Genomic DNA, 57,671 nt, shown 5'->3' on the forward strand with positions numbered 1-57,671 from the left:
GTTTGTACCTTACTTATATCAATATAGACACCTTCCTTTAATCAATATGGACCAATCCGCTGCAGTACTAACACCCAATTCCTTTGTAAAAACCTTATCCATTATTCATTTGGGATTGTTGGCCGGACCCTTTCTTTTTGGGGTCGTCGCCTATTACCAAACGGAAAATGCCTTTTTAGACTATACCAATACTGAGGATGTATTCCTTTTTGGGGTTCCAATTTTTGCGGTAACCGGAATATTTGTGGGAAATCTGCTGTTTAAGCAGATGATGACCGCTGCCATGAAAACAGATGGATTAAGACCTAAATTAGCTCGCTTTCAAACCGCTTCCCTGGTAAAATATGCATTGATTGAGGGTCCAGCTTTGATTGGAACAATTGCGTTCTTGAATACCGGGAACCTAACCTATTTGTACATTTCCGGAGTCCTAATTCTATTTTTGTATTTGCTAAGACCTACCAAAGAGAAAATTGAACTGGGCCTTGACCTCAAAGGGGACGATAAGAATCAGTTCAACAAACTGAATCAGCCTATACCTTAGCAGGCGTTACTTTTTCAATTCCAGTTTTTCAGCAAAATAATCGCAAAAATCCTTCATGGTGGCCGACATTTTTTCGTCTTGTGTAGCTTTCATAAAAGTGTCCGTCATGGTAACCAATGTCTGATGAAAGAAAACCTTCATCTCATCCACGGGCATATCCTTGGTCCAAAGGTCAATTTTCAAGGATTCCTGATTTTTACTATCCCAAACGGAAAGCATCATGGCCTTGGCTTCTTCGTTGTTTACACCGCCATCTTGAGCGGACCAATGCAATTCCTCCGGAACCCTATTTTCATCTAGTCCAACCGTTAATTTTATTTCTGAAGTATGTGCTACTGCCATTTATTTTCTTGGTTTGTAATTTGATCTCTTAAAAATTTCATCCGCAGGCAAGGCCAACATTTGATGCAAATTCACATCAGTTTTGTCCATAAAGGCCCTTACAATTTGCCAACCCATATATCTTCCCAACCACCCTGGAGACTCACTATCCAATTCCAATTGAAACTTAGAAAACGGGGCAGGGTCCAAAAAACGTCTATCTAGTTTGGTATCCGTACTATATAACAGTTCACGCTCTACAAAGTAACGCCATATTTGCTCCTCGTTGTTTTGGGCCCATGTTATCTCTTCTTCGGAATAACCCATTTTTTGCCCATCTGAAGCATTGGGCAACAACCTGTCCTTTATATATAACTCTTTTCCATAAAATATCATTCGGGATAAAAAGGAACGGTTTTTTGGATAATTCACCACCTTCTTTGCTATTGTACTGGCCACATCAGAAGTTAGATACCTCTTGTCCAGGCCAGCAGCCAGATATTTTTGAATACCTCTATAGAAGTGATGATCCGGTCCCAGATAATTATCCAGTCCCAACAACAAAAGGGTATCGGTTAGAATCACACGCTGGTCATGTCTTACATCCGAAGTAACCGTTACCACAGCTGGCGGGTCAATCTCTGGAAAATAATATTTCACATGCCTAAAAAGGGACTCCAAATCTTCGGCTTCCGGTTCAAAATTTCCAAAGGTCTTATGTACTTCTTCCGACAATTCCTTTTGAATTGTATCTGTAAGCTTGGCCTCCCAAATACTATCTGGAAATTGGGCGGGGAATAAATAAGGGTACTTGGATTTTAGCTCTGGCAAATCCTCTGGATTGGCATTGGCAAACTCCCTATCAAAACGGGAGATGGAGAGCTCTATGGGTATTTTGGCGACCTCCTCCGCAGTTTTATCTTCATTTTTGCAGCCTGCAACCAATAGAAGAATCAAAAGCCCCAAAGCCGGTAATCCAAAGTAATCAAGCAAGCTCTTCATTTTTAGCACTACAGCGTTTAAATTTACAGGGCACAAAGGTAAATTATTGAATCTAAAAAAATAAGATATGCAAACTGAAAAGGTAATCACACACATTGTTGACTGGTTAAAGGACTACGCCACCAAGGCCAATTGCAAAGGATTTGTCATTGGAGTTTCCGGAGGAATAGACTCAGCCGTTACATCTACTTTATGTGCTAAAACGGGATTGGACCTCTTATGTGTGGAGATGCCTATACATCAAGGCCAAAATCAAGTTACCCGAGCAGATAGGCATATTAATTGGTTAATTTCAAACTATCCCAACGTTAAACGGCAACCCGTAAACTTGACACCGGTATTTGACGGTTTGGTCGCCGCGCTTCCGGTGGTTGAAAATGAAGAAGATCGATTTATGTCTTTAGCCAACACTAGAGCCCGGCTACGAATGACCACCCTATATTACTTTGCCGCCCTAAAAGGCTATTTGGTAGCCGGAACCGGAAACAAAGTGGAGGATTTTGGCATTGGTTTCTATACCAAATACGGGGATGGAGGTGTAGATCTTAGTCCTATTGCCGATCTACTGAAAACCGAAGTGTATGCCCTTGGAAGTGATCTTGGTGTTAACCAAGATATTATGGACGCCGCACCTACGGACGGGCTTTGGGGAGATAGCAGAACCGATGAAGACCAGATTGGCGCAAGCTATCCTGAATTGGAGTGGGCTATGCAAATGGACGATAAAGGAAGGACTATTGACGATTTTTCTGACAGACAAAAGGAAGTATTCGCTATTTTTAAAAAGTTTAATACTGCTAACAAGCATAAGATGATTCCGATACCAATTTGTGAAATTCCTGAGACCCTAAAATGACCTTTTGACCGAAAAAACCCAGCTTAAGACGAAAAAAACCCCAGAAATTCTAAGGTTTTAAGAAAAAAATTACAGTTTTACGTTCTCATTTTGTTAACTTGCCTGCTACGCCACGTAAGGAATTAAGTACTAAACAACACAAAACTCAAACCAAATGATTAAAGTATTAATAGCTGACAACCATCCCATTGTTCGCTTGGGCCTTAAGCAGGTCCTGGAACATAGTTCAGATATTGAGGTCATTGCTGATGTTTCCACAACCTCAGAACTATTCGGAGCATTGGAAGAAGTTTCCCCTGATGTAGTCATGTTGGAAATGGACATTCCCGAAATCAACGGGATTGCCACCCTAAGGAAGTTAAAACAAGATTTCCCCGCAGTAAAAACCTTAATGTATAGTGGACAATCGGAAGATGTCTATGCCCTGAGCACCATTCGCGCCGGAGCCTTTGGATATTTATCCAAAAGTGCCGACTTGGATTACATTATGACAGCCGTAAGAAAAGTAAGTGAAGGAAACATGTTCATCACCAATGAACTGGCCCAACGACTTGCTTTTGATGAAGGCACACAAAAACCAAGAAGGTTCTTTAGAAAACTCTCTTCGAGAGAAGTGGAGGTTTTGAAACTCTTGGCCAGTGGAAAACGAAATAAAGAGGTAGCTGAAGGATTGAACCTCAATGAAAAAACGGTAAGTACGTACAAAGCGCGTTTGATGAAAAAATTGAACGTGGACAACTTGGTAGATCTTTTGCAACAGGCAAAGGCCTTGGAATTGTACTAGTATCAAAGTATAGCATTTGAAATCCCGGACACATTGTTCGGGATTTTTTTATGAAAGTACCCGATTCAATTTGGCATTGAGAAGCTTATTTAGCTGGAGGTAGTTCACAATTTCCTCCAGTACTTCAGAATTATCACCATTACTACCTTCAGTGTCCTTCTGAAGCTTTTTTATCCTGTTTTTTATAAGATTACAGCGCAGCGTTAGGATAGTTTCCGCCACCAATTGGGCCACCCCAAGTTTTTTGGCTTTGGGATAAATATCCTTGCGTTCCCAATCATGCAGCGCGTAGCGTTCCTCTTCCATTAAAATGGAAGACACCTCATTGACCATCTCCTGCTCCAGATTGGATAAAAAAGCATTTACCGTGAACTCCTCACGTTCATTTAAATCTTCAATAAGTTTATAGTAAATACTTCGGAATTGTTCATTGGTCAATTCTATCTCATCTTCCTGAAGATCTAAGTATACCTTTTCATATACTTTGGCTTCCACGATTTCTGGTTCCAAGACCAAATCTCCCTCCTCATTTTCCTTTAATACCAAATCCTCAAATTCCTGTTTCTCACTTCCGTACAACAACAACAATTCAATAATCTGCTTTTCCAGCTCGTACTGCACATCAACCTTCTCCACCGCCTGTTGCGACTTCACCACCTCAAAGGCTTTTTGCTCTTGTTTGAGCTTTTTGGAAGCGTCTGTAGCCCCTTTTTTATCGATTTGGGCCAGGGTATTGTACAACACCTCTTCTGAAATGTGCATTATTTTTGCACATTCCTGGATGTAAATCTCTTTTTTTATCCGGTCTGGAATTTTGCTGATACTATTCACAATGTCCCTCACCGTATCTGCCCTTTTTATGGGATCATTGGCGGCTTCTTCGGCCAAAAGCGAAGTTTTGAACTGGATAAAATCCTTGGCATTTTCTTCCAAGTACAGCACCAAATCCTCATAAGAATTGTTTTTGGCAAAACTATCAGGGTCCTCCCCTTCAGGGAAAGTGCACACCTTAACGTTCATTCCCTGTTCCAGAATCAGGTCTATTCCACGCAAAGAAGCCCGTAAACCGGCCGCATCTCCATCAAAAAGTACAGTAATGTTCTTGGTAAGTCTATTGACGAGTCTAATTTGCTCAGGCGTCAGGGCGGTACCACTGGATGAAACCACATTCTTTACCCCGCTTTGGTAGAGTTGTATCACATCGGTATAACCCTCAACCAAATAACAATTGTCTTCTTTGGCTATGGATTGTTTGGCAAAGTAAATCCCATAAAGCACCTTGCTCTTGTGGTAAATTTCGCTTTCTGGGGAATTCAGATATTTGGCAGCTTTCTTGTCATTGGTCAAAATTCGACCACCAAATCCCAACACACGACCACTCATGGAATGTATCGGGAACATGACTCTACCTTTAAAGCGGTCAAACTTTCTGGACTCGCCCCCTGCCTGTTCTTTAACTATGGTGAGGCCCGTTTTTTCCAAAAACTCCAGTTGATATCCCTTGTCCAAGGCCGTATTGGTAAAGGAATCCCAATTGTCTAGACAGTATCCGAGTCCAAATTTTTTGATGGTTTCATCGGTAAACCCTCTTTCTTTAAAATACGTAAGTCCAATGGCCTTGCCCGATTCGCGTTCCCAAAGGGATTCAGAAAAATAGGTTTGGGCATACTCCGAAACCAAGTACATGCTCTCCCGTTCGTTGGCCTGTTCCTTTTGCTCGTTGGTCTGCTCGGTCTCCTCTACCTCAATATTGTATTTTTTGGCCAAGTACTTAATGGCCTCGGGATAGCTGAAGTGCTCATGTTCCATTAAAAAAGCCACCACATTCCCTCCTTTACCGCTACTAAAGTCCTTCCAAATCTGTTTTACGGGAGACACCATAAAACTAGGAGTTCGCTCATCTGTAAATGGACTTAAGCCCTTAAAATTGGAGCCAGATTTCTTCAGTTGCACAAAATCCCCAATAACCTCTTCCAGTCGGGCGGTCTCATAAACTTGATCTATGGTGGTCTTGGAAATCAATGCTTGGATTTTATTAGTCTTTAAAGGTAGCGAAAAAACAAAATTTTAACTGAAAAGCATCATTCGTCAATTGAAAAGGGGCATCCATCAAACCAACCCCTTGAATTTGACCGGATTGAACTACTTTTTCCCTGAAAATTGGAGACCAGAAACCAAACAAACGGGGCGGAACCGAAAAGCCAAACGAGTAAGAAAACCAACTAAAAACAAAGTATGAAGTGGTATTTAAAAGTTTTAAAACAATATGCAAATTTTAAAGGAAGAGCTAGACGTAAAGAATTTTGGATGTTCTACATAATCCATGCAGTTTTTTCAGGTTTAGCAGTGGCTATTGACAACATAACCGGACTTTCAGGAGAATTGCCTCTCGGTCCCATTTATGGACTTTATACCTTGGTGATGATTGTACCCATTCTTGCTGTAATGGTACGAAGGATGCATGATATAGGTAAAAAGTGGACTTGGCTTTTGGTAGGTCTAATCCCTGCAATTGGCGGCATTTGGTTATTCTTTCTATGGATTAAGGACGGTGAACCAGGTGAAAACGATTATGGGGTCAATCCTAAGCTGGCAGTAGCTTAAAAGCTGCATAAATCAACCTCCTTCTCCTTTTACAACATAACCCTAAACAAGAGAACATGGAATGGTATTTACAAGTCATAAAAAATTACGCGAATTTTAAAGGCAGGGCACGAAGGGCAGAATATTGGATGTTCACTTTGTTCTGTTTGTTCTTTAGCCTATTTGCCGTTGCCTTGGACAATGTTTTTGAAATTGCCATGGCTAATATAGGTTTTGGGCCGCTCTATATATTGTACGTATTAGCCGTTTTTCTTCCTGCCCTTTCGGCCACTGTAAGACGTTTACATGATGTTGGTAAAAGTGGCTGGACACTTTTGATTCTGCTTATCCCCATAGTTGGAGTACTTTGGGTTTTTCTTCAGCTCATCAAAAATGGCATTAGGGAAGAAAACCAATATGGTCCATGTCCTAAAAAAGATGTTTAAATAAGCAAATCGAAAAGGTGTTTTGGGAAAGTTGTAATTTCCCATAAAAACAAGATGATTCTGTTCTTCGGAACCAAACCGGGCAAAAAAGAAAGTAAAAACCTAATTGGGATAAGCTGTCCACATTGTGGCCAAAATGGAACTCTAACCGCGGTTTCACAGGCCAATTACTTCCATTTGTTCTGGATTCCTCTATTCAAAATAGGAACTAACCGTTTTGCCGAATGTTCCCATTGCAAAAGAGGGTTTTATAAAGAAGAGTTTTCTGCAGAAATGGAAAGGGCCATTAACCAATGAAAAAAGAGCGCAATCCGAATCCAATAATTCTCGACTGCGCTCGAACTGACAGTTGGTTATAAATCGAACCTTAGGCCCAGGGAAATATTATGTTGTTCCACATCCGCATCCTTAAAAATGGGATTTAAGTCATATTTTACATAAAGAAGAATCTCGTCAAAGCCTACATAGCCGCTAATCCCATAAATTAAATCGCTGGTATTGTAATCCCGCTTAAATTTGTCCTTTACATTTTCACCATCACGCGAATATTTCAGCTTCTGCCGTGTTCCCAAATTAAATCCACCATAGCCACCAACTCCCATTCGGAATTGGTTTTGAATGGAGTATCGAATGCTTTTTTCAGTTTCCCGAAAACGGGAAGGTCCAAATTCAAAATGTACAGGAAAGACCAGATTATCCATCCGAAGCTTGGATTTATCCAGCTCAAACTCAAATTCCTCCAAAACCGTTTGATCTCCATTTTGGACAAAAATTTGGTTGTCATCCGGTTTTAAACCATTAAACTGAAAAGAAAAACCATAATTGAAGCGCAGCCAATTGGAGTTTTTGAATACCCGCGTCCGCCATTGCCAACCCATTTCAAAAAATCGGCTGCCTCCAACCTTATATGGAGAATCATCCAAGGATTGGCCGTCAATCAAGGCATTGTTGAGCCCAATGGCAAAAACTGGGTCGGAATACGTTCTTCGATCATATTTAATATCATCTTTCCATCTTCGGGAATTGGTAAAGAAAATGGGTTCTCCATCAATTCGAATGGAAAAACCGTCTTCATCTTCCCATCGGTCCCGCTCATCTGCAATGGTCAAGGTTTCGCCATTATTTCGTTCCAAAAGTGAAATTTGATGATCTATAATGGCAACTCTGTTCTCTATGTTCAGTGCTCTCTTTTTTGCAGCCTCTGCCTTTAACACCTTAGCTTCTTCCAGACTCAAATCTCCTCTTTCCAATCGCCTGTTGATGCTTTCGACTTCCTCTTTTAGCGCATCCTTTTCTTGTTGGGTGATTTTTTCCTTCTTTTCCCTTAAATCTTCAATTTTCCGTTGATAAGGTTCTTGTGCCATCAGGTTTTGTGATAGCAACAGCAATACCAATGCTGCCAAGTAAAAGGTAATTGTTCTCATGATTGTTTTGATTTGCCCCTCCTAATCTCCCCTCCCAGACAATTCCGGGAGCAGGAAACTAAAAAGGTATTTTGATTGATGAATAAATTCTAGTTGTTTCTGTCGGCCACAGCGGTTCGTAATTTGAAATACCCATCCCTGAGCGCATCAAATATCTGATCTCTAAACGAGGAATCCAGTTCGTCCTCAACTTCGGTTAGGAGGGCCATGGCATCTACCGAGCCACTTTCGTCAAACAATTTTTCGGTTAGAATTTCTTTTTGGGCAGTACGCAGCAACGAGTCCACTTCAGCATCGGTCACTTCTGCATTTACAGATTCCAAAAGCTGAACCTGGGCCATCACTTCATTTACTTTTTGGGCTATTAAAGGGTCGGTTTCTTGTATTAGATTACTTTGAATGGATTGTTTGGAGGCTACTTCCGTTTCATCCAGGGGCATAGATTGCATTTTTAAATTTTCCTCCCCTTGCTCTTGCGAGCTTTCGATGTCATTTTCAGTACCTACCAATATGGATTCCGTCTCATTCTTATCCACAAATTCTGTTTGCCCTTCCAAAGTAGGGATTACGGGACGCATACGCGTATTTTCATCAACTACCTGAGTGGGCTCATTGCTTTCACTTGATGCAAAAAAGAAAACGGATGCCAAAAGCAAACCCACAAACCCAGCCGCAATGGCATACACATATTTTCTCTTGGATTTTGTGGTAACAGCTCTGTCCAACTGACTCGAAATTTTATCCCAAGCTCCTGGAGATGGCTTGATTTCCCGATTCCCCAGTTTGTCCTTGATATGTTTTTCCAGTTTCTCCATAACTCCTTCTATTTTTGTCTAGACTGCGTTCGACTTGTCATTCCTTGTAATTTTAAATTCTCCTGCAGCATTTTCCTAGCCTTGAACAATTGCGATTTTGAAGTGCCTTCGGATATATGCAACATTTCTGCTATTTCATGGTGCTTGTAGCCTTCAATGGCGTATAGCAAAAACACCATTTTATACCCTTCCGGTAGATTATCTATCAGCTGCTGCACATATTCCACATCCAAAATGGAGGATTGTTCTTCCAATTTTTCTACCTGCTGATAGGCCTCATCATCATAAACCACAAATTGCTTTTTCCGTAAAAAGGAAATGCTCTCTCTCACCATTATTTTTCGAATCCACCCTTCAAAACTTCCCCTGTGCTCAAAGGAAGCCAGATTGCGAAACACCTTCACAAATGCACTGATCATAACATCCTCCGCAAACTGCACATCCTTTATGTACTGACGGCAAACGCCCAACATTTTGGGAGCAAATTTTTCATAAAGCAACTTCTGACAATTGGAATCGCCAGAAATGGACTTTTTGATCAGTTGCTTCTCGTTCGTATATAATGACACGATTTTCAACAGTGGTTCTCGTTTAGTTTGTTATAAAGATAGACGAGGCGCTTTTCAAAATGGTTGCCTCTTGGAAAAATTTAATGGGATATAGTTGCAGAATGAGCGCCTTAAACCTTCTAGCATCTAGCATCTAGCAAAATCTATTTTTTACGATCCACAACATAGTTGACCATCAAGGTAAGCGCGCTCTTGTATTCGGAATCTGGGTAATTGTTAAGAAGGTCTAAAGCCTCGTCCTTGAACTCAAGCATTTTTGTGACTGCGTATTCCAAGCCGCCCATTTCTTTTACATAGGCTATAACTTCCTTTACCCGTTTCTTGTTCTTATTGTGCTTTTTGATGGAATTAATTAGCCAACGCCTCTTGTCTTTATCACTCTGGTTCAATGCATAAATAAGCGGAAGGGTCATCTTTTGTTCCTTGATATCTATTCCAGTGGGCTTTCCGATTTTCTCCTCGCCGTAATCGAACAGGTCATCCTTTATCTGAAAGGCCATTCCGCAGAGTTCCCCAAACCGTCTAAAAGTTTCCACTTCTTCTGAATCCGGTTTAACCGAACAAGCCCCCATACTACAGCAGGCAGCAATAAGGGTCGCGGTTTTTTGCCTGATGATATCATAATAGACCTCTTCGGTGATATCCAAAAGTCGGGCTTTTTCAATTTGAAGCAGCTCTCCCTCGCTCATGTCCCTTACTGCATTGGATATAATATGCAAAAGGTCATAATTTTTGTTCTCCAGTGCCACCAAGACCCCTTTGGAAAAAAGAAAATCCCCAACAAGTACGGCAATCTTGTTTTTCCACAGGGCATTAATAGAAAAGAAACCTCTTCGTTTATGGCTGTCATCCACCACATCATCATGAACTAAACTTGCGGTATGGATCAATTCAATAATCGAGGCACCGGTATATGTTCTTTCGTTGACATTTCCTCCATTGATCAACTTGGCGGTCAGAAAAACGAACATGGGTCGCATTTGCTTCCCTTTCCGGTTCACTATGTAGAAAGTGATTCTATTGAACAATGCTACCTTGGAAGACATAGATTTGAGAAACTTCTCCTCAAATAGTTGCATTTCCCGTTCAATAGGTTCCCTAATCTGTGAAACTACCTTCAAAACTTAGACGTTAGCAAATTTGGTTTTGGACGCTAAAAGTAGGGAAAATGGAAGAGTTCATCGCCGGATGTCCAAAGTTTTAAGATGGGTGGCCTAAAGCGTCGATAAAATACAGTTGAGAATTATCAATAAACAATTATTCAAAGGTGTTGAATGCTGGATGTTTGGTGTTTGGAACTTGGTACTTGGAACTTGGTACTTGGTACTTGGTACTTGGTACTTGGTACTTGGTTAAAATTAACTGTTTGCTGTTAACTGTTCACTATTAACCACTTATTGCTTATTGGCCAACTGCCCACATGCAGCATCTATATCCTTACCCCTAGAACGCCGAACGGTTACCGTAATCCCATTTCGTTCCAATGTCCTTTTGTACATTTCCACAGCGGCTTCCGAAGCTTGCTGGAACTCCCCATCATCAATAGGATTATATTCGATAAGATTCACTTTGGAAGGTGCAAATCGGCAAAACTTGACCAAAGCATCCACAGCCTCTTGCGTATCGTTGATTCCCTTCCAGACCACATATTCGTACGTAATTCTGTTTTTGGTTTTTTGATACCAATATTCCAAGGCTTCCCTAAGATCTTTCAAAGGAAAAGTGGCATTAAAGGGCATAATGGATGTTCGTACTTCATCTATGGCAGAATGTAAGGATACTGCCAAACTGAATTTCACCTCTTCATCAGCCATTTTTTTGATTATTTTGGGCACACCTGAAGTGGACACCACAATTCTTTTTGGCGACATGCCCAATCCTTCCCGGGAAGTTATTTTTTCAATGGCTTTGAGCACATTGTTATAGTTCATAAGGGGCTCGCCCATCCCCATAAAAACAATATTGCTTAGCGGACGATCAAAATACAATCGACTTTCATTGTCAATGGCCACTACCTGATCATAGATTTCATCCGGATTCAGATTCCGCATTCTTTTAAGACGGGCAGTTGCGCAAAACCTGCAATCCAAACTGCATCCTACTTGGCTAGAGACGCAGGCCGTAGTTCTTGTCTCCGTAGGTATCAGTACGGACTCCACCACCAAACCGTCATGTAGCCGGACGGCATTTTTTATGGTCCCATCCGAACTGCGCTGCATCTGATCCACTCTTATGTGGTTGATTACAAAGTGGTCCTCCAACATTTGCCGCGTTTGCTTGGAAATGTTGGTCATGGCATCAAAAGAGTGTGCAGATTTTTGCCAAAGCCATTCGTACACCTGATTTCCCCGGAAAGACTTATCTCCTTGGGAAACAAAGAAATCCCGCAGTTGTTCCTTGGTCAATGCCCGTATGTCCTTTTTTTTGATTTCCACCGTTTAAAGATAGTCAAGAAAAATCCCGAGAAGCAATCTACTACTCGGGATTATTAGCTTGTGATTCCTCCTAATGAGGAGCTATTATTTCAGATGATCAACATGGCATCACCATAGGAGTAGAATCTATACTGCTCCAAAATAGCCTGCTTGTACGCCTTTTTCATCAGATCGTGACCAATAAATGCCGAAACCATCATCAATAGTGTGGATTTTGGCAAATGGAAGTTGGTGATCATACAGTTGGCAATGCTAAAATCATAAGGTGGGAAAATAAACTTATTCGTCCAACCTTCAAAAGTGTTCAATGAGTGTTCTGATGAAACCGCACTTTCCAAACCACGCATTACCGTTGTGCCAACTGCACAAACTTTCCTTTTACTGTTCTTGGCGCTGTTCACCACCTCTGTGGCCTTTTCATCAATAACCAATTCCTCGCTGTCCATTTTGTGCTTGGACAAATCTTCTACTTCAACTGGATTGAAAGTTCCCAATCCCACGTGTAGGGTTACCTCCGCGAAATCGATACCCTTGATCTCCAATCTTTTCAGCAAATGTTTGGAGAAGTGCAAGCCTGCGGTAGGCGCTGCCACGGCACCCTCGTACTTGGCATAAATAGTCTGATAGCGCTCTTCATCCTCTGGCTCTACATCCCTCTTAATGTATTTGGGAAGCGGAGTTTCTCCTAGTTCTCTTAACTTCCTTCTAAAGTCAGTGTATGATCCATCATAAAGGAAACGCAATGTTCTTCCCCTTGAGGTAGTATTGTCTATTACCTCAGCTACCAAGCTTTCATCTTCACCAAAATATAACTTGTTTCCAATTCTGATTTTTCGCGCAGGATCAACCAAAACATCCCAAAGTCTTTGCTCTTGATTTAGTTCGCGAAGCAAAAACACTTCAATTCTTGCACCGGTCTTTTCTTTGTTTCCATAAAGTCTTGCTGGAAAAACCTTGGTATTGTTCAAAACCATTACATCCCCCTCGTCAAAATAATCGATAAGGTCTTTGAACATTTTATGCTCAATTTTCCCAGTTTCCCGATGAATCACCATGAGTTTGGACTCATCCCGATTTTCAGCTGGGTATTCGGCCAATAGTTCCTTAGGTAATTCAAAGTTGAAGTTTGATAATTTCATGTAGACTTTTTTTGGAAATTTTTAAAGAGCGCAAATATACAATCTCGACATAGGGGATGTCAAGTAATTTGGTGATTAAATGTTAATTACAGCGTATCCACTCTAAAACCAAGGGTTTCAAGATCCTTCCAATAATCCGGATAGGATTTGGACACGACCTCAGCTTCATTGACCATCAAAGTGGTTTTCAAGCCCAAAGGGCCAAAGGCCATTGCCATTCTGTGATCGTGGTAGGTATCAATAGCAACATTTGAAATGATGTTTTGGGAAGGTTCCAAACTTAGGCTTTCATGATCTATGGCCACTTTTGCTCCTACTTTCTCCAATTCGGTTTTCATGGCTCCCAACCTATCGGTTTCTTTAATGGGCAAGGTGTGCAAACCGGTCAAATGGCAACCCATACCCAATCCAAAACAAGTTACTGAAATGGTCTGCGCAATGTCCGGGGCATTGGCCAGGTCATAGTCAACGCTTTCCAAATCACATTCCTGAACTTTCTCCAGGGTTATTTGAGTGCCAGAGTATGTTGTTTTTACACCAAAATCCTGATAAATCTGGGCAAGTACACTGTCGCCCTGCAAAGAGTTTTCCTTGTATGCCGAAAGCCGGATCTTGGTTCCCACTTCGCTCAATGCCGCTATGCTATAGAAATAACTTGCAGAACTCCAATCCGATTCCACAACCAAGGTACTGTCCATAACCTTTTCTTTATGGGCAACTTGGATAAGGTTACCTTCAAACTTGGTCTCCACTCCTATTTGACCCAGTAATGCCAAGGTCATTTTTATATAAGGCACCGAAGTGATTTTCCCAACAAGTTCCAACTCCAAGCCGTTGGCCAAACTAGGAGCTATTAAAAGGAGGGCAGATATATACTGGCTGCTTATATTGGCAGGCAGGGAAACGCGATTTTTAGTCAAGGTTTTTCCCGTTATTTTGATGGGTGGGTATCCTTCATTTTTTTCATAGGATATTTCGGCTCCCAAGTCCCGTAATGCATCCACCAAAACCTTTATGGGCCGTTCCTGCATACGCTTGGAACCTGTCAGTACTACCTCCTTTCCTTCTTGGGAGGCAAAAAAGGCGGTTAAAAACCGCATGGCCGTACCGGCATGATGGATATCGACTATCCCATGAGAAGTAGCCAAACCTTTTTGCATGACTTGACCATCATCTGAGTTGGACAAATTTTGAATAGCAACATTGGGAAACAATGCCTGCAAGAGCAAAGACCTATTGGTCTCACTCTTTGAACCTGTAACTGCAATGGATTTATCTATTATTTTACTTTGGGCAAAGGACAGTTTTAGTTTCAAAGCCTAGCTGTTTGGTTGAAAGACCAAAACTAGAAAAAACACCCCTAAAGTCCCTGTACAGGGCTAACTTTATTTGAGCTTTTTGTTATTCTGATGACGATCATGGTCACGCTTGGCCTTCAAGTCCAATTTTTTATCGAAGGCTTCCTGCAGGTCCACCCCTGTTTGATTGGCCAAACAGAGCACAACAAACAGCACATCGGCCAGTTCCTCCCCTAAATCCTTGTCCCTATCGGACTCCTTTTCGCTTTGTTCGCCGTAGCGCCTAGCAATGATGCGGGCCACCTCCCCAACTTCCTCGGTGAGTTGGGCCATATTGGTAAGCTCGTTGAAATAGCGAACTCCGTGATTTTGGATCCATTTATCAACCGCTTGTTGGGCATTTTGGATATTCATGGTCTACACTTTGGACAAAACTACTTTTTCTGACTGTTTTAGGATCAAATTTTTATAGTATTCTTTAAGTGCATCGTAATATTCCACTGGAAAAAAGGCAGAATTCAACTCTGTAGTGGCATTTACTCGAATCTGATTGCCTTGTGAAAGCACCTTAAATGAAAACTTGCCCGAATTCTCCGGTAACTGAACTACGGCACTCTCAGGTAAGGACTCCACTTTATATCCCTCAGGAATCGTTAGGCTAATCATATATTTCTTTTGTCTTGGAAAGCTAAAATCCACTGGATATTCCCTTTTTTCCATTTTAAAGGGATTGCTGGACTCGGCCAAGAACAGCATCGGCTTAAAGTAAATTTTTTGACCGATAATCTCACACTGATTCTCTTTGACAAAGTCACAGGTTTCTATCATCGGTTTTTCTAGTTGCTCCTTATTTTTCAATTCATAGCCATCAATCTCCATTTCCCCATGCTGGTTTTCCATGTTCTCCAAATAGGTTTCCTCATCGGTTTTTTCCAATTTGTCCCTTAGTTCCAAAGCCAGTTGGTTGGTGTATTGGGTTCTCGTTTTTCCGTCTACGGATCCATCCTCATGGATAGTGGCGGTCACATAATGTATTTCTTTAGACAGTTTCTTTGGTGTTAGCTCTACTTGTGAAGAAGAGCCATCTTTCCTCACCAATCTTCCCATCCAATTGAGTGCCCTGTTGGGTAAAACCCCTGGGATGGTATTTTTCTCAGTCGCATCGAATAAAATAACATTATCGAGTACTTCCATGCCGGCAATCACATAATTGAATCCATCTGTAGTTGGAAAAAGTGGTATCCCATTAGACCGGGTACTAACCAAAATTGGGTTGGCATTTAATCCCGCATAACGGAACATAGAAGTAAGCATGAGATTGATCTCTGCCGCATTGCCAGCTCCTTCTTTAAAAGCTTTTTTTATGCCATCCCTACTACAGGTAACCCCATAGTAATCGTTCCAGTTCATCTTGGATTGCACAAACTCAAAGATCAGTTTGGCCTTTTCCCTATCATCTGTTATCCCGTCTATGATCTGATCCACCTCATCCTTATAATAATTCTCTCTTCGCAATTCCGTTCCAAAACTTTCATATTCATATATGGATTTGGCAACGCCCTCCCAGGTGAGGCTGTAATCTTTATAGGGTCTGTTCGGAAATTGTGTGGAGGCCAATTCAAATTTGATGGCGCTCCTATAATTATTAATGTTACTGGTATATTCTTCCTCCACCATAGAAGGTAAATCAGATGCCTGAACCTCGTATACATTTTCATAGAAACTCAGGTTATGGGATTGCCTGGAAGTTTTTCCCAATTTACCTGCCACGTCTTCGGTTCTATAGGATATATTGATGGACCTACTTTCACGGGATTGCTGGAATTGAATGGGGTAATAACCCTTGGAGTGTCTCTTGAAAACAAAGTACTGTGGTATATCCAATCTAAGGTCCACCCGGTTTACCGGGATGCTGTATTGAAACCGGAAATCGTCCATATACCAGTAAAGCGGAGAGTTTACCTTAAATTCGATATCCAATACGCTGCCTTCCTTAACTTCAGGCATGGTGATGGAAGCCTTATTTCTGTATTTGTTTACCTCCTCCACGAAAATTCCATCTTTTTTGAGCTTTTCTTCCACAATTTTACCATCGATCATATTGAAGGTGATTCCCTTTACATTAGCGATTTTCTCCTCGTCACCTTGGGAAGCATACAATGGTATTTGAAGTGTTGCCCAGCTAAATCCCTCCTTGTTGTAGATCTTGATTCTGTAATGTGCCTCCTTGGTCAATGACCACCCTTGTTCCGCATTGTAATTATAGAAGACCCTTTCTTTTTTATACAAGATTGCAGCATCTGCATCTGGTTCCAAATGATGTTGGGTTTCGGCGACTTCTTGTTCTGAAACCTTTCCAAATTTTACTTCATTGGCTTGGGTTAGGTGGGTTCCTACCAACAGCAGGATCAGCAATCTTACTTTCATAGTTATAGCTTAGTTAAAATAATTCTTGAATTGTCGTACCGGGCCACTTGCTTTCGGAAATCCCGGTAGGGTTTGTAATCTTCTTTGGTGTATTGGCCGGATTTAACCAGCAGTTTTCTTTTATAAACCAATATTCCCGGCTCCTTTTGCTCCAATGAAATTTCGTAACTACCATACGTGGTCTCCAGTTTAAGCGGTTCCATCAAATTTTCTAGTTGATATCCTTCTGGTAAATGGATGGTGAACTCATCCTCATCCAGATACCCACGGGAAATAACCAAGTCGGTCTTTCTACTTCTACTGCGTTCTGGGACTATCAAATTTCTATTGTAAAGATTAGGGGCCAAAAACAACTTTCCATCCATATTGGAAAGGTAGTTGTCCGCTTCTATTTCTATTTCTTCAACAAAAACTGTATTCTGCTTGTCATTGTTGAATTCAATTTTTCCAAGGGTAAGGTTATTCACGTAGTTCCAATATTCTTTGTAATACTCTTCCTTTTCTATTTCCGATTTTAATCCATTTCTGAATTTTTGGTAATACTGGATCCCGGTGGAAGCAATGGTAACTTTACCGGTTACCCTTCCGTTTTCATGCACAACATACTCCCCTTTGGATCCTTGATGGTTGTCCTCATCCAGATATTGTTTGGATCGTATCAACTCGCCCCCTTTGGGTGTAACCCGCAATACATTTCTGTTATCTGTAAAAGTGCCCAAATGATCCACAGGGGTCACCTGGCTGGTGCATTCCAACCAGATATCATCTTCATCCAATGGAATATTCAGAATAACATGATTGCCTTGCATGGAAGGGAATTCAGCGTCCAAGTCGCGCTTTCTGGAACCTGCATGAACCACGGTGTAATAGGATTCCACGCCAACGGCTTTCAATAGAGCCATGGTATAATTGGTCAGTCCCTTACAGTCACCATATTTGACCCTGTCCACTTCAATGGCACTGATGGGCATCCAGCCCCCAATACCTAGTTGTACGCTGATGTACCTGGTATTGTCCTGCACATATTGATAGATTTTGGACACCTTATCCCGAGGATCTTCCAAATCCTTAACCAATTCCTGTACTTTTTGGATTGTATGTTCATCCAAATTGCCCTGCCCCACCAATAGCTTATCGTACATCCACTTTCCAAGGTCTTCCCAACTCTTTGCAGTTCCATCCACACCTTCCAGATGAAATTCTTCCAAAGCCAACTTAATGTGAGGGGCCATGGACTGAAACGACGGAGACAAAGGTTCACTTTTAAATGCTTTTAGGTTAGTACCTGAGGATCTTAATTCAGAATCTGAAACTTCAACGGTAATGGAATAAGCATCAAGGTTTAAATTTTTATGTCTAAAAGGAATTCCACAGTTTACGGTAAAATTGAATTCACTTTGTTCCGTAGAGACCCGATATCCATCAATAAAATTCCACGATGGCGCAAATGCAGTATTGGTGGTAACATAGGAGTCTGTAAATTCAACGGTATAAGGGTATTCCGTAGGTGTATACCTCATGTACATGACACGCGAATCCGAATAAAGGGTTCCACCTCCCACCGCACTTTGATCAAAAAAATCCTTTTTCTTGAATTTCTTGACTTCCTCACCATTCCGATCATAGATTCTAGCTTCTATGGAACCTATTTTGTGACCGTCATCGTAGTAGGCGGAGGCATGCACGAATCGGTTACCATTTTCATTCAATACCGTAACTACCCTTATCGAGGTAACAGTCATCTGATCCCGGGCTTCCACTACAACGTCCATTTTGTCCAATCGAACCACAGCATCGGCATTGACCAGAAGTTCATCCGGGATGTCGCTGTAGGTATAATTTTGGGAAAAGGAAATAAAAAAACTTAGGAAGGTAAGAAGGAAAGTAAGAATTCGCATTAAAAGACAGTAGGTTGATTTAGTCGTTGCTAAGATGCCAATTTTCCTACAAATTAAAAAACACTAATCGACAAAAGTGCATTATTCCTTGTTCTTTGTATCAATTATAATGGTAACCGGGCCATCATTGCGCAAGTCCACTTTCATATCGGCACCAAATACTCCAGTCCCTACGTTCCTGCCCAATTCCAGTTCCATGCTTTGCACAAACTTTTCATACAAGGGAATAGCGATTTCAGGTTTAGAGGCTTTAATATAGGAGGGTCTGTTTCCTTTTTTGGTCAGGGCGTGCAATGTAAACTGACTCACAACGATTGCATCTCCTTCTTCGTCCAGTACGGAACGGTTCATAACCCCGTTGGTATCGTTAAAAATTCGAAGATTGGAAATCTTTTTGGCCAACCATTGTATGTCAGAATCATCATCCGCATCCTCAATCCCAAGCAGCACCAAAAGTCCATGATTAATTTTGGACACCACTTTACCTTCAACCGTTACACTCGCTTCGGAGACCCGTTGTATTACTGCTCTCAATTATCGCTCTTTATATATGTCTGTTCTGTAATTCTCTTCCTCACCAGTAATCATCTGTACATAGCTTCTATACCTGCTCCAGGCCAGCGCATTGTTTTCCAAGGCATTTTTAATGGCACATTTGGGTTCATCCAGATGTAGGCAATTATTGAACTTACATTCAGACTTTAGCTTGAAAAACTCTGGAAAATAATCCCCAATCTCATCCTCTTCCATATCCACAATCCCAAATCCTTTGATTCCAGGAGTATCAATAATCCTTGCCCCAAATGACAAATCGTACATCTCTGCAAAGGTGGTAGTGTGTTGCCCTTGCAGATGTTGCTCCGAAATCTCTGCCGTTTTTAACTTCAATCCCGGTTCCAGCGCATTGACCAAGGTTGATTTTCCCACCCCGGAATGGCCCGCAAACATGCTGGTTTTTTCCAACATCAATTCTTTGACTTGCCCAACATTGGTACCTTCCTTGGCTGCGATCTCCAGACATGGGTACCCAATGCTTCTATAGAGCTGCACGAGATAATCCACTTCCACCATCTCATCCTCATCATAACCGTCCATTTTATTGAACAGCAATACAACAGGAATATCATACGCTTCCGCAGTTACCAAAAATCGGTCTATAAAACTTGTAAATGTTGGGGGATTGTTGAGGGTAATCAACAAAAAAACCTGATCCAGATTTGTGGCAATTATATGTGTCTGTTTGGAGAGGTTCACCGATTTACGAATGATGTAATTCTTTCGTTCCTTTATTTCGGAAATCACCGCAACGGTCTCATCCCCAATTTTTTGCAAATCAAAGACAACCTCATCCCCCACGGCAACGGGGTTTGTGCTCTTAATTCCTTTGATTCGGAACTTGCCTTTTATCCTACACTCGTAAAAATCAGCATCTTCCGATTTCACGGTGTACCAACTTCCAGTGGATTTATAAACAGTTCCTTGCACTTATTTGTTCATATTTTCAATGCAAAGAAACAATAATCCTCCCATTGGGGCGTATATCTTTGTGTACAGTATTAACTATAATCAATCCAATTATGAAAAAAATCTTATTTATCGCTTTTATTGCGCTGGCCACAACCTTTGAAATGAATGCGCAACAGTACAAGGTAATCACCAGTGTGGAATCCATTGTTCCAAATGGACTTGGACGTTCTCGAATTGTAAATGCCCTTGAGGACAAGGACTACCGAGAGTACACCAGCGTACAGACCGAAGAGGATAATACCAGGAACAAATCCAAGCGTGGAGAAATCCGAGTAAAGAACTTTGAGGAAACCAAATTGTTGAACTTTTATAACTTGGGTGGTATCCGGTTTCAAAATATAGCGGCCAACGATGCTCTAATTACTTCCATGATCAATAGTATGATTGCTGATGGATGGGAACTGGCCTTTGTGAACAGTGCAGTGGAAAGTGAAGGTGGTAAAGGAGATGGACAGGGTATTTTTATTACTCGATATATTTTTAGAAAATAAAACACCTATGGTGTATTGGAAAGCCCTTGGAAATCCAAGGGCTTTTTTTATGCATGCAACCCTTGGTTATTTCATCTTGTCTTTAGAGCAGAATAAATTAAGACATTATGAAAAAAGCATTTATCATTATCGGAATGGCCTTAGGAGTAAATTTTGGTCTTTCCGCCCAGGAATACAAGGTAATTACCAGTGTAGAATCCATAATCCCCAGTGGACTAGGTCGTTCACGGATTATCAACGCATTGGAGGACAAGGATTATAAGGAATATACCAGTGTACAAACCGCTGAGGACAACACCCGAAACAAATCCAAAAGAGGAAACATTAGAGTGAAAAATTTTGAGGAAACCAAACTCCTTAACTTCTTTAACCTCGGTGGCATCCGCTTTCAGAACATTGCTGCCAATGACGCCATGTTGACTTCTATGATGAACGATATGGTGGCCAACGGTTGGGAATTGGCCTTTGTAAGTAGTGCCGTTGAGAGCAATGCAGGGGAAGATGACCATCAAGGTATCTTTATTACACGCTACATCTTTAAAAAATAGAAAGTTCAATCCAAAAAAAAGCCCAGTGTATTCCCACTGGGCTTTTATTTTTATACTGATCTAGCTAATCCACAACATGAATTCTTCCACCGGCAAAGGTATTCTTGTACACTTTTTTGGGTTTTCCATACACGTTTACATCACCTCCGGCCCGTACATTGATATCCACAACTTCCGAAGCAAAAACATCAGCTTCGCCTCCAGCAGAAATCTTGATGTCCGTGTTAGAAGTTCGCAAATCCCTTCCATCAAAAATACCTCCGGTATTTAAGACAATGGACTGATTATTGGCCAATCCTGTAGCTTCTACAATACCTCCTGTCACCGCTCTGATGTCCACATTTTCTACATCCATTCCAATTCGTATCCTAGCGCCTTCCTGGGCCCTTAACTCCAGGTTGTTCTTTGTAACAAGTTCGTTGCAGGTGATTTGGGCTCCTTCATTTCCATCAATAACATCTAAACCAGTGTAGTACACCTCAATAAAAGTATCCTCTCCTGTGAATTTCTTCTCCAATTGCATCCTAAGCTTCAAGACACCTTTCTTGTTCATCCATTTGATGTCGTCCACATTTCTTCCTTTGATCACGATTCTATTTTCATCGGATTGGATCAAATTGACTTCGATAAGGTCAAAAACCTTAATTTCATTGAACTCCCCCACTTCGGTATCAATGGTGCGCTGCGCAAAAAGAACTGAAGATGAAAGGATAAGGCTGAGTAGTAGCAGTTTTTTCATGACTATTGGTGTTAACTTTCTAAAAGATAATCCATTTTGGAGATTGTTACAGTTAACGCATAAAAAAAATGCCATTTGCCCAAGGACATATCCCTGATTCAAATGGCACTTTATAAGCTTGACTTTAAACGCTATGCGTTAATAATCTTCTCTTGGTGGTTTATGGACTCTTGGTGGATGGCTTTGAACATTCTCAAAACAAATTCCTCGCTAAGTCCTTGGGACTCTCCTTCCAAAATCATTTTGCCCAAAATGGCGTTCCATCTGTTGGATTGCAAAACGGCCACGTTCCTTTGCTTTTTAAGCTCTCCGATTCCATCTGAAACTTTCATACGCTTTCCAAGAATATCGATCAATTGATTGTCGATTACATCGATTTGGGCCCTTAAATTGCTCAATTCGCTGTTGTACTCTGCTTCAGGGTCCGTTTCTTTTCTAATGCGAAGGTCTTTCATAATCTGTACCAAAGCAGCCGGTGTTACCTGCTGCGCCGCGTCACTCCATGCACTATCAGGATCATGATGTGTCTCGATCATCAACCCATCAAAGTTAAGATCAAGGGCCGTTTGGGATACATCAAAAATCATATCGCGTTTTCCGGTGATATGGCTCGGGTCATTAATGATGGGCAAATCCGGAAACTTGGACTGCAGTTCAATGGCCATTTGCCATTCCGGGATATTTCTGTACTTCGTTTTTTCGTAAGTTGAGAAACCTCTATGGATCACACCCAATTTCTTGATATCCGCAGAATACAATCTTTCCACGGCGCCCAACCACAAGGACAAATCAGGGTTAACCGGGTTTTTGATCAAAACAACTTTGTCAGTTCCTTCCAAGGCATCCGCAATTTCTTGCACTATGAATGGGCTTACGGTTGATCGCGCCCCAATCCAAAGCAGGTCTACATCATGCTCCAATGCAAGGTCCACATGAGCCCTGTTGGCTACTTCGGTGGCGGTTTTCAAACCTGTTTCTTCCTTGACTTTCTGTAACCATTTTAGGCCTATGGCCCCCACCCCTTCAAAATTTCCCGGGCGCGTCCTTGGCTTCCAGATACCTGCCCTATAGTAGTTGACATCCGTATCCTTCAAATCATGGGCAATTTTTAGCACCTGCTCTTCTGTTTCTGCACTACAGGGTCCGGCAATTACCAATGGATGTGGTAAATCCAAGTCATCCAGCCATTTTCTCATTTCTTTATTGTTTTCCATAATCAGTCCTAACTTTTTGTGAGGGGTATTCCTTTTAATATTTGTTTTATTCTGTTGGTATTGTTCATTTCTCGATGGACATCCTCAAACTCGTTGTCCAAGAGCAACTGCTTAAAGGTTGCCAAGTTTTGGATGTACTCTTCAAGCGATTCCACCACATTCTCTTTGTTCTGTTCAAATATGGGGGTCCACATGTCTGGTGAACTCTTGGCCAAACGCACGGTACTCTCAAATCCACTACCTGCGAGATCAAAAATATCACGCTCATTTTTTTCTTTCTCAATAACCGTTTTTCCCAACATAAACGAGCTTATATGTGATAAATGGGAGACGTAGGCTATGTGTTTATCATGCGCTTGCGGATTCATGTACCGAATGCGCATCTTCATCTCTTGGAAAAGTTCCAATGCCCGTTCTTGAAGCTTAAAGGCGGTTTTTTCCACTTCGCAGATAATATTTGTCTTGCCTTCGTACAAACCATGTATGGCGGCAGAAGGTCCAGAAAACTCAGTACCGGCAATTGGGTGACAAGCCAAGTAATTTCTTCTTTTAGGATGGTCTTTGACTGCTTCACAGATCAGTCCTTTGGTTGATCCGGCATCCATGACCACGGTATCATCATCAACAGCATCCAAGATCTTTGGCAATTCTTCCGTTAATGCGTTTACCGGGATGCTTACGTAGACCACATCGGCTGAAGCCAAAGCATCGAAACCGCCTTTTTGATCTATGATTCCCAATTCTAGGGCCTCATCCAAATGGGATTCGTTTTTATCAATTCCAACTATATGGGTGTCAGGATGCATTTTTTTGACATCCTTGGCGAAAGAGCCCCCAATCAACCCTATTCCGATGACAACTAATTGCATGCCACTGGATTTGGGATTTGAAAGCTGAGATGTGAGTTTATTGACTTCATCTTCTATTTAAAATCTATTGATAGCTTCTTTAATTTTTTCTTCTTTCACACAAAGTGAAAAACGAATGTAACCCTCCCCATTGCTCCCGAAAATGGTTCCAGGTGCGATAAAGATGTGCTTGTCGTTCAGCACTTGATCTATAAATTCTTCCGAAGGAACCGAACCTTCCGGCAATTTGGCCCAAACAAACATTCCCACAGCATTTCTATCATAGGAACATCCCAGTTTTTCCACCAATTGGAACATCGATTCCCTCCTTTTTGTATACACCTCATCCAAAGCCTTGAACCATCCTTGCCCGCTTTTTAAAGCGGCTATGGCTCCCTTTTGGATGCCGTAGAACATTCCTGAATCCATGTTGCTCTTCACTTTTAGCACCGCATTGATATGATCTTGGCTTCCCAATACCATACCCACACGCCAACCGGCCATGTTGAAGGTTTTGCTTAAACTGTTCAGTTCCAAAGCGCAATCCTTGGCGCCTGGGATGGACAAAATACTGGTCGGGTTCTTGGACAATACAAAACTGTACGGATTATCATTGACCAGTAGTATTTCATGCTCCTTCGCAAAATTCACCAAGGCCAAAAGTTTCTCTAGACTAGCTGTGGCTCCTGTTGGCATATGCGGGTAGCTTACCCACATTAATTTCACTTTGGATAAATCCCTTTGAGCCAGCGCCTCCAAATCTGGGAACCATCCGTTTTCTTCCTTTAGGTCATACGATTTGGGCACCGCACCAATCAGTTTGGTAACCGAGGTATAGGTAGGGTAGCCTGGGTTGGGCAATAAAACTTCATCCCCCTCATTCAAAAAAGCAAGTCCTATATGCATGATGCCTTCTTTGGATCCCATTAAAGGAAGAATTTCCGTTGTTTCATCTACCTGCACCCCAAACTTTTCTTGGTAGAAATCTGCAATGGCCATCCGGAGTTCCGGCAGCCCTTGGTAGCTCTGATACTGATGCGCCCCAGTATCCGTGATGGCATCCCTAAGTGTTTCCAAAACCTCTGGGGACGGGGCTAAATCAGGACTTCCTATGCCCATATTTATTATGGGCTTACCCTCCTGGATCATCCTCCTTACTTCCCTAAGCTTTCTAGAAAAGTAGTATTCTTGGACTGTTTGCAACCTATCTGCTGTAATCATGGCAACAATGCATTTTTATATTCTCCCAACAACCTGAAATCTTCGGACATGATCTCCAATAAGGATTTGGCCTTGGTAAAATGATCATAGGCCTCAAAAGTGACATCCACAAAAAAGGCATATTTCCAAGGTGTTTCTATCACGGGCAAAGATTGAATCTTGGTCAGGTTAAGGTTGCAATCACTCATCACGTTCAATACCGTAGCCAAACTTCCGCGTTTGTGATCGGTAATAAATCGCAAAGAGGCTTTGTTGATCGCCTCTTTGGGCAACACTTTATTCTTTTTCTTGAGGATGATAAACCTAGTGGCATTGTTTTTTATGGTCTGGATTTCTGGAGCAATGATATCCAAATCATACAAATCCGCTGCAACCTTAGGAGCAATGGCCGCTACCTTGGTCAATTGATTATCCCTAATACGTTTTGCGGTTTCCGCCGTGTCCACATCCTCCACCAATTTGATATGTGGGTACTGTTTTAAAAAAGTCTTACACTGAAGCAAAGCCATGGGATGCGACCTAACTTCCTCCACATCCTCAATGGCTGTTCCCTTAAGTGCCATTAGATTGTGGTGAATACTTAAGTAATGCTCTCCTATAATGTGAATGTTATTGTGATACACCAAATTGTAGTTGGGTATTATGGATCCGGCGATGGAATTTTCTATGGCCATAATCCCTTTGTCAGCTGTGCCTTGACATAGGTGGTCGATCATTGCATCAAAAGAGAGACATTCCACCAGCTCAATTTGCTCCCCGAAGTACTCCTTGGCTACTTGATTATGGTTAGATCCCTTGATTCCCTGAATGGCTACTTTTAAATTCATGGCAAAAAAAAATCCCGTCAAAACGGGACTTTATCTATTTTATATACTTATCGTACATCTAGAGCAGTCCCATACTTCTTTTAAAAAAGAAGTAGAAATAAAAACTGTTCCAGAAATACGTCTTTGTCATTTTTTACAAATCTTGAGCTAAGATAGCTATTCATTTGAATATCGATTGCTGATGGCGAATTTTTTTTGATTTTTTGTTGAACTCCTGCTTTTTTTGAATTTTACTCGCTCAAATCCCCCTTTCTTTATGAATATTCAATAATGGGAATTATCAAATAAGGATTTATGGGAATCTATCTAAAGCTGTATTTTTGATTCAAATTCGCATTCATGTCCATCATCGTAAAGAATGTTTCCAAAGACTTTGGAAAGCAAAAAGCCCTCAAAGATGTATCCTTTTCCATAGCAAAAGGGGAGATTGTGGGATTTCTTGGGCCCAATGGTGCTGGTAAATCCACTATGATGCGCATTTTGACCACTTACTATAAAGCGGATGACGGAAATGCCGAGGTCAATGGGTTTGATGTACAGGATGCAGAAAGTGAGGTTAAAAAGAGTATCGGGTACCTCCCAGAGCACAACCCGCTTTATTTGGATATGTATGTAAAGGAATACTTGGCGTTCAACGCAGATGTCTACAAAGTCTCCAAAAATCGTGTTGATGAAGTCATAGAGCAAACTGGCCTGACACCTGAATCACATAAAAAAATAGGTCAACTTTCCAAGGGCTATCGACAACGTGTTGGATTGGCGGCAGCCTTACTTCACAATCCGGAGGTCTTGATTTTGGATGAACCAACTACGGGCCTTGACCCTAACCAATTGGTGGAAATCCGAAAATTGATTCGGGAAATTGGGAAGGAAAAGACCATTTTACTCTCTACCCATATCATGAAGGAAGTAGAAGCGGTCTGCGACCGTGTTATTCTTATTCATAAAGGAAAGCTAGTGGCAGACAAAAAAATGGAAGAACTTCGAGAGGTCAATGAGCAGATCATAGAAGTTGAATTTGATTATCGGGTGGAAGAGGTCTTACTCAACCAGTTACCTAATGTCTCCAAAGTAAAAAACACAGGTGGTTTTGTTTACGAAATTACTTTTTCCACGGATAAAGATATGCGTCCTGCTGTATTTGACTTTGCACATGATAATGAGCTCAAAACCTTGAAACTGAGCAGAAAGAACAAAAACCTGGAGAGCTTGTTCGCAGAATTGACTTCTTAATTCGGATTGGATTTACTCAGCATTTTGGCGTTTGTGGATTCAGTGATTCAAAAACCCGTCAGTTCGAGTTTTTTCCAAAGGAAAAAGTACCTGCCTGCCGGCAGGCAGGTCGAGAACAGATTCTTGCAACCTATAGTTACGGATTTTAAGTTACTGATACAAAACATATCTAGGAGGTCTTAGCTCATTTAGTCGCAAATAAACAAGCATTTGCCCTCGGTGATGGGTAATGTGGTCGGCAAGTAATAGCAAAATCTGTCTTTTTGTTCTATCCGCTCCAAAATAATCCAATCTCTCCTTAAGTCTATTTGGGTCAAAATTTGTGATAAATTTTATTGTTTTGTCAAAGGTTTCGCTGATTTTGTCAATCATTTCCTTTATTGATTTGTTGGCCACTTTAAGTTCCTCATCGGTATTCCAATCTCTGGCTTTACGTTCACCCATTAATGATTGACTGTGCCAATCCATTGCCCACCCGATATGCATTAAATTTTCAGCAAAACTCATTGATTCTGGAGTTGCTTTAAAATTGTATTTGTCCTCTGGCATAGTTTCCGCGACAAGAATTAAGTACTTTTTTGAATTTTCTAGTCGTTCGAGGTATTCCTTGATAAAGCTATTTTCCTGAGCGTAAATTGGTAGCATCAATGAGGAGAACAATATTATCGAGGTCAAGATTGATATAAGTTTCATATTTTTCGTTTTATTCAGTTTCCTTATTCGAATGAGTTGGTTCACATTGAACAACAGCAAGGGTTCAATTTTCAATTTATCCGTTCTAAATTAGAGTCCACATCCCGATTCTTAAAATCTGCACTTTTCTTATTCCCAAATCGATATTTTAATGATAGGGCCACTTCCCTCTCATCTGCATAATACACCCCATCTGCATTAACCCCGTTTATGGCATAACGCTCCTCAAAGTTCATGGCTCGGGTAATATCATTGAATCGTAGGGTACAATCCCAATTGGTGAAAAGGGTTTTGGATATGGACGCCTCAAAAACTACCAGGCCATTTCTTTTAAAAATACCCTCTTGCCGTCTGCCCATACCCCAGGCTCCCAAAACCAAAGTGGTATCCTTTGCAATCTTAAGCTGATGATTGGTATAGGCATAAACAAAAGGTTTAACCGAAGAAAAACCGGCATCACCATCCTTTAGCTTGTTATAATTCAAGGAGATTGTGTTGTTTGAAGTCCAAATCCCCTTGGTGTAGGGTAAGGTCACACCCGCATAAAACCCAAGTTCCTTGTCTAAATTTACTTGGGAAAGGATTGCCCTATCATTTGTTTCGTCATAGGAAATGGTAAAGTTCATGGGGTTCTCACTTTGGTAGTAGGTCATAAATAATGTTTTGTTCTTTTTTTGGTAGTTAAGTGAAACTTCATTGGTACGGGTGGGAATTAGGTTTACGTTACCCGCTCCTTCCAAAAAAGGATTGATAAAAACCGTAATGGAGCTGGCCCTAGAAAAATCCGGTCGCCGGATGCTCCTCCCATAATTTAGGTTCAGGGTTTGGCTGGAATCCAAAGCTACGGACACATTGGCCTTTGGAAACAGATTGGTCTGCGCTCTGGAAACTATGGGTGAACCGTCATTTACAGTAGCTCCATCAACCTTATTATATTCTACGCGCATACCCATTTCAAAATCGGTTTTCTTGCTGAGCTTGCCGGAGACGGAACTGTACGCAGCGTACAATTTCTCTTCGTATGAAAAATCGATTATAGTTTCTTCGGCATTTGATAAATCTTGGACTTCGGTAAACGCATCGGCCTTGGCCTGACTCAGATTTATCCCCGATTCCCATTTATGATCTTGGGATAAGGTTTTTTCAACATCCAGTCGGAAAGCCAACGAATGAATATCATACTCCTGTTCCCGCTTTTGGTCAATTACAAACTCCGAATTGTCAATATTGTTTGCAATCTCCGTGGATAGGGTTTGACTAAAGCCGGTACTCTGTACCCCAGTAAAAAAGTTCCAAGAATCACTTAACTTTTTGTTGAAATTGAACGAGGCACTATAGTAGTTCTTCGTTTGGTCATTCTCGGTATCGGTTTGGATAAATTGCTCGGCCCCATCCCTTAAAAAAGTATCCGTCACTATAGGGGCATCATCGGTCTGCAAGCGCAAGGTGGTATTTAACGACACATAATCGGTCTCGTTCCATTGAAAGTAAGTCCCAAATCCAGCGTTGAGCTGCATTCTATCGTTTCTGGGTACCAAAACGGTGTAATCCACCGCGACGTCCCTTGCCGGTATTTCGAACAGAAAACTATTGCTTTCCCACTGCAGCAGCTGGTTGTAGGCCAAATTGCCCCGAAATGTCCAATCATCGCTGGCATAACTTGAGTTAAAATCCAGATAGTTATTAAAATTCTGTTTTGAAGACGCTGTTTCGGATACGCTTCCACGAAAACCAAGTTGGGCATTCTTTTTCAAGCTTATCAATAAAACTGCCCGACCTTCAGCTTCATATTTTGCAGATGGGTTATTGATCAGTTCAATCGTGGCAATCCCGTCAATCGGCAGCGCAACAAACTCTTCCATTGAAATACGTTGATTGCCCAGATAGATCAAGGGATTGCCCTTCCCCAAAATGGAAATGGATTCCCTATCCGGTGCTACTTGCACATTGGGAAGTCTGGATAACAAATCGATGGGATTGGGTATGGATGCGAAATAGGGATTCTGGACATCCACCTTTATATTACCTGATTTGTATTCTATGGGATTCTTAGCTGCCACCACCTCAACTTCGCTTAGTTGGGTTGCTTCTACTTTCAGGCTTATGGAGAACTGACGATCACCGGTAAGGGAAAAAGTTTCCCTATAGGATTCAAATCCGAGGGCAGATACCTGCAATAGGTACTCCCCGTATGGGACATCCTCTAAGGCAAAATGACCTTCCAGTATCGTGGCATACTTTGCCAAAATTTCAGTTCCTTTTTTAAACAGAAGTACATCCCCTACAGATACTGTGGCACCGTTTTCATCCAAGACTTGCCCTGTGATTTGATGGGTGCCTTGCGCGTTGGATTGATAAACAACAAAAAAAACTAAAACAATTATCCGTCTCAAACTATTGGGTTTATAGACAAAATAAAATCGTAAACTCGCTTAGTAAAGCATTTTAGCGGTATGAATTAGGTACTAGCACCCGTACTTTTTTGTAGTAACTCTTGTCTACCCTTAACATTGAGCTTGCTGTAAATACTCGTTATATGGGTTTTTACGGTGCTAAGGCTTATAAAAAGCTCATTGGCAATTTCCTTATTGGTTTTACCCTCCAATATCAAGGCCTTGACATTTTTTTCCTGTCTGCTCAAATGTGCATTGGGTAGGGAACGTCTGTGAAGTTTAATGCTGAGGATACCAAGACCCGCGACCAAAACAAGCAGAATCAGATTAAGCCATCTACTGGTTTTTAACTCCTGCTCCATTGCCAGCTGGGTCAAATAAGCCAACCTTTTCTCCAAAAACCAGTATTCGGAGGCCTCAATGGGACTTTCTTTTAATGCTGACAACAATTCAAGATAGTAGGTTGGGTTTTCAGAAATGTCCTTGTCCAACAACTTTTTATCCGCCAATTGTTTTATTCCAATCAGTTTCACCATCAAAATCTGCAATGAATCCTTCACAAAACCCTTTCTTGGGTCGATTTGGTTTTCTTGAGCCAGATATTGTCTTACCAAATTCGACTCAAAGGTTTTCAGTTTTTGCCACTCTCTGTCCCCTCGATTGGTATTGGTATACGCTCCAAAAACCTGAGGCCCTTTTTTAAATTCGATTTTATCCTTCGCAGAGAACATAAAACGAACCTCCTTGGTCACTGAATCGTTTACAATTTTTCTGATCCGTTCCACATGGAGACGATAAATCTTGTTGCTATCCGAAAAGTGCTTTTTATCAAACTTAAAGAAGCCATTTTTTTGAACATCCGCTATAGCAATGGGCGTTACTTCGTTTTGGTTTGTGGTATTCGAAACGGACAAGTGGCTCAAATATATCTGTGGTTTCCAGTCGGAGGAACTGTCAAAGTTTACAAAACCGGAAACCGCCTGCTGTGCATTGAGATGCAAACCGGTAAAAATGAAAACAAGAAGCGGAATAAGGTTCTTCATCGCTTAAATGTACAGTATTTGTATTGTGGATACAACAATATCCCCAGTTTCATCTTTTTTGGTGCATGGACAACATTTTAGATCAAAAATCATATAATCTCGATGTCCAAATCGGTATTTTTGCGCTTCAGTATAATCCGATTTCATGAAAAAGAACCCTGCACAGCTCGAATTATCCAAAGAAGCCATGCAAGCTTATGGGTATCAGGTTGTTGATGCCATTGTAAACCACCATTGCACCCAAGGTGACCAGAAACCTGTTGCCCTGGGATCTAGGGAGGAAATGGACTCCCTGTTTTTGGAAGAAGCTCCTGAAAAGGGAACAAATCCCGAACAGGTACTTCAATTTGTCTTGGAAGAGGTTATGACCAATAGCACCAATATGTCCCACCCCAAGTCCTATTCCTTTGTTCCAGGCCCGAGCAACTATGTCAGTGTAATGGCCGATGCGCTCGCCACAGGATACAATATTTTTTCGGGTGGGTGGGCAGCTTCGCCAGCCGCTGCCGAATTGGAAATCATTACCATTCAATGGTTGCTCAAAATCTTTGGATTTCCGGCTAAAAAAGGGGGTGGAATTTTTACCAGCGGGGGTTCTATGGCCAATCTTACGGCTCTTACTACGGCAAGGCGGGTAAAGTGTGGTCAGGATTTCTCCAAAGCCATGATTTACTTGTCAGACCAAGCCCATTCTTCCAATATTAAAGCCATCCGGGTTCTCGGTTTTAAAAAAGAACAGATACGTATTATCCCAACGGATAGTGAATTTAAGTTCTCCGTAAACAAGCTTAAAAACTGCATCGCCAAAGACCGGTTGGAGGGCTTACAGCCCTTTTGTTTGATTGCTACCTCTGGCACGACCAATACCGGTACCGTGGATCCCTTGCTGGAATTGGCCAAAATCTGCAAAAAAGAAAATATTTGGTTCCATATTGATGGTGCCTACGGGGCCGCGGCCATTTTATCCAAAAAAGGTAAATCCCTATTGAAAGGTATTGAAAAAGCGGATTCCTTGACCGTGGATCCTCACAAGTGGTTTTTCCAGCCTTATGAGATGGGTTGTCTCTTGGTACGTAATCATAAACACCTCAGCCAAACCTTTACTGAAAAGCCAGAATATCTCAGGGATATTGAAGGCAATACCTCCGAAATCAACTTTTATGATCATGGAATCCAGTTGACCCGTAGGTTTCGGGCGCTTAAGTTCTACATGTCCATTAAAACATTCGGATTAAAGGAATTCAGAAAGGCCATTACCTTTAGCATTGAACTTGCCGAGGAAGTTGAGAACCATCTGCGGAGCAGTCAAAAATGGGAGGTGATTTTTCCGGCAACCTTGGCGGTCATCAATTTTAGATATCATCCTATTGGAAAAAAGTACACGCAAAAACAACTGGATCAATTCAATCAGTACATTTCCGAACAAGTGGTTTCTTCTCGAAAAGCTTTATTGGTCACCACTTTGTTGCATGGGCAAGTGGTACTACGCATGTGCTTGATCAATCCTAGAACAAGCTTATCCGACGTGATGGAGACTTTGGGACTTTGTGAACATTATGCTTGGGAATACACTCAAAAACTCCAAGAAAATAACTAGCGATAGGGTTCTGTTTTGCGCTTTTGCTGTTCAAAAATGGTGATGAACATGCGAACGCTAATATTTCGAGCACGTTGTTTGGCCTTTTCGGCATTGGCCCCTACAAAATAGGTGTCAATAGTCTCAATCCAATGTCGTAGCCAAATCCCGAAGTGATAATTGGTAATGGTATTGCCCATACTTTCGTCCACCTCCGCATGCACCTTTAGAGGATTGCCCTTATACTTTTGGACAAAGAACAGATTGGTCTCCCAAAAATTGACCAGTTTTTCAATATGTTCCGGCCAATCTTTGATAGTTTCATTAAAAAAATGACCTATTTCCTTGTCCGCCCTCACTTTCTCATAAAAGCGGGTGACCAATAGGGTCACATTTTCCCGGGATTCAATTTCTACTCTGGACATCTCACAACAAATTTAAAATTAATACCACGGTACTCACCACTAAACTAAGGATAAACAGGTTTATAACGATTTTGGGTTTTTGTTGGGACAAAACTGCGGCGTTAAATCCCATGCACGCGATAGTGACCAAAAAAAGTTGCACCATCTGCCATGCTTGCACCCCATTGATCAAGATATACATGGCAGCCACAGAACCCAAACAGCTTTGGGCAATGATAAAAATTGTGGAATAGCCCCTTGCATCCTTTTCAAATGTCTTTAAACTTTTAAGATATAGTTCCATAATCCTGTCATTTGTCATTGTATGGAACAAATTTATTTCCGATTGATCGGGCTTTTTTATGACCGAAATCATATCCAAGTCAATCTGGAAAGCTATCGTAGGATTTTATGGGATTGTAATTGTAAAAGTCCCTTTTTTTCCAGGGATTTTACCGTCCTAATTACCGTTTCAACCCTTAAGCCTGTCAAGTCGGCCATTTGCTGCCGGGACAATTCCACCAAATAGGGTTCGGATTCGGGAATATGATGGATATGGGTCTTGAAGTAATCGATGAGTTTCAGTAAGCGGTGCTCCGGATTCTCCGTAGAAATTTCGGCCACCATGGTTGCTTTATAGTGCAACCTACTGGCCAGAACCTTTGTTAATTCAAGGTGTACTTCGGGATGTTCTTTTAGCAATTGCAAAAATTTGGACTTCTCCAATTTCCAGACCACTGCATCGTCAACAGCCTCAGCTTGTGCGGGATAATCCAAATCCTGAAACAAGGGAGGTTCACCAAAACTGGAGCCCGGGGGGAAAATACCTTGAATGTATTCTTTACCATCCTCGCTATAATTGTTCATTTTGATCTTACCGGACAAAATTTGAAAGTAAAACCGGGGTTGGGTATCTATATGAAAAAGAACCTCCTTCTTCTTTAAGGCTATTTTTTGTGCTCCATATTGATCTAATAGGTCGTCTGGAATCATGGCCTTTCTTCAAATTCAATGCAATCCAAGCGAATGTCTTCATGCTTCAACTGCTTTTCCAACAAATGACAATAATGATTGGCTCTTGTTTTCTCATAAAATTTACAGGCAAAACAAGTACGCTGAACGGTTAATATACCCTCCTTGTTCAACTTGCTGATCAGTTGGGTCAAGACTTTAAAAAAGCCTTCCTTCTCCTCGGGCATAACGTCATCAAAAAAATCACTGAGGCCACCTGCAAAATGTTGCGTGCTTTTCACTATTTCGCTTCCCAAACTTGACAACAAAATGGTATAGCTACGGTTATCCTCGGAGGAGTAATCCTTTATAATCAAGGATTTTTTATCCAGAATCCGAATGGCATCACTGATCGTAGGTTTGGTCACATTGAATTCCTGGGCCAATGCGCTAACATTATTGTGTTCACTTTTGTGATGCGCCACAAAAATCAAGATTTGAATCTGTATCGGGCTCAGTCCAAATTCTTTGGCCTTATTCCAAAGCAGTACCTTAAAGGCCTGGGAAATACGCTCAAGTCCAATAACAATTTTACTGGAAAGGTCTTCTTGCTGCCTAGTGGGGTCAAATGTGCTTTTGTCTTTCATAAAAAAGTGCCTGCCGGGAGTACCGACAGGCAAAGTTAGCTATCCTAATTAAATTAGGAACAATTTTCCATTTCGACGATGTAGTACCCTTTGGTTCTAATTTCGTCTTCCACCTCAGTTTGTACGGATTGGATATGGCAAAATCTGCATTCGTTGGAGGTAAGCGTACCTGTTTTAAATGTTTTGGTACCCAAATACTGCTGCCCATATGAAAAAATTCGACCCTCATCAGTCAATTCCTTGGGAACCAAAATATCGAAATGCATGGTTATCCCATCTTCCCTTTCCACGTAGGTATCCCATACTGCTATTTTCATATGGCCTACTTTACGGTATAAGGTAAGGATAGGTCTCCACTGCGGATACCATAAACCTCGTAAACACCCAACATGGGCAAATCTTCGTTACTCGTGTTTACTTTCATGAATGCGGACACTCCATCGTAATTAAATTCCGTTTGATGCTGTATCCGATAGTCCGGAACCACCACTTTAATTTGGTGATCCTTTGTGACAACAGGATATCCCGGAGAATCCATATACATGGGCATACCAGGATTTGTTGGGGGCAACACGACAGTCTCATCCGCCTTTTTAAATTGTTTGACGGATAGGCCACCAGCCACTCTTTTATCATCTACCAGCACCACCCAATGCGGATGCCAAATGACCCCATCATTGTTCAAATTGGCATCCCCGTTTTCATCCCATAAGGGTGTATCATCAAAATCTGGGTGGGAAGTCAGTGCCAAAGCCAAGATTCCATCGGCCTTGCCAAATCCAACAAACTCTGGTTTAAGGGTTGTAGGAAACACATACCCCAGCACTGGGGCACCATCTAGCTGACCCAACTTTTGCGGCACCGTGTTTCCTGCGCTTCCCTCCACCTTAATTTCCCAAATGGTGACACCCAATTCCTCTTGATGGGTTACCTGAACGTCTTGTATCTTAAAATCCTCATTGTTGTAAGGAGTCTGTTGGCCACAGGAGGTGAACATATTTCCCATTAAGAGCAGTCCCAACAAGTATAAAGTTTTTGCTTTCATATTATTTATTTAGGATTCCTAACTATATATTTTAAAATTAAACCTTCACGTCTTCAATGGAAGCTCCAAAATTGATGTGAAGCACATTTCCATTAGGTGTAACCAATGCTGGAACTGACTTTACTCCATATTGTTCTGCTTCCGGAATTCTTGATTTATCCTCGCCTATATTGACGATGGTGACCTTTTCACTTCCAATAAGGTTTACCAAATCCTGTTCGGCACTTACACATACTGGACATCCCGCATGATAAAAAACTGATTTACTCATTTGTCTTAAATTTAAGTTATGGCATTATTGCCATACAAATATAGTAAGGATTCCTAATTATTAATGATTTTCCAGTAAATATTTTATTATTGCGTTTAGTTCATCCTGCACTTTGGGGTCTGTGCTGTTAATCAGGATGGCGATTACCATCTCTTCTTTGGGATAGATAAAAAGATTGGAATATGCCCCTACGCTATTGCCAACATGCCCTACAAACGATTTGCGTTGTTCATCTTGACTCACTTGAAACCCCAATCCGTAGTAGGTAGCATTTCCATTCACCTTTTGTGAAGTGAGAATTTCCTGCATTACCTCAGGTCGAATCAACTTGCCCTCCAGAATAGCCAAGCCTAACTTGCCTATATCAGAAGCTGTGGAAAGGTAGCCCCCACCAGCCAACTTGTATTGATTGTTCACTGAAATTGCCTTCTTAAAACCTCCTCTGGTTTTGGTATAAAACTCAGCCTTTTGCAAACCTTTGGTCATTAAAACGTTTGGGTTTTGCTCAACCTGATTGGGTGAAAGGGTATGTTGCATGTCCAATGGCCCTAGTACCCGGTCCCTAACATACTCTTCAAAAGAAACTCCACTAGCTTCCTGCATGGCCAAGGAAAGTAACACAAAATCAAAGCTGTTGTACAGATAACCCTTTCCCGGTTGAAACTGCAAGGGGGCGTCCTTAAAAATCTCAATGCTGTCCTTTATAGAATAAGGACTGTTCAACGCAAATTCCTTTCCGCGATAAGATCTGATTCCAGCGGTATGGCCCGCCAATTGCCTCAAGCTAAAATCAAACTCTTTTTTGGGAAAATAGGATACATGTTTATAAAAGGAATCGTCCAGGTCTAAGAGCCCCTCCTCTACCATCCTCGCCAAAGCAAGACCCGTTATGCATTTGGATACGCTGGCAATTCTAAACAAGGTGGTGTGAGGGTCAACCTCTGTTTTGTCCTCCAAATTGGCATAGCCATAGGCTTTTTGCAGCAATTGTTGACCACGCTTTATCACACTCACCGACATTCCAGGAATTCGAGTTTCTGTTGCTAAACTTGCCAACATGGCGTCTACCTTTTCAAGACCCTGCAAATCCTCAATTGATTTTGTCTTAGTATTGGAAAACCAATTTTTAATGTTTGAGAAAAATGCCTTCACCTTATATCCTTAAGTCACCTAACATAGTGAGAATTCCAAAGAACAAAAAACTGGTTTTATCCTAATTGAGCAAGAACGGAAAAGTTGCCCGTACAAATTCCGTATACATTTGTGTTAAACAAAACAGGAAATGCAATCCACGGACAATAGACAACTTTATCATCAAAAATTGAATCGTGTTTTGGAATACATACATAACCATTTAGACGAAAAAATTGACGTAAAGGCTTTGGCAGAACTCTCCCACTTTTCCCCCTTTCATTTTCACCGGATAACACGGGCCATGTTGGGTGAACCTATCGGAGCGTACATCAATAGGGTGCGTTTGGAAGCGGCGGCCAAAATGATTCGATATACTACATTGTCCATGGAAGAGATTGGGTACAATATTGGATATGAAACCCCTTCTTCCCTAACCAAGGCCTTTAAGCAGCATTTTGGGGTAACCCCCTCGGCTTACAGAAAAAGTAAAACAATGAACTTAAATAGCGTAAATAAGATGGAAACAACATCCCTAAACATTAAAAAACCAAAAATCCTGACCGTTGAGGATAAAAATTGTATCTACATTACCCTCAAGGGGGCTTATCAAAAATTGGACTACCCTTCCGCCTGGGCTACCCTCTGGGCAGAGGTCAAGAGCCAAAAACTGTTCACCGCTGGCATTGAACATATCGGTCTCCCGTTTGATGATCCCAAGGTAACCGAAGAAAGCAATATCCGCTACGATGCTTGCCTAATCATTCATAAGGAAGCCAAGCCCAATGGAAAGGTTGGCGTTAAAACCATAGCTGGTGGAAAATTTGCCGTGTGCCACTATCAAGGTAGTTATAAGCGCTTGGAACAGGTCTATAACTATATCTTCAATACTTGGCTATTGCAAAGTGAGTATGAACTCCGGGATGAACCCGTTCGTGAGAAATATTTGAACAATGCCGAAAAAACTGAGGAAAGCAAGCTTAAAACTGAGATTTACATCCCAATCAAATAATTAATCCCTAAAAATCAATCGCCCATTAAAGATTTCTTCCACATCAATTTCTGGAGGGCGATTGATGCTTACAACATCCCCGGTACTCCGGATTGTCCCTGAAATCCGTTGCTGGGGGTTTACTAGGACATCGTTGGTGCCTCTGTGGTTCACACTCACATTTTCAGCCACCAAATTTTCCGCTTCCACCCGGGAGTCCCCCGCAGGTATGTTAATATTGAGATTGGTGGTAGTTCCACGCAACTTAAAATAAGCAATACCGTTGACCACAACACTAACAGTAGTAGTGTTCAAGTTTAAATCAAAAGATCCATCGGTGGTTTCCGTTTCTGGATTGATGAAACTTTCGGATATTAAACTGAGACTAGGGTATGAAAGCACACCATTACTGGAAATCAATAGCCCTGTGCTGCTTCTAATTTCTTCAATGTTTGGAGACGTTACATGAATAGTGGTTAGGCCATAGTCCCGAATAAAATTGCATCCATTGGCATTCTCAAGGATGAGCCTGTCCCCTGTAACCTTCGCAGACACTTCATTCTGAAGAAATTCTCCAGTTTCTATTTCCACCCTCTGGGTGTCGCCCTCGGATAACACCAGGTTGATATTCTCAAAAACAGTGATTTTTGTAAAGTTGGATACCTCAACAGTCCTGCGGGTCAAATCTCCCGCATTTTGAAAGCAATCCGGAACGTTTTCGCCGTTGCAAGCAGCGAAAAGAAAAGCCAAAATCAAATAAAAAGACCTCTCGACTACGTTCGAGGTGACATTCGCCCTATTTTTTGGTTTTCTCAATGCTTTCATTACATATCTATAATCTGACCCCAATTCCAAATTCAACAGTTTCTGCTTTAGCTCCATGTGATTTTAAGGTGATGGCCCCAAAGACCTTATCCCCGAAATAGCGCTTCAATCCAATTCTATTGTACATACGGCCTTCAAAATCGAACGGATAGTACACATAGTATCCCAATTGGGTTTCAATACTCATTTTATTGATAAATAGTTCGTGACCTGCAAAAACCCCTACCCTCTTAAAATCGGTATCTGGTGCCACATCCAACTCAGGAAAGGAAGTGGCCTGAAGCCGAATCAGCTCTTTTAAAAAATTAGAGAAAAAAGCATCGACCCCAAACTGAAGGGCACTTTTTCGTCCCAAACGCTTGTCTGCATAAGCGGAAAATATCCAAAATCCATAGCGACCAGAATTAATCACGTCACTCTCATTCACCCCGCCTCGTAACGCTAAATTATAGCGGATTGGATAGCTCTGCTCCTCTACTTTTTCCGCAGCAATGAAATCATAGATTTGTCCACCACTTAAATCATAGGTCAATCCCAGATTTAGGGCAAAGGTATTGGTTGATGTATTGGGAGCCTTAAAATTGGCATTGGAATAGTGAATCAAAGAAATTCCCGCCTTCAACCCCAAATTATGCCATAAATTGTCTTTTTGATAATTGACCATGGCCATGGTTGAGCTCAATAAATGCGTGCCATACGCATTGTTCCTAAAATTGTTGTTCTTATCGTATGGATTGGTATTATAGGCAACGCCCTGCCCCACTCTTACTTGTAGCTTCCGTTTCAGGAAATAGAAATTGTAATGGGCATATAGACCAAAATGCTCTCCCAAGGTGGGATTGTCCATGTTCTGATAGATAAATGTAAATCCAGTATCGGGATACCCATACAGACCTTCCCAAGCTTCTTGCCCAAATCGCTTTCTGTTAATTCCTAAAATAAATCCGCTTGGATGCTCGGTGATTAGATGGGAAATATCTGGGTTGTGCAAAAGGATGGAGCCATAGAAGTAATTCGCATCTATGATATACTTTTTGGGTGATTGGTCATCCTGGCCAAATCCGCAGGTCACAGATAATCCCAATAGGGCACATAAAAGAAGTAGGTGCTTCATGAGGGGCAAAAATAGACATAATTGATTGAATCCGATGGCTTACAAACCCAGCTTATCCCCTTGCCCCCAAACTGATAAATCTTAGAAAACAGCCTTGGCTATTGCCTTTATATTATCCGATTTACCCATTGAATAATAGTGGAGTACGGGTACCCCTGCATCCTTTAACTCCTTGGATTGCTGAATACACCATTCCACGCCTATTTGACGTACTTCTTTGTTATTCTTACAGGATTCCACAGCTTCTATCAGATCTTCTGGAATATCTACCCGGAATACTTGGGGCAATAGTTGCAAATGTCTTTTCACGGCAATGGGCTTAATTCCAGGGATTATGGGCACATCAATGCCAATTTTTCGGGCTTCGTCCACAAATTCAAAGAATTTTTGATTATCGAAAAACATTTGTGTTACCACATAATCAGCTCCCAATTCCACTTTCTGCTTCAGTCTTTTTAAATCCGATTTCAAGGAGGGTGCCTCCATATGCTTCTCTGGATATCCCGCCACTCCAATGCAGAAATCTGCGCAATTATCCGTTTCAATCACCTCATGTAGATAATTACCCTTGTTCAATTCTTGGATTTGCCCCACAAGGTCGGAAGCGTACTTATGCCCGCCAGAGGTCGGGGCAAAATACTTTTCCTCTTTCATGGCATCGCCCCTTAGCGCCATGACGTTATCTATACCCAAATAGTGACAGTCCACCAATAAATATTCAGTTTCCTCCCTGGTAAACCCACCACATAGCACATGAGGTACGGTATCCACATTGTATTTATGTGTTATAGATGCGCAAATTCCTAGGGTGCCGGGACGCATACGAGTGAGTTTCTTATCCAAAAGCCCATCACGGTCAATATAGACAAACTCCTCCCTTGAGGTGGTCACATCTATAAACGGTGGCTTAAATTCCATTAAGGGGTCTATATTATTATATAGCTCTTGAATGCTCCTGCCTTTTACTGGAGGAATAATCTCAAAACTAAAAAGGGTTTCTCCTTTAGCATTTTTTATGTGATCTGTTACTTTCATTCAATTTATGTTGCTGTAGGTTTATTGGTTATTGAAATAGAATCAATTCTCTATGATGTTAGGTGCCAGCCATTTTTCCGCCTCCTCCATTGGTATTCCTTTTCGTTCCGCAAAATCCGCTACTTGATCTAGTTTGATTTTTCCCAATCCAAAATACTTCGTTTCTGGATGTCCAAAATAATAGCCACTCACGCTGGCCGCCGGCCACATGGCCAAGCTGTCGGTCAGTTGAACTCCGATTTTTTCTTCCACTTTGAGTAATTCCCAAATGGTCAACTTTTCCAAATGGTCAGGACACGCCGGATAACCAGGAGCTGGACGTATCCCTTGATACTTTTCGTCAATAAGGTCATCATTGGACAATGTCTCCGCCTTGGCATAACCCCAATGTTTGGTCCGTACTTCCTTATGCAGATATTCCGCAAAGGCTTCTGCCAAACGGTCGGCCAGTGCCTTTACCATGATGGAGCCGTAATCGTCCAGGTTTTTTTCATATTCCTGTGCCAATTCTTGGGTACCAAATCCTGTGGTCACACAAAAGCAGCCCATATAATCCTGAATTCCCGTTGTCTTTGGAGCGATAAAATCCGCCAGAGCAATATTGGGAACGCCTTCCCGCTTTTTTAACTGTTGTCGTAGAGTGCGGAAAACATACTGGGTGCTTTTGCCTTCCCCATTCTGGATAGCAAGTGCAATATCATCCTCATTGACCTGATTGGCTGGAAACAATCCAAAAATCGCTTTGGCTTTCAGCAGCTTTTCATCCAAAATCTGATCCAACATCTTTTGGGCGTCTTGAAATAGTTCTTGAGCTTGTTCGCCAACAACATCATCCTGGAGAATGTTGGGGTACTTTCCGTGAAGGTCCCAACTTCGGAAGAAGGGGCTCCAGTCAATGAAATCTTTTAGTTTTTTTAAATCGAAATCCTCCCAAACTTGAATTCCCAAGGCTTTGGGTTTTGTGATATCTGAAGCCTTCCAATTGATTTGCAATTTGTTTTGGCGTGCTCCCTCCAAGGTCAAATACTCCTTTTGTTTGGTCCGATTCAAAAATCGATCCCTGAAGCTTTCATAATCCAGTTTGATGGATTTTTTATAACCTTCTGAGGTATCTTTTTGCAAGAGGTCACCCACCACTGTTACCGCCCTAGATGCATCATTTACATGCACTACGGATTGGCTATACACCGGGTCAATCTTTACAGCTGTATGAGCTTTACTGGTCGTTGCTCCCCCTATCAGCAAGGGTACGGTAAACTGTTGCCGTTCCATTTCCTTGGCCAAAAAAACCATCTCATCCAAGGAGGGTGTGATCAAACCACTTAAACCGATTACATCTACTTGTTCTTCCTTAGCCTTCTGAATTATGATTTCTGGGGGTACCATAACCCCTAAGTCCACAATTTCATAATTGTTGCAGGCCAAAACCACACTCACAATATTCTTTCCTATATCGTGGACATCGCCTTTGACTGTTGCCATCAAAATTTTTCCTGCTGCGGAGGTAGTAGCATCCTTAGAGTCTTCAATATAAGGTGTGAGATAGGCAACGGCTTTTTTCATCACCCTAGCCGATTTAACCACTTGCGGTAAAAACATTTTACCGCTTCCAAAGAGATCACCTACCACATTCATTCCGGTCATCAGATTGCCTTCAATAACCTCTAAAGGTCTTGATGCTTGTTGCCTTGCCTCCTCTATATCCTCCACAATAAATTGGTCTATTCCTTTGACCAAAGCACGCGTAATCCTGTTTTGAAGGGGTTCCTTGCGCCAGGATAAATCCACCTTGCTTTCTTTGGCCTTGCCAACTACCGTCTCTGCAAAATCCAAAAGGCGTTCGGTAGCATCATCCCGTCTGTCCAGAATTACATCCTCCACATGCTCCAGTAGGTCTTTGGGAATATCATCATAGACTTCCAGTAAGGCAGGATTTACAATCCCTATGTTCATACCTGCCTGGATGGCATGATACAAAAACACGGAATGCATGGCCTCCCGTACCGGATTATTTCCTCGAAATGAGAATGAAACGTTGCTCACACCTCCGCTTACACTGCAATGCGGTAAGTTTTGACGAACCCAGCGAGTTCCCTCAATAAAATCGATGGCATTTTTGCGGTGCTCATCCATTCCTGTGGCCACTGGGAAAATGTTCAAATCGAAAATAATGTCTTCTGGAGGAAAGTTAACCTGATTCACCAAAACCTCGTAAGAGCGTTTGGCAATCTCTATCCTGCGCTCATAGTTGTCTGCTTGTCCTACTTCATCGAAAGCCATCACAATGACCGCAGCGCCATATCTTTTAATCAAAGTGGCCTGTCTTATAAACTCATCTTCCCCTTCTTTTAAGCTGATGGAATTCACCACACATTTCCCTTGGACAACCTGCAATCCTGCTTCAATAATTTCCCATTTGGAACTATCGATCATGATAGGAACACGGGCTATATCAGGCTCCGAACCGATAAGGTTCAAAAAGTTGACCATGGCCTCCTTACCATCTATTAGGCCATCATCCATGTTAATGTCGATGATTTGGGCGCCGCCCTCTACCTGATGACGGGCCACATCCAAGGCTTCCTCAAATTTCCGCTCCTTGATCAAGCGCAGAAACTTTTTGGATCCGGCAACATTGGTCCGCTCCCCCACATTGACAAAGTTGCTTTCTGGGGTGATGATCAGTGGTTCCAGACCACTAAGTTTCAGGTATTTTGTGTTTTTATCTATCATTTAGCTATAATGCAATACTTCAGGAAAAGGTTCATAATACCGATGCAATAGATTTTTCCAGTCTTGATATTCATTTGATTTTCGAAATCCTTCCTCATGGTCCTCCAAGGTTTCCCATTGGACCAGTAAAATGTACTGGTCTGGCCGTTCGATACACTTTTTGAGTTCATGGCGAATGTAGCCTTTCATCGTTTCAATAATTAATGAAGCTTTTTTAAAACTCGCTTCAAACTCCGATGTACGGCCATTCTTTATGTTCAATATTGCCACCTCTAGTACCATATCACCTTAAATCATCACCTGGGACATACGCGGTTCGTATTCCTTAACTAAATCTGCAATGGCCCTGATATGGTCGGGAGTGGTTCCGCAACAGCCGCCAACTATATTCACCAAACTCTTTTCCAAATATTCCTTGATCTGTTCGGCCATTTGCTCGGGAGTTTCGTCATACTCCCCAAAGGCATTGGGTAATCCGGCATTAGGGTGTGCAGAAATTGCAAATTCCGATTTGGCGGAAACCACCTCCAAATGGGGAACTAGTTGATTCGCACCCAAAGCACAGTTGAATCCAACGGACAAAATGGGCAAATGGGAAATGGATATCAAAAATGCCTCGGCGGTTTGGCCAGATAATGTTCTACCGGAAGCATCCGTAATAGTACCACTAACCATGATGGGAACATGGATGTTCCGTTCTTCCTTCACCTCTTCAATTGCGAACAAGGCCGCCTTGGCGTTCAGGGTATCAAAAATGGTCTCTACCAACAGAATATCGGCTCCCCCATCCAACAAGGCTTCCACCTGCTGTTTATAGGCTATTCGCAACTCATCAAAAGAAATCGCCCTAAAACCAGGGTCATTTACATCGGGTGACATGCTGGCCGTTTTATTGGTAGGGCCTATACTTCCAGCTACAAACCTAGGTTTGTGCGGTTCCTTGGCCGTAAATTCATCTGCCACTTTTTTGGCAATTCTGGCCGACTCGTAATTAAGTTCATAAACCAATTCTTCCATGTGGTAATCTGCCATTCCAATGGTAGTTCCAGAAAAGGTGTTGGTTTCTACGATATCCGCACCCGCGTCAAAGTACTTGGCATGAACCTCGGCAATGGCCTTGGGTTGTGTCAGTGACAAAAGATCGTTATTCCCCACCAAAGGATGTTCCCAATTTTTGAAACGTTCCCCACGGAAATCTTCTTCGGTAAATTTATAACGCTGCAGCATGGTACCCATAGCACCATCCAATACTAGTATGCGTTTTTGTAAAATGTCTTCAATTGCTTCCATAACAACATAGTCCCGTAAAGGGATTTAGAGGTATCAAGAAAGTTGCGGAAACGACGTTGAGAAGTATTCTTTGCGTTATCCATCCCAGAACAATCAAATATTGACGTTTTGTGGGTAGAATGTAGCACCTTCTTAGATCCAAGAAATGGAATTCCTAAGGGTTGCTAAGGCTTCATCGGGTCTATTCCCTCCACCTTTCTTGATAACCAATTCAATTTTTTAATGAACTGAGGACAAAATAACCACGTTTTGTCCTCAAAAACAACAGAAATCTACATTTTGTTGGTCAATACCCTCCTAAGCGTTGCATAAGAGGGCGTTGACTAACTCAAAATAATCTAAAAAAAGCTCTAGACTATGCTTTGCACCACCTCTTTTTTGGCTTCTTTTTTGGAGCCGTCAAATCCTTGCACTCCGCCAACGGTGGTATATTTCATTACAAATCGTTTATCTGGATTGATAATTTGATACGCATACTGACACATTACAGCCGCTTCATGGAATCCGGATAAAATCAATTTCAACTTACCTTCATAGGTGTTTACGTCGCCAATAGCAAAAACACCCGGAATATTGGTCTGGTAATCCTTGGCATTGTTTACTTTGATGGCGTTCTTCTGAATTTCCAAGCCCCAGTTGCCGATGGGGCCCAATTTTGGTGACAAACCAAACAATGGAATAAAGTAGTCTGTTTCCACATAGGTCTGACCCTTGGCTTCATCATTATGTTTGATGACCACCGCTTTTAGCTCATTTTCTCCATGGATTTCCTTCACTTCCGCCTCTGTATACAATTGGATTTTTCCCAATTTGGCCAATTCAGAAGCTTTTTCAACAGAATCCAAGGCTCCTCTAAACTCATTTCTTCGGTGTACTAAGGCCACTTCCGAAGCTATGTCTGCCAAATAGATGGCCCAATCCAAGGCAGAATCACCTCCACCTGCGATCACTACTTTTTTATCCCGATATACTTCAGGGTCCTTGATCATATAGACCACACCTTTGTCCTCGTATTTCGCAATATTGGAAATTAAAGGTTTTCTGGGCTCAAAAGAGCCTAATCCACCAGCGATTACAACAACTGGAGCATGGTGTTGGGTTCCTTTGTTTGTGGTAACAATGAAGGAACCATCTTCTTGCTTCTCCAAGGTTTCGGCACGTTCTCCCAAAGTAAACCCTGGCTCAAAAGGCTTTATTTGCTCCATCAGCCTATCTACTAAATCTCCTGCCAAAATCTCTGGATAAGCAGGGATATCATAAATCGGTTTTTTGGGATAAATCTCTGAACATTGGCCCCCTGGTTGCGGAAGTGCGTCAATCAAATGGGTCTTAAGCTTTAAAAGTCCAGCCTCAAACACGGTAAATAAACCGGTTGGTCCAGCTCCAATAATAAGTATATCTGTCTTTATCATCTTATTCCTTTTTCTACTAACTCCAATTCTTTGTTTCTGTTTTCTTTTTGAATTTCCAATAATCGCTGTCGATGGTTCACCACCTCGCCAATAATTATAATGGCAGGATTGGATAACTGCTGCTCCTTTGCCTTGTACTCAATGGAAGCAACAGTTCCAATTCCTATTTTTTCGTTCTCTTTGGTTCCATTTTGAATAATGGCCACCGGAACTTCCGATTTTCCTTCTTTTTTGAACAACTCCACTATCTGCGACAACTTTGACATTCCCATCAAAATCAGAACCGTTGCGTTTGATTTCGCCGCCAATTCCACATCCTTGGAAAGTTGGTGTTCTTTGGTAGTACCTGTAATCACCCAGAAACTCTCGGTTGCCCCTCTCTTGGTGACCGGAATATTCTGTGATGCCGGGACGGAAACTGCGGATGAAATCCCTGGCACAACGGCTACTTCAACACCAAATTGGGCAGCGTATTCCATTTCCTCGGCACCGCGGCCAAAAACGAACGGATCCCCACCTTTAAGACGCACCACATGACCTTTGGTCTGTGCCCTTTGAACAATCAATTCATTGATTTGGTTCTGCTGGTAGGCATAGCATCCCTTTCGTTTTCCTACGAAAATCTTCTCTGCATTTGGCGCATATTCCAAGAGTTGGGCATCCACCAAGGCGTCATAAAGAACCACATCGGCAGCTTCCAAGGCTTTGATTCCCTTGAGCGTTATCAAATCCACATCCCCGGGACCTGCTCCAACTACTGTCAATTTTCCGTTATACATGTGCCAGTTCCAATTTTCTATAGGCTTCCAATTTTTCCAAAACTGATTTCGCATCAATCAGAAAACTCTCTGCAAATGCTTGGCTTGGTTTGTTCTTGTTCAACTGAAGTGCCAAATCCGAAAAACTTCCTGCAAGGCCAATTTTATCGGTTTCCACATAGAGTCTATCGAAATCCTTGATAATCCCTGAATGGGTATTCACTTTTACTTTTTCCGAAGTCAACAGGGCCTTGGCCGAGTTCACTATGGATTGATAGGAGTAATAAATACTTGCGGCCCATTTTTCCTCATTCAGCGCTTCTTGGGCACTGTCAATTTTTTCTTGACTTTCAAAGAACAGGGTAGCTACAAGATCCACGATGACCCCGGCACACTCCCCAATACCTATCTCCTTTTTATATTTTTCCTCGGTTCCCCAATCAATAAAGTCTTCTGGGGTAAGGTTTTCAATATCCGCCAAAGGTTTTAGGAAATCATAGAAATAATGTTCTCCTTTTTCCCAATAGTAATCAGCAAATGAGGCGCCGTTTCCGTTACTGTTGAAATCGTCCAAAATCAACCGCAATGCTTGAGGTCCCCTTTTACTTGGAACCTTAATCACTTTGTCCGCAAATCTGGCTTTTCCATTTCCAAAGTTTCCACCTCCCAATAACACTTGAAGTGCCGGCGCTACCAATTTGTCTTTGGTACGAATGGACATTCCTTGAAAACCTATATTGGCCATATTGTGTTGCCCACAGGCGTTCATACAACCGCTAATCTTGATGACCACATCAGGGTTGCTGATATACTGCGGATATTCTGCTTTGATTACCCGCTCCAATTCCTCAGCTATACCTGTGCTACTTGAAATTCCAAGATTACAGGTATCCGTACCAGGGCAAGCCGTGATGTCCAGGGCCTTATTATACCCAGCCTCTACGAATCCCAATTTTTCCAATTCGCTATAAAAGAATGGCACCAACGCTTCCTTCACATACGGAATTAATATATTTTGACGCAGTGAAAGTCGAATTTCCCCTGCCGCATAGTCTTGAACCAATCGAGCCAGTTTTCTGGCTTTATCGGTATAGAAATCACCCAATAACACTTTTATTCCAATGGCAACATAGCCCTTCTGTTTTTGCTGAACCAAGTTGGTGGATTTCCAATTATTGAAAGCTTCAGCATCCTCAATTTGCACTTGAGGTACCTCCACATTGGCCACTACAGGCCTTGGATAAGTTTCAAAGTCAATAGGGTAAGTTTGATGGGGGATAGCCAATTGCTCTTCCTCCAAAAGTGCCTTGAATCCATCAAGCCCAATGTCTTTCAGCAAGAATTTCAATCTAGCTTTGGCCCTACTCTTTCTTTCTCCATGCCGGTCAAAAATGCGGATAACTCCTTCCATGAGGGGAATGATTTTATCCGTAGGTAAGAAGCTATATAATTCATCAGCATGACGCGGTTGAGATCCAAGACCACCGGCCAACATCACCTTAAATCCTCTTTCCCCATTTTTGATTTTGGCTATAAAGCCCAAATCGTGCATGTATGACAGTCCGGTATCGGCATCACTGGCAGAGAAGGAAACTTTGAACTTACGTCCCATTTCCTGACCGATAGGATTTCTCAAAAAATATTGGAATACCGCATGGGCATAAGGGGAAACATCAAAAGGTTCATCGACATCTATTCCAGCGGTTTCACTGGCGGTAACGTTCCGAACTGTATTACCACAAGCTTCGCGCAGGGTAACGTCGTCCCGCTCCAATTCTGCCCATAGTTCAGGGGTACGTTCCAAGTCTACATAATGGATTTGTATATCCTGTCTCGTGGTAATGTGCAATCTCCCTCTGGAATATTCATCAGAAACATCACAAATACGAAGTAGTTGCTTGGAGGACACCTTGCCATAAGGCAACTTGATCCTAACCATCTGCACACCTTGCTGACGCTGCCCATAGACTCCACGAGCTAAACGGAGGCTTCTGAATTTTTCCTCGTCCACCTCGCCACCTTTGAACTGTCGAATTTTTCTTTCCAATTCGATGATGTCCTTTTCTACTACAGGATTTTCTATTTCTGTTCTAAAGCTTTGCATAATCGAATTATTGTAAATGAATTCCGCACTCCCTTGTTTCCAAGGCTTTTACAGGATCAAAATAGGTGCTGTTTTTTGGTAAATCGTAGGCTTCCAAATAGCTGTCCAGGTCATCATCTGTCCAATAGTAAAAGGGACTCACTTTCAAAACACCTTCTTTTGAATAGCTCAAAATATCTTTCTCACTTCTGAGTGCAGTCTGGCGAATCCGAATATTGGTGAACCAAATGTCGGGCTGGTGATCTTCCAACGCTCTGCGAAAAGGTTCAAGTTTTACGATTTCCGAAAACTCCAAATGTTCAGGTTGATCCGACGCAGGAAAACCCAATCGATGCTCTATAAATGCCCGTGTCTCCCTAGGCACATACGTATTTAGTTTGAGTTTGAACCGATCAGTCAATATGCCCGCATGTTCATATGTTTCGGGAAGATTGTATCCAGTATCACACCACACCACATCGATTTCGGGATCGATTCGTTGAAAAGTGCTCAACAAAACGGCAGAATACTTTCCAAAACTTGTCGTCACAATTCGCTTATTGGACAATCGCATCGCCCATTCAATAATTTCTTCAGGTGGTATGCCCCTAAACTGTTTGTTATAATATTCGGTGTCGATATTTAATTTCATATTACCCTATGGATTTAATAGGAATATCAAAGATAGTCCTTCAGACATAACAAATGGTTAAAAACTTTATAAATTTACATTTACCCTATAGTTTTTATAGATTTAATGAAAATCGAGGCTAATTTTTATGGATTTTCCACCTACATCCTATGTAAACAGCATATTTTTTGACCTCAAGAAAGTAAATAGATCAAGTTGGTGTTTCAAATTATTTCCAATGCAGCGTCCCTGACTTACGGCTTTAACCCGTGCATGGAACGCTTGTTAAATTAGAGTTTAGGTATGTAACCCGCACTCCCGGTTTTCCAACACTTTGGTGGGGTCAAAATACTTGTGTTCGTTGGGGAGTTTGTACTCTGCCAAATAGAAATCCAACTGGGTATCGCTCCAATAGTAAAACGGGCTTACTTTTAGCACACCGTCACTACTTAAACTTAACACATCCAACGAGTCTCTATGGGCAGTTTGTCCCTTTCTCAGGTTGGTGAACCAAACATCCGGTTTATGCTCTTTCATCGCCCTTCTAAATGGTTCGAGTTTCACTTGTTCGGTGAAAATAACATGCATGGGATCATCAATCTGCGGGATTCCCATAATGGCATCCCTATGGGCCGAGGTTTGCAGTGGGACATAATGCTTAATATTCAAACCCAAACGTGAAATCAGTTCTTCAGCATGTTTATAGGTCTGGGGAGTATTATAGCCCGTATCGCACCAAATAACAGGTATATCGGTGTTCACATCGGAAACCGCATGCAAAATAGTTACCTCATAAGGCCGAAAATTGGTGGTAACCACAGGATTTTTTCCATTCTTGATGGCCCAAGAAATTATTTCCTGAGGAGGAATACCTCTAAACTGCCTGTTTAAACTCTCAATGTCTTCTGTTGTGAATGCCATAACCAAATATTTTTATTTGCCCCAGGAAATTGTATTCCAAATTCTCTCATGAAAAAAGTACAACACCATTTTGGTGACCAACTCTACCAAACCAATTGAAAAAGCCAAGCTCAACGTTCCTGTAATAATCCATGAAATGATAATGGTATCAAGAGTTCCCACAATCCTCCAACTGATGGATTTAGCGATGCTGCGCTTAGGGCTTTCAGAATTTTTATCCTTTGCGAAGGAATCTTTTTGGCCTTCTTTGTTTAGTACTAACTGATCTGCTAACATTTGTTCTTCTAATTTCCTATGGACTTAATAGGTTAATCAAAAGTAGTACTCTTTTTTAATACTAATCGTTAATTCGAGTATAAAATTGCTATTACCCTATAGTTTTTATAGGTTTTGCCAAAATCCGCCTGATTTTTTAGGGATTTACCACTCTTTTGCCAAAGAATTAGTAGGATTTTAGTGCTAAGAAATTAAATCCGCCAAAGTGGTATTTCGGTATACTTCCAGGGCGCTGTCCCTGACCTGAATCATTAGTTTGTGGACAGAACACTTATTTTCATCGGGGCAATCATCACATTTCTCATAGAAATTGAGGCTTACACAAGGAACCATGGCAATAGGCCCTTCCAATACCCGGATAACAGAAGTCATCAGAATTTCTTTTGGTTCCCTAATCAAATAGTAACCTCCACCCTTTCCTTTTTTGGAACCCAAAAATCCGTTGCGTCGAAGTGTAAGAAGAATACTTTCCAGAAACTTTTGGGAAATGTTCTCATGTTTTGCGATTTCGGCTATTTGAACAGGTTCCTTGCAATCTATGGAAGCTAGATAAGTAAGTGCTTTTAGGCCATATTTTGTCTTCTTGGAGAGCATCCCACGAATATAAAGAATAAAAGCGCAATATATACATACTAACAAGCTTACCATGTCGTTTTAAAAAGAATTCCTTAAACCTCCAAAATGAATAAAATCTACACCTACTTAATAATGTTGCTCATACTATTGGTATCCTGTGAAACTAGCGAAGATGTTGAAACTGATTCGGCAAAAATAGCATCTCAACTATTGGGTTCTTGGGAACTGGTAGAAATCACCTCTGAAGATGGTAGAATTGGGTCAAACTTCGCCGGCGACCCAAATTACTTTGAAATCCTATATACAGGCGAAGCAAGCAATTTAGATGTAACCATGACCTTTTCTGAAGATCCCAACGCACTTGACATAACAGGGGAAGGATTTCAATATGAAAGAACGGTGACGCAAACGTCTGACCATTTGGAGACCGAAGGTGATAAAATTATTGATCAATGGACATTTGCCTATGATTTTCTATCTCCCGGTACAGGCTGGAAGGTAGAGGAACAAAAATATTTGTACGATGATACCCGGGGAAGTCTTTGGGTTGATTTTGGGGCGGAAATCCTCGAGCAAAATGAAACCACACTAGTACTTAAAATGGATTACAGGAAAGATTTTCCAAAGACAGGATGGAGATTGGGAACCGAAACTAATACCTTTTATGCGACTTTTGAAAAGCAATAAAACTAAGCATCGAGCGCCTGTTCTATGTCTTGAACAATATCGTCAATATGCTCCAGTCCAACCGAAACACGAACCATTCCATCTGAAATACCAACAGCCCTGCGCTCCTCTGTGGTCAGTTTACTATGCGTAGTGGACGCGGGATGGGTAACAATACTTCTAGAATCCCCAAGATTGGCAGATAGAGATAACATTTTTATCGAATCAAAGAATCTTTTGCCCGCTTTCAAACCTCCTTTTACCTCAAAAGCAACCACACACCCCCCTGCTTTCATTTGTTTTTTGGCAATTTCGTATTTGGCATGTGACTTTAGAAAAGGATATTTCACCCATTCAACTTTGGGATGATCTTCCAAAAAAGTGGCCAATGCCAAAGCATTGGAACAATGCCTATCTACCCGAAGCGCCAAGGTCTCAAGGCTTTTGGATAGTACCCAAGCGTTAAAAGGAGACAATGCAGGCCCTGTAATTCGGGCAAAACGGTAAATTTTATCCATGAGCTCATGACTCCCAACGGTAATACCTGCCAGTACCCTACCTTGACCATCCATTAATTTGGTTCCGGAATGAATAATCAAATCAGCACCGAATTTAATAGGTTGTTGCAAATAGGGCGTTGCGAAGCAATTGTCGATGATAAAAATCAGTCCATGTTTTTTGGCAATTTTCCCAAGCAGTTCCAAATCCAAGACATCAACACCGGGATTGGTTGGTGTTTCCGCATAAATAATCTTAGTCTTGGAGGTAATGAGACCTTCTACCGCATCTAGATCATTAACGTCAAAATAACTGGTGGAAATGTCCCACTTTGGAAAAAATTGGGTAAACAACGTATGGGTGGATCCAAAGACGCTCTTGCAAGACACAATATGATCTCCGCTTTCCAGCAAAGCCACAAAAGTGGAATACACGGCGGCCATACCTGATGCAAAAGCAAAACCAGCTTCCGCCCCTTCCATTTTACAAACCTTGTCGATGAACTCTGTGGAAGTGGGATTGGAATATCTAGAATAAATGTTTCTGTCTTTTTCTTCCGCAAAAGAAGCTCTCATATCCTCAGCATCCTCAAATACGAAACTTGATGTGAGGTACATTGGCGTGGAATGCTCCAAAAATTGTGATCGTTCTGTTTGCGTTCTTACCGCTTCCGTTTCGAATTTACGGGTATTATTATCTGATTCCTTTGTCATATTCTTCTATTCAGTGACTAAGCGTAGTTGAAAGCACACTATTCCTTCTCTTTAAAATATCTATAATGTGTTTCATTCTTGCATTCAGCTAAATTGGGAAGGGTTTCAAATGCTCCATTAATCAGAGCTTCTTTTTTAATCCTGGACCAACCTTGAATTTGTTTTTCACGTTTAAATGCAGTATCAATTCTCAAATATTCTTCAACGTATGCTAATTGTACTGGTAATCTTTTCTTAGTATGATTCGCTCCTCTTCCGTCTTTATGCTCATTAAGCCTTTTATCCAAATCTATAGTACTGCCCGTATAATAGCTTCCATCTGCACATTCCAATATATAAACATACCCCTTTATTATCTATTTCCATTGTGACTTCGACTTCGCTCAGCCACCAAAATCAAATTTTCAAGGTAGCTGAGCGTAGCCGAAGCTATATCTTTTCTGCTATTCTAAGTATGTCACCAAATACGCCTCTGGCCGTTACCGCTGAACCAGCACCAGCACCCTGAATCACTAAAGGATTCTCACCATAGGACTCCGTATAAATCTCTATAATTGAATCTGAACCACTCACCTGTCCCAAAGCACTTTCTTTGGGAACGGAAACCAGCTTTACGTCCAAAATGCCTTTGTCCTTTTGCAAGTCACCATGCAAATCCCCAATATATCTAAGCACATGCCCATCTTCTTGTTGTCCTTTAATGGATTCATAGATATTATCCATCTTTTCAATTTGGGAAATGAATGCATCAAAATTCAAGGGTCGTAGTTCCTCTGGAATAAGGTTTTCAACCGAGATATCTGAAAATTCATTTTGAAGATCCAACTCCCTTGCCAGTATCAATAATTTTCTTCCCACATCGTTGCCAGATAAATCTTCTCTGGGATCAGGTTCTGTAAATCCCTTGGCCATTGCCTCTTTCACTATGGATGAAAACGGAACTTTCTTTTCAGAAAAAGTATTAAAAATATAACTCAACGAGCCTGAAAAAACACCCTTGATTCTAGTGATATTCTCCCCGGAAAGATGGAGTAATTTAATGGTATCTATCAAAGGAAGTCCAGCCCCTACATTGGTTTCATAGAGGTATTGCTTTTGATTCTTTTCCAAGTTTCTTCGTACGGATTTATAGTAATCAAAACCTAGGGTGTTGGCAATTTTATTGGAGGATACCAAGTCAAAACCACCCTCAATCAATGCATCATAGTTGGAAACAAAGGTCTCGCTAGCTGTATTGTCTACAGCAATCAAGTTCTCCAAATGATGCTCCTTGGCATAATCTATAATGTCTTCGACCGTGTAAGGTTCACCTTTGGAATCCAAGTCCTCCCTCCATTGAGTTGAAATACCATTGCTGTTCAACCAAGCTTTTTTGGAATTGGAGACTGAAAAAATCCTTAAATCCAGACCTTTTCGGTTTTCTATGCTTTTTTGGGAATCCAAAATCTGGTCAATCAAGGTTGCGCCCACATTGCCGTGCCCAAAAATGGCAAGATTTACCTTTTTGGCTATACCAAAAATCTGCCCGTGAACCACATTGATGGCCTTGTGCAAGTCAGATTTGTTGACCACCAAGCTCACATTTTTACCGGTGACCGTATTGTTAAAAAGCAAGGGTACAACCTGATTCTTAACCAAAGCATTAAAAGGTTTATGGAAGGTGCTTAAATCCATTCCAACAATCGAGATTACAGAAACATCGTGAAGTACCGTAATCTCGTTCACATCCTGTGCGGAATAGTCGGTTTCAAACTCCTGATCCAGTACTTTTTTGGCCTTTTGGGCTTTTTTGGCATCAACCACCAATCCAATTCCTCTTTCTGAAGAACCTTGGGATATAATTCCAACATTAATATTGTTTTGTCCCAAGGTCTTAAATATTCGGGCATCAATCCCCACTTTTCCCAACAACCCTCTACCTGATAAGTTAACCAAGGCCACATCCTCCAAAACCGATAGGGATTTAATCCCGCCGTTATCCGTTTTTGGACCAATCAAGGTTCCATTACTTTCGGCATTGAAGGTGTTTTTTATTCGTAGAGGAATATTCTTTTCAATTAGGGGAATTATGGTCTTTGCATGCAGGATATTGGCGCCAAAATTGGCCAATTCATTGGCTTCCGCATACGAAATGGAATCAATCAGCTTGGCTTCGGAAACCAGGTCGGGGTTAGCGGTGAAAATTCCGTCGACATGGGTATAATTTACCAGAACCTGTGCATCCAAAAAGTTGGCCAAAAGTGCAGCGGAATAATTACTCCCATTCCGTCCCAAGGTGGTGGTCTCTCCTTTATTGGTGGACGCAATAAATCCAGTAGTAATGGCTACCGCCCCCGCTTCCAACTCCCTAAAACAACGTATCACATTTTCTTTGGAAACAGCTTCATCCACCTCGGCATTATTAAAGGTATCGTCCGTTTTGATTAGGGATCGCGAATCGATAAATTTAGCCTTTACGCCACGTTCCAAGAGCAAAGCTGTGACCACCTTCGCCGATATCAGTTCACCGTAAGCCAGTAGTTCATCTTTGGTTTTTAAACTATAGTCACCTGTAAGGGAAACCCCTTTTAACAATTTTTCTATGGTTTGGAATTCCTCTACCAAATCCACTTGTGGCAAGGCCGCTTTTTGGTAATCGGAAAACTCATCAAACGAAGTTGCAAAATCCTCTCCCCGGGCAGCCTTTTTGAGCAGGACCTCTAGTTGGTCCGTTGCCTTGCCCCTTGCGGACAGAACTACTCCAAAATGCTCTTTTTCTTGGGCTCGCTTAGTAATTATGGACAAAACACTTTCAAGTCCATCCCCATTGGCCAACGACTTACCTCCGAATTTTAGGATTTTGATACGCTCCTTAACGGTTTGCTCATGAAAAATTGGTTTTAACAGGTTTTCCAGCTGTTGGAACTCAATTAAAAAAGCATCATGCCCATGAAGTGATTGCACTTCACCATAGGTGACATTGGCGTTGGCCTGGGCCAAATGCCTAAAAGTTTCCTTATTTTCTTCGGCCGTAAAAAACAAATCCGAATTAACCCCAATAATATGAATCCTGGTTTCACTGCCCTGCAATTCTTGAAAGGCTTTATCACCATCCCTAGTTATGTCAATGGTTTTCAGGAGTTGGTTCATCAATTTGTAGGCCGAGAGTTGAAACCGCTCTTGAAGCTTCTTGCCATGGTGCATTAGCCAACTTTCCACATTGAACACCTGTAGTTCTTCGTTCGTACTTCGCTTGAACCGTTCCTTAAAAGATTCCGGAGTCCTATAGCACAGCATGGCGTGCATACGCGCATCGTGCACAGGTTGCTTGGAATTGATCAAAAATTGCTCCTGAATCTGACAGTTGGCAATCAACCAATCCGTGGATTTCCAATCCGATGCAACAGGAATTAGATGTTTGGTGATTTTTGGATTTAATGCTGCCATTTCCCAAGCAACCCCTCCCCCCAAAGATCCACCAATGATAGCAAAAAGTCGTTCCACATTAAGTTCCTCCAGACCTTGCAAAAAGATTTTGGCAATGTCCCCGGCCACAAAATCCTTATAGTTATCGATTACAAAACCATCAAATCCGTTTCCAGGTATATTGAAAGCCAATATGGTATAGGTTTCCGTGTCAATGCACTTGTCCTTCCCAATAATGTCGGACCACCAACCATTTTCTCCAGTAACATTGGAGTTACCAGTTAACGCATGATTGACCAAAACTATAGGTGCAGTATGCAGTTCCTGGCCAAAAACCTGGTAGGACAATTGCAAGTCCTGTGAAATTCCACCTAAGGTCTTGTATTCCTTTATGTCTAATT

Annotated in this window: 60 protein-coding genes and 1 riboswitch (2 of these 61 running past the window's edge); of the genes, 13 read left to right on the plus strand and 47 right to left on the minus strand. The window is 41.6% G+C overall.

The window, feature by feature from the left end:
• On the plus strand, positions 1 to 41 hold the 3' portion of the coding sequence (locus tag FGG15_RS16975) for a DUF3307 domain-containing protein (protein WP_138838548.1). The gene continues 307 nt to the left of window position 1, outside the view; only the last 41 of its 348 coding nucleotides appear in the window; its start codon lies off the left edge, out of view; the stop codon is at positions 39 to 41.
• 5 nt (positions 42 to 46) lie between these two features.
• A complete protein-coding gene (locus tag FGG15_RS16980; RefSeq protein ID WP_138838550.1) occupies positions 47 to 544 on the plus strand; it encodes a hypothetical protein in 498 nt (165 codons plus the stop codon).
• Positions 545 to 550: 6 nt separating this feature from the next.
• Here FGG15_RS16980 and gldC read toward each other — a convergent pair whose 3' ends face one another.
• A complete protein-coding gene (gene gldC, locus FGG15_RS16985; protein ID WP_138838552.1) occupies positions 551 to 886 on the minus strand; it encodes a gliding motility protein GldC in 336 nt (111 codons plus the stop codon).
• On the minus strand, positions 887 to 1,867 hold the full coding sequence (gldB, locus tag FGG15_RS16990; RefSeq protein WP_138838554.1) for a gliding motility lipoprotein GldB: 981 nt from the start codon (positions 1,865 to 1,867) through the stop codon (positions 887 to 889).
• A gap of 67 nt (positions 1,868 to 1,934) precedes the next feature.
• Between gldB and nadE the strand changes: the two genes are divergently transcribed.
• Together nadE and FGG15_RS17000 are read left to right on the plus strand one after the other, a co-directional pair.
• Positions 1,935 to 2,723: an NAD(+) synthase gene (gene nadE / locus FGG15_RS16995; RefSeq protein WP_138838556.1), complete on the plus strand. Its 789-nt coding sequence runs from the start codon at positions 1,935 to 1,937 to the stop codon at positions 2,721 to 2,723.
• Positions 2,724 to 2,877: 154 nt separating this feature from the next.
• Entirely contained in the window at positions 2,878 to 3,507 is a 630-nt protein-coding gene (locus FGG15_RS17000; protein ID WP_138838558.1) for a response regulator, read from the plus strand.
• Positions 3,508 to 3,555: 48 nt separating this feature from the next.
• On the opposite strand, the gene dnaG is transcribed toward FGG15_RS17000, so the two are convergent.
• Positions 3,556 to 5,529: a DNA primase gene (dnaG, locus tag FGG15_RS17005; protein ID WP_138838560.1), complete on the minus strand. Its 1,974-nt coding sequence runs from the start codon at positions 5,527 to 5,529 to the stop codon at positions 3,556 to 3,558.
• Between the two features lie 213 nt (positions 5,530 to 5,742).
• Between dnaG and FGG15_RS17010 the strand changes: the two genes are divergently transcribed.
• The 3 genes from FGG15_RS17010 to FGG15_RS17020 are packed head-to-tail and all read left to right on the plus strand — an operon-like array spanning position 5,743 to position 6,833.
• The gene (locus tag FGG15_RS17010; protein WP_138838562.1) at positions 5,743 to 6,111 is read left to right on the plus strand and encodes a DUF805 domain-containing protein; all 369 of its coding nucleotides are present in this window, start codon (positions 5,743 to 5,745) and stop codon (positions 6,109 to 6,111) included.
• A 56-nt stretch (positions 6,112 to 6,167) separates the two neighbouring features.
• Complete coding sequence (locus tag FGG15_RS17015; RefSeq protein WP_138838564.1) at positions 6,168 to 6,536, plus strand: DUF805 domain-containing protein; 369 nt, start codon at positions 6,168 to 6,170, stop codon at positions 6,534 to 6,536.
• A 54-nt stretch (positions 6,537 to 6,590) separates the two neighbouring features.
• Positions 6,591 to 6,833 (plus strand): zinc-ribbon domain-containing protein, encoded by a 243-nt coding sequence (locus FGG15_RS17020; RefSeq protein ID WP_138838566.1) that lies wholly within the window; start codon positions 6,591 to 6,593, stop codon positions 6,831 to 6,833.
• A gap of 56 nt (positions 6,834 to 6,889) precedes the next feature.
• On the opposite strand, the gene FGG15_RS17025 is transcribed toward FGG15_RS17020, so the two are convergent.
• From FGG15_RS17025 to rsgA, 12 genes are all read right to left on the minus strand, one after another.
• A complete protein-coding gene (locus FGG15_RS17025) occupies positions 6,890 to 7,960 on the minus strand; it encodes a hypothetical protein (protein ID WP_138838568.1) in 1,071 nt (356 codons plus the stop codon).
• Between the two features lie 89 nt (positions 7,961 to 8,049).
• A complete protein-coding gene (locus FGG15_RS17030; RefSeq protein WP_138838570.1) occupies positions 8,050 to 8,775 on the minus strand; it encodes a hypothetical protein in 726 nt (241 codons plus the stop codon).
• An 8-nt stretch (positions 8,776 to 8,783) separates the two neighbouring features.
• Entirely contained in the window at positions 8,784 to 9,353 is a 570-nt protein-coding gene (locus FGG15_RS17035) for an RNA polymerase sigma factor (RefSeq protein ID WP_138838572.1), read from the minus strand.
• A gap of 134 nt (positions 9,354 to 9,487) precedes the next feature.
• Positions 9,488 to 10,465: a polyprenyl synthetase family protein gene (locus FGG15_RS17040; RefSeq protein WP_138838574.1), complete on the minus strand. Its 978-nt coding sequence runs from the start codon at positions 10,463 to 10,465 to the stop codon at positions 9,488 to 9,490.
• 273 nt (positions 10,466 to 10,738) lie between these two features.
• Positions 10,739 to 11,779: a dual-specificity RNA methyltransferase RlmN gene (rlmN, locus tag FGG15_RS17045; RefSeq protein ID WP_138838576.1), complete on the minus strand. Its 1,041-nt coding sequence runs from the start codon at positions 11,777 to 11,779 to the stop codon at positions 10,739 to 10,741.
• An 89-nt stretch (positions 11,780 to 11,868) separates the two neighbouring features.
• A complete protein-coding gene (queA, locus tag FGG15_RS17050; RefSeq protein ID WP_138838578.1) occupies positions 11,869 to 12,918 on the minus strand; it encodes a tRNA preQ1(34) S-adenosylmethionine ribosyltransferase-isomerase QueA in 1,050 nt (349 codons plus the stop codon).
• An 86-nt stretch (positions 12,919 to 13,004) separates the two neighbouring features.
• Positions 13,005 to 14,234 (minus strand): 3-phosphoshikimate 1-carboxyvinyltransferase, encoded by a 1,230-nt coding sequence (locus FGG15_RS17055; RefSeq protein WP_138838580.1) that lies wholly within the window; start codon positions 14,232 to 14,234, stop codon positions 13,005 to 13,007.
• A 69-nt stretch (positions 14,235 to 14,303) separates the two neighbouring features.
• Positions 14,304 to 14,630, minus strand: a complete 327-nt coding sequence (locus tag FGG15_RS17060; protein ID WP_138838582.1) for a nucleotide pyrophosphohydrolase — start codon at positions 14,628 to 14,630, stop codon at positions 14,304 to 14,306.
• A 3-nt stretch (positions 14,631 to 14,633) separates the two neighbouring features.
• Entirely contained in the window at positions 14,634 to 16,643 is a 2,010-nt protein-coding gene (locus FGG15_RS17065) for a transglutaminase domain-containing protein (protein WP_138838584.1), read from the minus strand.
• A 2-nt stretch (positions 16,644 to 16,645) separates the two neighbouring features.
• Entirely contained in the window at positions 16,646 to 18,541 is a 1,896-nt protein-coding gene (locus FGG15_RS17070; protein WP_138838586.1) for a DUF3857 domain-containing protein, read from the minus strand.
• 81 nt (positions 18,542 to 18,622) lie between these two features.
• A complete protein-coding gene (gene dtd / locus FGG15_RS17075) occupies positions 18,623 to 19,075 on the minus strand; it encodes a D-aminoacyl-tRNA deacylase (protein WP_138838588.1) in 453 nt (150 codons plus the stop codon).
• Positions 19,076 to 20,026, minus strand: coding sequence for a ribosome small subunit-dependent GTPase A (rsgA, locus tag FGG15_RS17080; RefSeq protein WP_138838589.1), 951 nt, complete (start codon positions 20,024 to 20,026; stop codon positions 19,076 to 19,078). It lies immediately after the preceding gene.
• A gap of 92 nt (positions 20,027 to 20,118) precedes the next feature.
• Here rsgA and FGG15_RS17085 point away from each other — a divergent pair, with 92 nt between their 5' ends.
• Positions 20,119 to 20,559 (plus strand): hypothetical protein, encoded by a 441-nt coding sequence (locus FGG15_RS17085; protein ID WP_138838591.1) that lies wholly within the window; start codon positions 20,119 to 20,121, stop codon positions 20,557 to 20,559.
• Between the two features lie 107 nt (positions 20,560 to 20,666).
• Positions 20,667 to 21,107 carry a hypothetical protein gene (locus FGG15_RS17090; protein ID WP_138838593.1) on the plus strand — a complete coding sequence of 147 codons (441 nt, stop codon included), beginning with the start codon at positions 20,667 to 20,669 and terminating at the stop codon, positions 21,105 to 21,107.
• A gap of 64 nt (positions 21,108 to 21,171) precedes the next feature.
• Here FGG15_RS17090 and FGG15_RS17095 read toward each other — a convergent pair whose 3' ends face one another.
• The 5 genes from FGG15_RS17095 to FGG15_RS17115 all read right to left on the minus strand — a co-directional run bounded on the left by FGG15_RS17095 (position 21,172) and on the right by FGG15_RS17115 (position 25,956).
• Positions 21,172 to 21,846, minus strand: coding sequence for a head GIN domain-containing protein (locus FGG15_RS17095; RefSeq protein ID WP_138838595.1), 675 nt, complete (start codon positions 21,844 to 21,846; stop codon positions 21,172 to 21,174).
• Positions 21,847 to 21,977: 131 nt separating this feature from the next.
• Positions 21,978 to 23,060, minus strand: coding sequence for a bifunctional 3-deoxy-7-phosphoheptulonate synthase/chorismate mutase type II (locus tag FGG15_RS17100; RefSeq protein ID WP_138838597.1), 1,083 nt, complete (start codon positions 23,058 to 23,060; stop codon positions 21,978 to 21,980).
• A gap of 8 nt (positions 23,061 to 23,068) precedes the next feature.
• Positions 23,069 to 23,929 (minus strand): prephenate dehydrogenase, encoded by an 861-nt coding sequence (locus FGG15_RS17105; protein WP_138838599.1) that lies wholly within the window; start codon positions 23,927 to 23,929, stop codon positions 23,069 to 23,071.
• 57 nt (positions 23,930 to 23,986) lie between these two features.
• The gene (locus FGG15_RS17110; RefSeq protein WP_138838601.1) at positions 23,987 to 25,129 is read right to left on the minus strand and encodes a pyridoxal phosphate-dependent aminotransferase; all 1,143 of its coding nucleotides are present in this window, start codon (positions 25,127 to 25,129) and stop codon (positions 23,987 to 23,989) included.
• Positions 25,126 to 25,956 carry a prephenate dehydratase gene (locus FGG15_RS17115; RefSeq protein ID WP_138838603.1) on the minus strand — a complete coding sequence of 277 codons (831 nt, stop codon included), beginning with the start codon at positions 25,954 to 25,956 and terminating at the stop codon, positions 25,126 to 25,128. The genes FGG15_RS17110 and FGG15_RS17115 overlap by 4 nt, the downstream gene beginning before the upstream one ends.
• A 339-nt stretch (positions 25,957 to 26,295) precedes the next feature.
• Between FGG15_RS17115 and gldA the strand changes: the two genes are divergently transcribed.
• Positions 26,296 to 27,189, plus strand: a complete 894-nt coding sequence (gene gldA / locus FGG15_RS17120; RefSeq protein ID WP_138838605.1) for a gliding motility-associated ABC transporter ATP-binding subunit GldA — start codon at positions 26,296 to 26,298, stop codon at positions 27,187 to 27,189.
• Positions 27,190 to 27,339: 150 nt separating this feature from the next.
• On the opposite strand, the gene FGG15_RS17125 is transcribed toward gldA, so the two are convergent.
• The 3 genes from FGG15_RS17125 to FGG15_RS20460 form a co-directional block, all read right to left on the minus strand.
• On the minus strand, positions 27,340 to 27,882 hold the full coding sequence (locus FGG15_RS17125; RefSeq protein ID WP_138838607.1) for a DinB family protein: 543 nt from the start codon (positions 27,880 to 27,882) through the stop codon (positions 27,340 to 27,342).
• 71 nt (positions 27,883 to 27,953) lie between these two features.
• Positions 27,954 to 30,275, minus strand: coding sequence for an outer membrane beta-barrel family protein (locus tag FGG15_RS17130; RefSeq protein ID WP_138838609.1), 2,322 nt, complete (start codon positions 30,273 to 30,275; stop codon positions 27,954 to 27,956).
• 65 nt (positions 30,276 to 30,340) lie between these two features.
• Positions 30,341 to 31,318, minus strand: a complete 978-nt coding sequence (locus FGG15_RS20460; RefSeq protein ID WP_313790999.1) for a LuxR C-terminal-related transcriptional regulator — start codon at positions 31,316 to 31,318, stop codon at positions 30,341 to 30,343.
• A gap of 145 nt (positions 31,319 to 31,463) precedes the next feature.
• Between FGG15_RS20460 and FGG15_RS17140 the strand changes: the two genes are divergently transcribed.
• The gene (locus FGG15_RS17140; RefSeq protein ID WP_138838610.1) at positions 31,464 to 32,915 is read left to right on the plus strand and encodes a pyridoxal phosphate-dependent decarboxylase family protein; all 1,452 of its coding nucleotides are present in this window, start codon (positions 31,464 to 31,466) and stop codon (positions 32,913 to 32,915) included.
• On the opposite strand, the gene FGG15_RS17145 is transcribed toward FGG15_RS17140, so the two are convergent.
• The 8 genes from FGG15_RS17145 to FGG15_RS17180 all read right to left on the minus strand — a co-directional run bounded on the left by FGG15_RS17145 (position 32,912) and on the right by FGG15_RS17180 (position 37,298).
• Positions 32,912 to 33,319, minus strand: a complete 408-nt coding sequence (locus FGG15_RS17145) for a group III truncated hemoglobin (RefSeq protein ID WP_138838612.1) — start codon at positions 33,317 to 33,319, stop codon at positions 32,912 to 32,914. The genes FGG15_RS17140 and FGG15_RS17145 overlap by 4 nt on opposite strands.
• Position 33,320: 1 nt before the next feature.
• On the minus strand, positions 33,321 to 33,602 hold the full coding sequence (locus FGG15_RS17150; RefSeq protein ID WP_138838614.1) for a hypothetical protein: 282 nt from the start codon (positions 33,600 to 33,602) through the stop codon (positions 33,321 to 33,323).
• A 92-nt stretch (positions 33,603 to 33,694) separates the two neighbouring features.
• Positions 33,695 to 34,291, minus strand: coding sequence for a Crp/Fnr family transcriptional regulator (locus tag FGG15_RS17155; protein ID WP_138838616.1), 597 nt, complete (start codon positions 34,289 to 34,291; stop codon positions 33,695 to 33,697).
• Positions 34,288 to 34,896, minus strand: coding sequence for a MarR family winged helix-turn-helix transcriptional regulator (locus tag FGG15_RS17160; RefSeq protein ID WP_138838618.1), 609 nt, complete (start codon positions 34,894 to 34,896; stop codon positions 34,288 to 34,290). The genes FGG15_RS17155 and FGG15_RS17160 overlap by 4 nt, the downstream gene beginning before the upstream one ends.
• Positions 34,897 to 34,949: 53 nt before the next feature.
• Positions 34,950 to 35,213, minus strand: coding sequence for a DUF2024 family protein (locus tag FGG15_RS17165; protein ID WP_138838620.1), 264 nt, complete (start codon positions 35,211 to 35,213; stop codon positions 34,950 to 34,952).
• Positions 35,214 to 35,218: 5 nt separating this feature from the next.
• A complete protein-coding gene (locus FGG15_RS17170; protein ID WP_138838622.1) occupies positions 35,219 to 35,941 on the minus strand; it encodes a hypothetical protein in 723 nt (240 codons plus the stop codon).
• Between the two features lie 37 nt (positions 35,942 to 35,978).
• Positions 35,979 to 36,212, minus strand: coding sequence for a thioredoxin domain-containing protein (locus tag FGG15_RS17175; RefSeq protein WP_138838624.1), 234 nt, complete (start codon positions 36,210 to 36,212; stop codon positions 35,979 to 35,981).
• 60 nt (positions 36,213 to 36,272) lie between these two features.
• Complete coding sequence (locus FGG15_RS17180; RefSeq protein WP_237561860.1) at positions 36,273 to 37,298, minus strand: serine hydrolase domain-containing protein; 1,026 nt, start codon at positions 37,296 to 37,298, stop codon at positions 36,273 to 36,275.
• A gap of 196 nt (positions 37,299 to 37,494) precedes the next feature.
• Here FGG15_RS17180 and FGG15_RS17185 point away from each other — a divergent pair, with 196 nt between their 5' ends.
• Positions 37,495 to 38,355: an AraC family transcriptional regulator gene (locus FGG15_RS17185; RefSeq protein WP_138838628.1), complete on the plus strand. Its 861-nt coding sequence runs from the start codon at positions 37,495 to 37,497 to the stop codon at positions 38,353 to 38,355.
• Here FGG15_RS17185 and FGG15_RS17190 read toward each other — a convergent pair whose 3' ends face one another.
• The 13 genes from FGG15_RS17190 to FGG15_RS17250 form a co-directional block, all read right to left on the minus strand.
• Positions 38,356 to 39,216: a head GIN domain-containing protein gene (locus FGG15_RS17190; protein ID WP_237561861.1), complete on the minus strand. Its 861-nt coding sequence runs from the start codon at positions 39,214 to 39,216 to the stop codon at positions 38,356 to 38,358.
• Entirely contained in the window at positions 39,167 to 40,273 is a 1,107-nt protein-coding gene (locus tag FGG15_RS17195; RefSeq protein WP_138838630.1) for an acyloxyacyl hydrolase, read from the minus strand. The genes FGG15_RS17190 and FGG15_RS17195 overlap by 50 nt, the downstream gene beginning before the upstream one ends.
• An 81-nt stretch (positions 40,274 to 40,354) precedes the next feature.
• Positions 40,355 to 41,308 (minus strand): methylenetetrahydrofolate reductase [NAD(P)H], encoded by a 954-nt coding sequence (metF, locus tag FGG15_RS17200; RefSeq protein WP_138838632.1) that lies wholly within the window; start codon positions 41,306 to 41,308, stop codon positions 40,355 to 40,357.
• Between the two features lie 42 nt (positions 41,309 to 41,350).
• On the minus strand, positions 41,351 to 44,041 hold the full coding sequence (gene metH, locus FGG15_RS17205; RefSeq protein ID WP_138838634.1) for a methionine synthase: 2,691 nt from the start codon (positions 44,039 to 44,041) through the stop codon (positions 41,351 to 41,353).
• Positions 44,042 to 44,323 (minus strand): antibiotic biosynthesis monooxygenase family protein, encoded by a 282-nt coding sequence (locus FGG15_RS17210; protein ID WP_138838636.1) that lies wholly within the window; start codon positions 44,321 to 44,323, stop codon positions 44,042 to 44,044.
• Between the two features lie 6 nt (positions 44,324 to 44,329).
• A complete protein-coding gene (locus tag FGG15_RS17215) occupies positions 44,330 to 45,331 on the minus strand; it encodes a homocysteine S-methyltransferase family protein (protein ID WP_138838638.1) in 1,002 nt (333 codons plus the stop codon).
• A 72-nt stretch (positions 45,332 to 45,403) separates the two neighbouring features.
• Positions 45,404 to 45,540: riboswitch (SAM riboswitch) on the minus strand.
• 141 nt (positions 45,541 to 45,681) lie between these two features.
• A complete protein-coding gene (locus FGG15_RS17220) occupies positions 45,682 to 46,743 on the minus strand; it encodes an NAD(P)/FAD-dependent oxidoreductase (RefSeq protein WP_138838640.1) in 1,062 nt (353 codons plus the stop codon).
• A complete protein-coding gene (gene cobA, locus FGG15_RS17225; protein WP_202619585.1) occupies positions 46,740 to 47,522 on the minus strand; it encodes a uroporphyrinogen-III C-methyltransferase in 783 nt (260 codons plus the stop codon). Before cobA ends, FGG15_RS17220 begins: the two co-directional genes overlap by 4 nt.
• Positions 47,515 to 49,605 carry a HEPN domain-containing protein gene (locus tag FGG15_RS17230; RefSeq protein ID WP_138838642.1) on the minus strand — a complete coding sequence of 697 codons (2,091 nt, stop codon included), beginning with the start codon at positions 49,603 to 49,605 and terminating at the stop codon, positions 47,515 to 47,517. The genes cobA and FGG15_RS17230 overlap by 8 nt, the downstream gene beginning before the upstream one ends.
• A gap of 7 nt (positions 49,606 to 49,612) precedes the next feature.
• On the minus strand, positions 49,613 to 50,236 hold the full coding sequence (locus FGG15_RS17235; RefSeq protein ID WP_138838644.1) for a phosphoadenosine phosphosulfate reductase domain-containing protein: 624 nt from the start codon (positions 50,234 to 50,236) through the stop codon (positions 49,613 to 49,615).
• A gap of 276 nt (positions 50,237 to 50,512) precedes the next feature.
• A complete protein-coding gene (locus FGG15_RS17240; protein WP_138838646.1) occupies positions 50,513 to 51,136 on the minus strand; it encodes a phosphoadenosine phosphosulfate reductase domain-containing protein in 624 nt (207 codons plus the stop codon).
• 12 nt (positions 51,137 to 51,148) lie between these two features.
• Positions 51,149 to 51,412, minus strand: a complete 264-nt coding sequence (locus tag FGG15_RS17245; protein ID WP_138838648.1) for a DUF2061 domain-containing protein — start codon at positions 51,410 to 51,412, stop codon at positions 51,149 to 51,151.
• Between the two features lie 183 nt (positions 51,413 to 51,595).
• The gene (locus FGG15_RS17250) at positions 51,596 to 52,006 is read right to left on the minus strand and encodes an RrF2 family transcriptional regulator (RefSeq protein WP_138838649.1); all 411 of its coding nucleotides are present in this window, start codon (positions 52,004 to 52,006) and stop codon (positions 51,596 to 51,598) included.
• A gap of 87 nt (positions 52,007 to 52,093) precedes the next feature.
• On the opposite strand from FGG15_RS17250, the gene FGG15_RS17255 reads away from it, so the two are divergent.
• Positions 52,094 to 52,675, plus strand: coding sequence for a hypothetical protein (locus FGG15_RS17255; RefSeq protein ID WP_138838651.1), 582 nt, complete (start codon positions 52,094 to 52,096; stop codon positions 52,673 to 52,675).
• A 2-nt stretch (positions 52,676 to 52,677) separates the two neighbouring features.
• Here FGG15_RS17255 and FGG15_RS17260 read toward each other — a convergent pair whose 3' ends face one another.
• The 3 genes from FGG15_RS17260 to thrA form a co-directional block, all read right to left on the minus strand.
• A complete protein-coding gene (locus tag FGG15_RS17260; RefSeq protein WP_138838653.1) occupies positions 52,678 to 53,865 on the minus strand; it encodes a trans-sulfuration enzyme family protein in 1,188 nt (395 codons plus the stop codon).
• Positions 53,866 to 53,903: 38 nt separating this feature from the next.
• Positions 53,904 to 54,221: a GIY-YIG nuclease family protein gene (locus FGG15_RS17265; protein WP_202619589.1), complete on the minus strand. Its 318-nt coding sequence runs from the start codon at positions 54,219 to 54,221 to the stop codon at positions 53,904 to 53,906.
• A 73-nt stretch (positions 54,222 to 54,294) separates the two neighbouring features.
• Positions 54,295 to 57,671 carry the 3' portion of a bifunctional aspartate kinase/homoserine dehydrogenase I gene (gene thrA / locus FGG15_RS17270; protein ID WP_138838657.1) on the minus strand. It continues 10 nt past the right edge of the window, so 3,377 of the gene's 3,387 nt are visible here — the last part of the coding sequence; its start codon lies beyond the right edge, outside the window — the gene reads right to left on this strand; its stop codon occupies positions 54,295 to 54,297.

It is taken from the genome of Flagellimonas algicola (assembly GCF_005937185.1).
In the GTDB taxonomy this organism is placed as follows: Bacteria; Bacteroidota; Bacteroidia; order Flavobacteriales; family Flavobacteriaceae; genus Flagellimonas; species Flagellimonas algicola.

Bases quoted from the DNA above. Each gene is read 5' to 3' on its own strand.
- FGG15_RS17165 (WP_138838620.1), bottom strand. From the start codon at position 35,213: ATGAAAATAGCAGTATGGGATACCTACGTGGAAAGGGAAGATGGGATA.
- FGG15_RS17065 (WP_138838584.1), bottom strand. From the start codon at position 16,643: ATGAAAGTAAGATTGCTGATCCTGCTGTTGGTAGGAACCCACCTAACC.
- FGG15_RS17210 (WP_138838636.1), bottom strand. From the start codon at position 44,323: ATGGTACTAGAGGTGGCAATATTGAACATAAAGAATGGCCGTACATCG.
- FGG15_RS17160 (WP_138838618.1), bottom strand. From the start codon at position 34,896: ATGAAAGACAAAAGCACATTTGACCCCACTAGGCAGCAAGAAGACCTT.
- gldC (WP_138838552.1), bottom strand. From the start codon at position 886: ATGGCAGTAGCACATACTTCAGAAATAAAATTAACGGTTGGACTAGAT.
- FGG15_RS17000 (WP_138838558.1), top strand. From the start codon at position 2,878: ATGATTAAAGTATTAATAGCTGACAACCATCCCATTGTTCGCTTGGGC.
- FGG15_RS17195 (WP_138838630.1), bottom strand. From the start codon at position 40,273: ATGAAGCACCTACTTCTTTTATGTGCCCTATTGGGATTATCTGTGACC.
- FGG15_RS17100 (WP_138838597.1), bottom strand. From the start codon at position 23,060: ATGGAAAACAATAAAGAAATGAGAAAATGGCTGGATGACTTGGATTTA.
- FGG15_RS17105 (WP_138838599.1), bottom strand. From the start codon at position 23,929: ATGCAATTAGTTGTCATCGGAATAGGGTTGATTGGGGGCTCTTTCGCC.
- FGG15_RS17090 (WP_138838593.1), top strand. From the start codon at position 20,667: ATGAAAAAAGCATTTATCATTATCGGAATGGCCTTAGGAGTAAATTTT.
- FGG15_RS17140 (WP_138838610.1), top strand. From the start codon at position 31,464: ATGAAAAAGAACCCTGCACAGCTCGAATTATCCAAAGAAGCCATGCAA.
- FGG15_RS17115 (WP_138838603.1), bottom strand. From the start codon at position 25,956: ATGAATTTAAAAGTAGCCATTCAGGGAATCAAGGGATCTAACCATAAT.
- FGG15_RS16980 (WP_138838550.1), top strand. From the start codon at position 47: ATGGACCAATCCGCTGCAGTACTAACACCCAATTCCTTTGTAAAAACC.
- FGG15_RS17235 (WP_138838644.1), bottom strand. From the start codon at position 50,236: ATGAAATTAAATATCGACACCGAATATTATAACAAACAGTTTAGGGGC.
- FGG15_RS17110 (WP_138838601.1), bottom strand. From the start codon at position 25,129: ATGATTACAGCAGATAGGTTGCAAACAGTCCAAGAATACTACTTTTCT.
- FGG15_RS17230 (WP_138838642.1), bottom strand. From the start codon at position 49,605: ATGCAAAGCTTTAGAACAGAAATAGAAAATCCTGTAGTAGAAAAGGAC.
- FGG15_RS17015 (WP_138838564.1), top strand. From the start codon at position 6,168: ATGGAATGGTATTTACAAGTCATAAAAAATTACGCGAATTTTAAAGGC.
- FGG15_RS17095 (WP_138838595.1), bottom strand. From the start codon at position 21,846: ATGAAAAAACTGCTACTACTCAGCCTTATCCTTTCATCTTCAGTTCTT.
- metF (WP_138838632.1), bottom strand. From the start codon at position 41,308: ATGAAAGTAACAGATCACATAAAAAATGCTAAAGGAGAAACCCTTTTT.
- FGG15_RS17255 (WP_138838651.1), top strand. From the start codon at position 52,094: ATGAATAAAATCTACACCTACTTAATAATGTTGCTCATACTATTGGTA.
- FGG15_RS17240 (WP_138838646.1), bottom strand. From the start codon at position 51,136: ATGGCATTCACAACAGAAGACATTGAGAGTTTAAACAGGCAGTTTAGA.
- FGG15_RS17025 (WP_138838568.1), bottom strand. From the start codon at position 7,960: ATGAGAACAATTACCTTTTACTTGGCAGCATTGGTATTGCTGTTGCTA.
- FGG15_RS17185 (WP_138838628.1), top strand. From the start codon at position 37,495: ATGCAATCCACGGACAATAGACAACTTTATCATCAAAAATTGAATCGT.
- FGG15_RS17145 (WP_138838612.1), bottom strand. From the start codon at position 33,319: ATGTCCAGAGTAGAAATTGAATCCCGGGAAAATGTGACCCTATTGGTC.
- FGG15_RS17125 (WP_138838607.1), bottom strand. From the start codon at position 27,882: ATGAAACTTATATCAATCTTGACCTCGATAATATTGTTCTCCTCATTG.
- FGG15_RS17220 (WP_138838640.1), bottom strand. From the start codon at position 46,743: ATGATAAAGACAGATATACTTATTATTGGAGCTGGACCAACCGGTTTA.
- FGG15_RS17250 (WP_138838649.1), bottom strand. From the start codon at position 52,006: ATGCTCTCCAAGAAGACAAAATATGGCCTAAAAGCACTTACTTATCTA.
- metH (WP_138838634.1), bottom strand. From the start codon at position 44,041: ATGATAGATAAAAACACAAAATACCTGAAACTTAGTGGTCTGGAACCA.
- FGG15_RS20460 (WP_313790999.1), bottom strand. From the start codon at position 31,318: ATGAAGAACCTTATTCCGCTTCTTGTTTTCATTTTTACCGGTTTGCAT.
- FGG15_RS17085 (WP_138838591.1), top strand. From the start codon at position 20,119: ATGAAAAAAATCTTATTTATCGCTTTTATTGCGCTGGCCACAACCTTT.
- FGG15_RS17215 (WP_138838638.1), bottom strand. From the start codon at position 45,331: ATGGAAGCAATTGAAGACATTTTACAAAAACGCATACTAGTATTGGAT.
- gldA (WP_138838605.1), top strand. From the start codon at position 26,296: ATGTCCATCATCGTAAAGAATGTTTCCAAAGACTTTGGAAAGCAAAAA.
- FGG15_RS17175 (WP_138838624.1), bottom strand. From the start codon at position 36,212: ATGAGTAAATCAGTTTTTTATCATGCGGGATGTCCAGTATGTGTAAGT.
- FGG15_RS17245 (WP_138838648.1), bottom strand. From the start codon at position 51,412: ATGTTAGCAGATCAGTTAGTACTAAACAAAGAAGGCCAAAAAGATTCC.
- FGG15_RS17070 (WP_138838586.1), bottom strand. From the start codon at position 18,541: ATGCGAATTCTTACTTTCCTTCTTACCTTCCTAAGTTTTTTTATTTCC.
- FGG15_RS17010 (WP_138838562.1), top strand. From the start codon at position 5,743: ATGAAGTGGTATTTAAAAGTTTTAAAACAATATGCAAATTTTAAAGGA.
- gldB (WP_138838554.1), bottom strand. From the start codon at position 1,867: ATGAAGAGCTTGCTTGATTACTTTGGATTACCGGCTTTGGGGCTTTTG.
- FGG15_RS17170 (WP_138838622.1), bottom strand. From the start codon at position 35,941: ATGAAAGCAAAAACTTTATACTTGTTGGGACTGCTCTTAATGGGAAAT.
- FGG15_RS17190 (WP_237561861.1), bottom strand. From the start codon at position 39,216: ATGGAGCTAAAGCAGAAACTGTTGAATTTGGAATTGGGGTCAGATTAT.
- FGG15_RS17060 (WP_138838582.1), bottom strand. From the start codon at position 14,630: ATGAATATCCAAAATGCCCAACAAGCGGTTGATAAATGGATCCAAAAT.
- FGG15_RS17020 (WP_138838566.1), top strand. From the start codon at position 6,591: ATGATTCTGTTCTTCGGAACCAAACCGGGCAAAAAAGAAAGTAAAAAC.
- FGG15_RS17030 (WP_138838570.1), bottom strand. From the start codon at position 8,775: ATGGAGAAACTGGAAAAACATATCAAGGACAAACTGGGGAATCGGGAA.
- FGG15_RS17260 (WP_138838653.1), bottom strand. From the start codon at position 53,865: ATGACAAAGGAATCAGATAATAATACCCGTAAATTCGAAACGGAAGCG.
- FGG15_RS17150 (WP_138838614.1), bottom strand. From the start codon at position 33,602: ATGGAACTATATCTTAAAAGTTTAAAGACATTTGAAAAGGATGCAAGG.
- cobA (WP_202619585.1), bottom strand. From the start codon at position 47,522: ATGTATAACGGAAAATTGACAGTAGTTGGAGCAGGTCCCGGGGATGTG.
- queA (WP_138838578.1), bottom strand. From the start codon at position 12,918: ATGAAATTATCAAACTTCAACTTTGAATTACCTAAGGAACTATTGGCC.
- FGG15_RS17155 (WP_138838616.1), bottom strand. From the start codon at position 34,291: ATGATTCCAGACGACCTATTAGATCAATATGGAGCACAAAAAATAGCC.
- nadE (WP_138838556.1), top strand. From the start codon at position 1,935: ATGCAAACTGAAAAGGTAATCACACACATTGTTGACTGGTTAAAGGAC.